The sequence below is a fragment of the Bacillus sp. ISL-57 genome (genome assembly GCF_018613135.1).
In the GTDB taxonomy this organism is placed as follows: domain Bacteria; phylum Bacillota; class Bacilli; order Bacillales; family DSM-1321; genus Peribacillus; species Peribacillus frigoritolerans.
Map to the genome: position 1 here is coordinate 599,269 of NZ_JAGGQV010000002.1, position 57,671 is coordinate 656,939.

General features: G+C 41.4%; 55 protein-coding genes and 1 pseudogene (2 of these 56 only partly in view). 22 read left to right on the forward strand and 34 right to left on the reverse strand.

Annotated elements, in window-relative coordinates; genetic code table 11:
* The 4 genes in view from J7I90_RS06175 to argC are tightly spaced (at most 16 nt apart) and all read right to left on the reverse strand, a layout consistent with a single transcriptional unit that may run on beyond the window.
* Nucleotides 1-1,035: the 5' portion of an acetylornithine transaminase gene (locus tag J7I90_RS06175; protein ID WP_214769253.1), read on the reverse strand. 117 nt of this gene lie to the left of the window's left edge; the window shows 1,035 of its 1,152 coding nt (coding positions 1-1,035); its start codon is at nt 1,033-1,035; its stop codon lies off the left edge, out of view.
* Entirely contained in the window at nt 1,032-1,805 is a 774-nt protein-coding gene (gene argB, locus J7I90_RS06180; protein WP_214769256.1) for an acetylglutamate kinase, read from the reverse strand. Before argB ends, J7I90_RS06175 begins: the two co-directional genes overlap by 4 nt.
* A 12-nt stretch (nt 1,806-1,817) precedes the next feature.
* Nucleotides 1,818-3,050: a bifunctional ornithine acetyltransferase/N-acetylglutamate synthase gene (gene argJ / locus J7I90_RS06185; RefSeq protein WP_214769259.1), complete on the reverse strand. Its 1,233-nt coding sequence runs from the start codon at nt 3,048-3,050 to the stop codon at nt 1,818-1,820.
* A 16-nt stretch (nt 3,051-3,066) separates the two neighbouring features.
* A complete protein-coding gene (gene argC / locus J7I90_RS06190) occupies nt 3,067-4,104 on the reverse strand; it encodes an N-acetyl-gamma-glutamyl-phosphate reductase (protein WP_214769261.1) in 1,038 nt (345 codons plus the stop codon).
* A gap of 232 nt (nt 4,105-4,336) precedes the next feature.
* On the opposite strand from argC, the gene J7I90_RS06195 reads away from it, so the two are divergent.
* Nucleotides 4,337-5,026: a Crp/Fnr family transcriptional regulator gene (locus J7I90_RS06195; protein ID WP_214769263.1), complete on the forward strand. Its 690-nt coding sequence runs from the start codon at nt 4,337-4,339 to the stop codon at nt 5,024-5,026.
* Nucleotides 5,027-5,265: 239 nt separating this feature from the next.
* Here the strand turns inward: J7I90_RS06195 and moaA are convergent, their stop codons facing one another.
* The 3 genes from moaA to J7I90_RS06210 all read right to left on the reverse strand — a co-directional run bounded on the left by moaA (nt 5,266) and on the right by J7I90_RS06210 (nt 7,572).
* The gene (gene moaA / locus J7I90_RS06200) at nt 5,266-6,279 is read right to left on the reverse strand and encodes a GTP 3',8-cyclase MoaA (protein WP_214769266.1); all 1,014 of its coding nucleotides are present in this window, start codon (nt 6,277-6,279) and stop codon (nt 5,266-5,268) included.
* Between the two features lie 107 nt (nt 6,280-6,386).
* Nucleotides 6,387-6,695 carry a metal-sulfur cluster assembly factor gene (locus J7I90_RS06205; RefSeq protein WP_034314562.1) on the reverse strand — a complete coding sequence of 103 codons (309 nt, stop codon included), beginning with the start codon at nt 6,693-6,695 and terminating at the stop codon, nt 6,387-6,389.
* A gap of 88 nt (nt 6,696-6,783) precedes the next feature.
* Nucleotides 6,784-7,572 (reverse strand): alpha/beta fold hydrolase, encoded by a 789-nt coding sequence (locus J7I90_RS06210; protein ID WP_214769269.1) that lies wholly within the window; start codon nt 7,570-7,572, stop codon nt 6,784-6,786.
* 216 nt (nt 7,573-7,788) lie between these two features.
* Here J7I90_RS06210 and J7I90_RS06215 point away from each other — a divergent pair, with 216 nt between their 5' ends.
* The 3 genes from J7I90_RS06215 to J7I90_RS28070 all read left to right on the forward strand — a co-directional run bounded on the left by J7I90_RS06215 (nt 7,789) and on the right by J7I90_RS28070 (nt 9,165).
* A complete protein-coding gene (locus J7I90_RS06215; RefSeq protein ID WP_053534120.1) occupies nt 7,789-8,604 on the forward strand; it encodes a Cof-type HAD-IIB family hydrolase in 816 nt (271 codons plus the stop codon).
* Between the two features lie 103 nt (nt 8,605-8,707).
* A complete protein-coding gene (locus J7I90_RS06220; protein WP_164468789.1) occupies nt 8,708-8,860 on the forward strand; it encodes a hypothetical protein in 153 nt (50 codons plus the stop codon).
* A complete protein-coding gene (locus J7I90_RS28070) occupies nt 8,860-9,165 on the forward strand; it encodes a DUF3813 domain-containing protein (protein ID WP_214769272.1) in 306 nt (101 codons plus the stop codon). Before J7I90_RS06220 ends, J7I90_RS28070 begins: the two co-directional genes overlap by 1 nt.
* A 49-nt stretch (nt 9,166-9,214) precedes the next feature.
* Here J7I90_RS28070 and J7I90_RS06230 read toward each other — a convergent pair.
* Nucleotides 9,215-9,391 (reverse strand): annotated as a pseudogene (locus tag J7I90_RS06230) (KGG domain-containing protein); the annotation flags it as partial.
* A 69-nt stretch (nt 9,392-9,460) separates the two neighbouring features.
* Entirely contained in the window at nt 9,461-10,303 is an 843-nt protein-coding gene (locus tag J7I90_RS06235; protein WP_214769278.1) for a YitT family protein, read from the reverse strand.
* Between the two features lie 157 nt (nt 10,304-10,460).
* On the opposite strand from J7I90_RS06235, the gene J7I90_RS06240 reads away from it, so the two are divergent.
* The 5 genes from J7I90_RS06240 (at nt 10,461) to J7I90_RS06260 (ending at nt 14,136) form a co-directional block, all read left to right on the forward strand.
* A complete protein-coding gene (locus J7I90_RS06240; RefSeq protein WP_214769280.1) occupies nt 10,461-11,327 on the forward strand; it encodes a DegV family protein in 867 nt (288 codons plus the stop codon).
* Nucleotides 11,328-11,395: 68 nt separating this feature from the next.
* Entirely contained in the window at nt 11,396-11,527 is a 132-nt protein-coding gene (locus J7I90_RS06245; protein WP_072272565.1) for a DUF3941 domain-containing protein, read from the forward strand.
* Between the two features lie 103 nt (nt 11,528-11,630).
* The gene (locus tag J7I90_RS06250) at nt 11,631-12,122 is read left to right on the forward strand and encodes a YajQ family cyclic di-GMP-binding protein (protein WP_034314577.1); all 492 of its coding nucleotides are present in this window, start codon (nt 11,631-11,633) and stop codon (nt 12,120-12,122) included.
* Nucleotides 12,123-12,350: 228 nt separating this feature from the next.
* A complete protein-coding gene (locus J7I90_RS06255; RefSeq protein ID WP_251138046.1) occupies nt 12,351-13,226 on the forward strand; it encodes an SDR family oxidoreductase in 876 nt (291 codons plus the stop codon).
* A gap of 130 nt (nt 13,227-13,356) precedes the next feature.
* Nucleotides 13,357-14,136: an MBL fold metallo-hydrolase gene (locus tag J7I90_RS06260; protein ID WP_396020060.1), complete on the forward strand. Its 780-nt coding sequence runs from the start codon at nt 13,357-13,359 to the stop codon at nt 14,134-14,136.
* A 37-nt stretch (nt 14,137-14,173) separates the two neighbouring features.
* Here J7I90_RS06260 and J7I90_RS06265 read toward each other — a convergent pair whose 3' ends face one another.
* The 4 genes from J7I90_RS06265 to J7I90_RS06280 all read right to left on the reverse strand — a co-directional run bounded on the left by J7I90_RS06265 (nt 14,174) and on the right by J7I90_RS06280 (nt 20,215).
* Nucleotides 14,174-15,217, reverse strand: coding sequence for a LacI family DNA-binding transcriptional regulator (locus tag J7I90_RS06265; protein WP_214769301.1), 1,044 nt, complete (start codon nt 15,215-15,217; stop codon nt 14,174-14,176).
* 326 nt (nt 15,218-15,543) lie between these two features.
* Nucleotides 15,544-17,193 carry a glycoside hydrolase family 13 protein gene (locus J7I90_RS06270; RefSeq protein ID WP_214769304.1) on the reverse strand — a complete coding sequence of 550 codons (1,650 nt, stop codon included), beginning with the start codon at nt 17,191-17,193 and terminating at the stop codon, nt 15,544-15,546.
* A 79-nt stretch (nt 17,194-17,272) separates the two neighbouring features.
* Nucleotides 17,273-18,808 carry an alpha-amylase family glycosyl hydrolase gene (locus tag J7I90_RS06275; RefSeq protein ID WP_214769308.1) on the reverse strand — a complete coding sequence of 512 codons (1,536 nt, stop codon included), beginning with the start codon at nt 18,806-18,808 and terminating at the stop codon, nt 17,273-17,275.
* 150 nt (nt 18,809-18,958) lie between these two features.
* Nucleotides 18,959-20,215, reverse strand: coding sequence for an extracellular solute-binding protein (locus J7I90_RS06280; RefSeq protein ID WP_214769311.1), 1,257 nt, complete (start codon nt 20,213-20,215; stop codon nt 18,959-18,961).
* 360 nt (nt 20,216-20,575) lie between these two features.
* On the opposite strand from J7I90_RS06280, the gene J7I90_RS06285 reads away from it, so the two are divergent.
* Nucleotides 20,576-22,327, forward strand: coding sequence for a glycoside hydrolase family 13 protein (locus J7I90_RS06285; RefSeq protein ID WP_214769314.1), 1,752 nt, complete (start codon nt 20,576-20,578; stop codon nt 22,325-22,327).
* Nucleotides 22,328-22,371: 44 nt separating this feature from the next.
* Here J7I90_RS06285 and asnB read toward each other — a convergent pair whose 3' ends face one another.
* Nucleotides 22,372-24,219, reverse strand: a complete 1,848-nt coding sequence (gene asnB / locus J7I90_RS06290; RefSeq protein WP_063596487.1) for an asparagine synthase (glutamine-hydrolyzing) — start codon at nt 24,217-24,219, stop codon at nt 22,372-22,374.
* Nucleotides 24,220-24,503: 284 nt separating this feature from the next.
* Here asnB and J7I90_RS06295 point away from each other — a divergent pair, with 284 nt between their 5' ends.
* Nucleotides 24,504-25,070 carry a DUF2777 domain-containing protein gene (locus J7I90_RS06295; protein ID WP_214769316.1) on the forward strand — a complete coding sequence of 189 codons (567 nt, stop codon included), beginning with the start codon at nt 24,504-24,506 and terminating at the stop codon, nt 25,068-25,070.
* Nucleotides 25,071-25,127: 57 nt separating this feature from the next.
* On the opposite strand, the gene J7I90_RS06300 is transcribed toward J7I90_RS06295, so the two are convergent.
* The 4 genes from J7I90_RS06300 to J7I90_RS06315 all read right to left on the reverse strand — a co-directional run bounded on the left by J7I90_RS06300 (nt 25,128) and on the right by J7I90_RS06315 (nt 29,995).
* Nucleotides 25,128-25,469 (reverse strand): YisL family protein, encoded by a 342-nt coding sequence (locus J7I90_RS06300; protein ID WP_048686864.1) that lies wholly within the window; start codon nt 25,467-25,469, stop codon nt 25,128-25,130.
* Between the two features lie 133 nt (nt 25,470-25,602).
* Nucleotides 25,603-26,784: a DUF418 domain-containing protein gene (locus J7I90_RS06305; RefSeq protein ID WP_214769319.1), complete on the reverse strand. Its 1,182-nt coding sequence runs from the start codon at nt 26,782-26,784 to the stop codon at nt 25,603-25,605.
* 40 nt (nt 26,785-26,824) lie between these two features.
* A complete protein-coding gene (locus J7I90_RS06310; protein ID WP_214769321.1) occupies nt 26,825-28,099 on the reverse strand; it encodes an MFS transporter in 1,275 nt (424 codons plus the stop codon).
* A gap of 303 nt (nt 28,100-28,402) precedes the next feature.
* On the reverse strand, nt 28,403-29,995 hold the full coding sequence (locus J7I90_RS06315; protein WP_214769323.1) for a long-chain-fatty-acid--CoA ligase: 1,593 nt from the start codon (nt 29,993-29,995) through the stop codon (nt 28,403-28,405).
* 224 nt (nt 29,996-30,219) lie between these two features.
* Between J7I90_RS06315 and J7I90_RS06320 the strand changes: the two genes are divergently transcribed.
* From J7I90_RS06320 to J7I90_RS06345, 6 genes are all read left to right on the forward strand, one after another.
* The gene (locus J7I90_RS06320) at nt 30,220-30,441 is read left to right on the forward strand and encodes a spore germination protein (protein WP_063592643.1); all 222 of its coding nucleotides are present in this window, start codon (nt 30,220-30,222) and stop codon (nt 30,439-30,441) included.
* A 21-nt stretch (nt 30,442-30,462) separates the two neighbouring features.
* Nucleotides 30,463-30,669 (forward strand): spore germination protein GerPB, encoded by a 207-nt coding sequence (locus J7I90_RS06325; protein WP_098864169.1) that lies wholly within the window; start codon nt 30,463-30,465, stop codon nt 30,667-30,669.
* Between the two features lie 152 nt (nt 30,670-30,821).
* Nucleotides 30,822-31,364: a spore germination protein GerPC gene (gene gerPC, locus J7I90_RS06330; protein WP_251025158.1), complete on the forward strand. Its 543-nt coding sequence runs from the start codon at nt 30,822-30,824 to the stop codon at nt 31,362-31,364.
* Entirely contained in the window at nt 31,354-31,533 is a 180-nt protein-coding gene (locus J7I90_RS06335) for a spore gernimation protein GerPD (RefSeq protein ID WP_098864170.1), read from the forward strand. The genes gerPC and J7I90_RS06335 overlap by 11 nt, the downstream gene beginning before the upstream one ends.
* 5 nt (nt 31,534-31,538) lie before the next feature.
* Nucleotides 31,539-31,946 (forward strand): spore germination protein GerPE, encoded by a 408-nt coding sequence (locus J7I90_RS06340; protein ID WP_098864171.1) that lies wholly within the window; start codon nt 31,539-31,541, stop codon nt 31,944-31,946.
* Between the two features lie 21 nt (nt 31,947-31,967).
* Nucleotides 31,968-32,186: a spore germination protein gene (locus J7I90_RS06345; RefSeq protein ID WP_053534103.1), complete on the forward strand. Its 219-nt coding sequence runs from the start codon at nt 31,968-31,970 to the stop codon at nt 32,184-32,186.
* A 45-nt stretch (nt 32,187-32,231) separates the two neighbouring features.
* On the opposite strand, the gene trpB is transcribed toward J7I90_RS06345, so the two are convergent.
* The 5 genes from trpB to J7I90_RS06370 form a co-directional block, all read right to left on the reverse strand.
* Nucleotides 32,232-33,395, reverse strand: coding sequence for a tryptophan synthase subunit beta (gene trpB, locus J7I90_RS06350; RefSeq protein ID WP_096339842.1), 1,164 nt, complete (start codon nt 33,393-33,395; stop codon nt 32,232-32,234).
* Nucleotides 33,396-33,523: 128 nt separating this feature from the next.
* Nucleotides 33,524-37,258 (reverse strand): helicase-exonuclease AddAB subunit AddA, encoded by a 3,735-nt coding sequence (gene addA / locus J7I90_RS06355; protein WP_214769334.1) that lies wholly within the window; start codon nt 37,256-37,258, stop codon nt 33,524-33,526.
* Entirely contained in the window at nt 37,251-40,748 is a 3,498-nt protein-coding gene (gene addB / locus J7I90_RS06360) for a helicase-exonuclease AddAB subunit AddB (RefSeq protein ID WP_214769336.1), read from the reverse strand. The genes addA and addB overlap by 8 nt, the downstream gene beginning before the upstream one ends.
* A gap of 188 nt (nt 40,749-40,936) precedes the next feature.
* The gene (gene lepB / locus J7I90_RS06365; protein ID WP_214769339.1) at nt 40,937-41,500 is read right to left on the reverse strand and encodes a signal peptidase I; all 564 of its coding nucleotides are present in this window, start codon (nt 41,498-41,500) and stop codon (nt 40,937-40,939) included.
* A 33-nt stretch (nt 41,501-41,533) separates the two neighbouring features.
* Nucleotides 41,534-42,148 carry a TVP38/TMEM64 family protein gene (locus J7I90_RS06370; RefSeq protein WP_214769342.1) on the reverse strand — a complete coding sequence of 205 codons (615 nt, stop codon included), beginning with the start codon at nt 42,146-42,148 and terminating at the stop codon, nt 41,534-41,536.
* A 288-nt stretch (nt 42,149-42,436) separates the two neighbouring features.
* Between J7I90_RS06370 and J7I90_RS06375 the strand changes: the two genes are divergently transcribed.
* The 3 genes from J7I90_RS06375 to J7I90_RS06385 all read left to right on the forward strand — a co-directional run bounded on the left by J7I90_RS06375 (nt 42,437) and on the right by J7I90_RS06385 (nt 45,450).
* Nucleotides 42,437-42,805, forward strand: coding sequence for a YhjD family protein (locus tag J7I90_RS06375; protein WP_214769344.1), 369 nt, complete (start codon nt 42,437-42,439; stop codon nt 42,803-42,805).
* A 1,586-nt stretch (nt 42,806-44,391) separates the two neighbouring features.
* Nucleotides 44,392-45,231 (forward strand): ComEC/Rec2 family competence protein, encoded by an 840-nt coding sequence (locus J7I90_RS06380; RefSeq protein WP_214769346.1) that lies wholly within the window; start codon nt 44,392-44,394, stop codon nt 45,229-45,231.
* Entirely contained in the window at nt 45,232-45,450 is a 219-nt protein-coding gene (locus tag J7I90_RS06385; RefSeq protein WP_053534096.1) for a DUF3006 domain-containing protein, read from the forward strand.
* Nucleotides 45,451-45,539: 89 nt separating this feature from the next.
* Here J7I90_RS06385 and J7I90_RS06390 read toward each other — a convergent pair whose 3' ends face one another.
* Complete coding sequence (locus J7I90_RS06390; RefSeq protein WP_214769348.1) at nt 45,540-46,103, reverse strand: competence protein ComK; 564 nt, start codon at nt 46,101-46,103, stop codon at nt 45,540-45,542.
* Nucleotides 46,104-46,418: 315 nt separating this feature from the next.
* Between J7I90_RS06390 and J7I90_RS06395 the strand changes: the two genes are divergently transcribed.
* Entirely contained in the window at nt 46,419-46,655 is a 237-nt protein-coding gene (locus tag J7I90_RS06395; RefSeq protein WP_214769350.1) for an IDEAL domain-containing protein, read from the forward strand.
* A 54-nt stretch (nt 46,656-46,709) separates the two neighbouring features.
* Here J7I90_RS06395 and J7I90_RS06400 read toward each other — a convergent pair whose 3' ends face one another.
* From J7I90_RS06400 to J7I90_RS06430, 7 genes are all read right to left on the reverse strand, one after another.
* A complete protein-coding gene (locus tag J7I90_RS06400) occupies nt 46,710-47,519 on the reverse strand; it encodes a YitT family protein (RefSeq protein WP_048677994.1) in 810 nt (269 codons plus the stop codon).
* A 142-nt stretch (nt 47,520-47,661) separates the two neighbouring features.
* Nucleotides 47,662-48,927 (reverse strand): M48 family metallopeptidase, encoded by a 1,266-nt coding sequence (locus J7I90_RS06405; RefSeq protein WP_214769352.1) that lies wholly within the window; start codon nt 48,925-48,927, stop codon nt 47,662-47,664.
* Nucleotides 48,928-49,266: 339 nt separating this feature from the next.
* Entirely contained in the window at nt 49,267-49,956 is a 690-nt protein-coding gene (locus J7I90_RS06410; protein WP_214769355.1) for a LuxR C-terminal-related transcriptional regulator, read from the reverse strand.
* A gap of 185 nt (nt 49,957-50,141) precedes the next feature.
* Complete coding sequence (locus J7I90_RS06415) at nt 50,142-50,669, reverse strand: HD domain-containing protein (protein WP_034314654.1); 528 nt, start codon at nt 50,667-50,669, stop codon at nt 50,142-50,144.
* A gap of 176 nt (nt 50,670-50,845) precedes the next feature.
* The gene (locus J7I90_RS06420; RefSeq protein WP_214769357.1) at nt 50,846-52,390 is read right to left on the reverse strand and encodes a fatty acid--CoA ligase family protein; all 1,545 of its coding nucleotides are present in this window, start codon (nt 52,388-52,390) and stop codon (nt 50,846-50,848) included.
* Between the two features lie 178 nt (nt 52,391-52,568).
* Nucleotides 52,569-53,558, reverse strand: a complete 990-nt coding sequence (gene lplA, locus J7I90_RS06425) for a lipoate--protein ligase (RefSeq protein ID WP_214769365.1) — start codon at nt 53,556-53,558, stop codon at nt 52,569-52,571.
* Between the two features lie 41 nt (nt 53,559-53,599).
* Nucleotides 53,600-54,334, reverse strand: coding sequence for an MBL fold metallo-hydrolase (locus J7I90_RS06430; protein ID WP_214769368.1), 735 nt, complete (start codon nt 54,332-54,334; stop codon nt 53,600-53,602).
* Between the two features lie 174 nt (nt 54,335-54,508).
* On the opposite strand from J7I90_RS06430, the gene yhfH reads away from it, so the two are divergent.
* Nucleotides 54,509-54,637 carry a protein YhfH gene (yhfH, locus tag J7I90_RS06435; RefSeq protein ID WP_214769382.1) on the forward strand — a complete coding sequence of 43 codons (129 nt, stop codon included), beginning with the start codon at nt 54,509-54,511 and terminating at the stop codon, nt 54,635-54,637.
* 141 nt (nt 54,638-54,778) lie between these two features.
* On the opposite strand, the gene J7I90_RS06440 is transcribed toward yhfH, so the two are convergent.
* The 3 genes from J7I90_RS06440 to hemE form a co-directional block, all read right to left on the reverse strand.
* The gene (locus J7I90_RS06440; protein ID WP_214769385.1) at nt 54,779-55,354 is read right to left on the reverse strand and encodes a TetR/AcrR family transcriptional regulator; all 576 of its coding nucleotides are present in this window, start codon (nt 55,352-55,354) and stop codon (nt 54,779-54,781) included.
* Nucleotides 55,355-55,625: 271 nt separating this feature from the next.
* Nucleotides 55,626-56,561 carry a ferrochelatase gene (gene hemH, locus J7I90_RS06445; protein ID WP_214769401.1) on the reverse strand — a complete coding sequence of 312 codons (936 nt, stop codon included), beginning with the start codon at nt 56,559-56,561 and terminating at the stop codon, nt 55,626-55,628.
* 78 nt (nt 56,562-56,639) lie between these two features.
* Nucleotides 56,640-57,671: the 3' portion of a uroporphyrinogen decarboxylase gene (gene hemE / locus J7I90_RS06450; RefSeq protein ID WP_214769404.1), read on the reverse strand. It continues 12 nt past the right edge of the window; the window shows 1,032 of its 1,044 coding nt (coding positions 13-1,044); its start codon lies off the right edge, out of view; the stop codon is at nt 56,640-56,642.

Consider the following 57,671-nt stretch of genomic DNA (forward strand, 5'->3'; position numbering starts at 1 on the left):
TATAAGTAAGCCCTCTTCTTGCAATTCCATTAAAAACACCTGAACATCTTGTTTACATTCAATTCCGACCATCATTCCCAGACCGCGAATCTCTTTCACTTCTTCGATGCCATTCAATGCTTTTGCCAATTCGTTCTCAAGGTATTCCGCCTTTTTAACGGTTTCTTTTAAAAACCCTGATTGAAAAATTTCCTTTAATACAGCTTCGGCTGCTGAGACACTAACTGGATTCCCTCCAAAAGTGGATCCATGACTTCCAGGGCCAAAGAATACAGACAACTCTTCCTTCCCAATCATCGCCCCGATTGGCAGGCCATTTCCCAACCCCTTTGCTGAAGTGATGATGTCCGGCAGAATATTGAAATGCTGGAATGCAAATGGCTTTCCTGTACGTCCTATCCCAGTCTGAATTTCATCTATGATAAGGAGGGCTCCGTGTTCTTGGCATTTAGTTTGAATCGCGTCCAGATATGATTGCTGTACAACATGGATGCCGCCTTCTCCTTGAACGATTTCAATCATTACAGCTGCCGTATTTCCATCGATGGCTGCTTTCATGGCATCATGATCATTAAATGGAACATATTCGAACGAAGCTAGCATCGGGCCGAAACCAGTCTTGATTTTTTCCTGTCCCGTTGCCGCCATCGTTGCAAACGTACGTCCATGGAAAGACTGCTGACAAGTGATAATTTTACTTTTCCCGGTAGCTTTACGAGCTAGTTTGATGGCTGCCTCATTCGCCTCGGCACCGCTGTTGGCAAAGAACACCTGACTTAAACCTGAGGCATCAGCCAGCATTTTTGCTGTCCTTTCCTGAATGGAGCTTTGAAACATGTTCGATACATGCCAATATTTATTAAGTTGTTCCGTCACGGCCATTTTTACCTTCTCATGACAATGTCCAAGATTCAAAACCCCGATTCCGGATGTGAAATCCAGATACTCTTTACCTGTTTCACTCGTAATCTTCAATCCTGACGCTGTTCTTGGCTCAATGTCCCACCTAGCGTATGTAGGAAATAAAAAACTCATTGAAATACCCCTTCTTCCTGAAGAAATTTTGTACCTATGAATTGTCCGCCTTGATAAAAATGCTCTTTCCCACTAACGATCATCACTTCTTCAATCCCTTTATTCAGCACCGACAAGGCTGTATTGACTTTCGGGATCATTCCACCATGGATACTTCCATCCATGATCAAATTCTTCGTTTCCGTTTCATTCAATTTTTCAATGATCTGCCCATTCTTCAAGACCCCTTGAACATCGGTCACAAATAAACACATATCAGCCGATAGTGCCTTAGCTACAGACCCGGCAGCCATATCGGCATTCACATTTAATTTATTGCCCTCTTCGGTAGATGAAATGGGCGTCAATACCGGACAATAGCCTTTTTCGAATAAAAGTCCGAATAATTCCGTATTGACTTGTTGTATTTCACCGACAGCCCCAAGTTTCTGTTCATCGATATAATCACCTGTGAGAATTCCGCCGTCCGAGCCATTTAAACCGACTGCCTTTATGCCATGGGCTTCCAATTTATGAACGAGGCTGCGGTTCGATTTGCCTGCCAGCATAAGTTCAACAATTTCCAGCACTTCTGTGGTCGTTTTTCTTAACCCATCTTCAAATACTGGTTCAATTTCAAATTTTTCAAGCATTGAATTTATATCAGGGCCGCCCCCATGCACAAAGACAATATGGTATCCGCGGTTTTGTAACTCTTTAATACTATTGAAAAACGACTCCGATAACTCATTGATGATGCTGCCGCCGCACTTTATGACCAATATGTTCATACTTTTCACCTCTTACGAACGATAGCTTCCGTTTATTTTCACATAATCATAGGTTAAATCGCAGCCCCATGCCGTGCCTGATTCATTACCATCTTTCAAATAAACTTGAATGATGATGCTTTCATTTTCCAAGTATGCTTTGGCTTCTTCCTCAGAAAACATAATCGGCTCACCGTCTTTAAGTACGACGATATCACCAAAAACGATCGTTGTTTGATCCGGATTGAATCCCACTCCGCTTCTTCCCATTGCAGCTATGATTCGGCCCCAGTTTGCATCCGCTCCAAAAGCTGCGGTTTTCACAAGATTTGAACCGACGATCGTCTTCGCCATCATCTGTGAATCTTGTTTCGTTTGCATGCCATGAACATTCACTTCTATCAGTTTAGTCGCACCTTCTCCATCTTTCGCAATTTGTTTGGCGAGGTTTTCGGAAGTTTGTTTTAATAATTCCAGGAAGATGGACCATTCTGGATGGTCAGGTGTCAAAGGTTCATTGTTCGCTTCTCCATTCGCGAGCACCAACACCATGTCGTTCGTTGAACAGTCGCCATCAACCGTGATTTGATTGAATGTATCATTGGTAATCGAGGATAATGCTTGCTGTAAATCATTCGGTTCAATGACGGCATCCGTCGTAATGAAACCTAGCATTGTGGCCATGTTTGGATGAATCATTCCCGAACCCTTTGCAGCACCGCCCATTTTCACGGTTTTACCGTCGATGATTGTTTCATAACCACAACTCTTCGTTACAATATCCGTTGTTAAAATGGCGGTACCAAAAGCTTCAGCAGCTTCAGGTGTATTTTCTGGCTGTAATGCCTCTATGCCGTTTCTTACTTTTTCCATTTCCATGAATTCCCCTATGACTCCCGTTGAAGCCACTGCAAATGAATGGTCCTCCAAACCGAACTTTTGAGCCGCAAGCTTCCTCATTTCATTTGCATCTTTTAAACCTTGTTCACCTGTACAAGCATTCGCACAAGCACTATTCACTACAATGCCGTGAAGTTTTCCAGTAACGGCAATACTGTCTTTCGTTACATTGATTGGAGCGGCTTGAACGACATTTTGTGTATAAACGGCCGCGGCTGAGGCTGGGACATCGGTAAAAATGATGCCAACGTCCTTTTTAGAATAGCGTAATCCTGCATGGACACCCGACGCTTTGAAACCTTGGGGCATTAAAATGTTTCCTTCTTGAATTTGTTTGATTTCTTCAACTGACTGTAGTGTATTCATTGGTTCCCTCCATAGTTTACGGATATAGCGGACTGTTCCATAGTCCTGCCGTTTCTTCTAATCCCATTAATATATTTGCATTTTGAATGGCCTGCCCTGCGGCACCCTTCACTAAATTATCAATAACCGAAACCACCGTTACCTTACCTGTTCTTTCATCATAACCTACGCCAATGTCGCAAAAGTTCGATCCATATACTTGTTTCGTGGATGGAAAGCGATCAAGGGGCTGTACCCGGACAAATGGGTGGTTCTCGTAAACCGTTTCGTACAAATCCTTTAATTCAACATTTGAAGTTTCCCGATTTACCTTTATATACATCGTTGCCATAATCCCTCTTGTCATTGGAACAAGATGGGTATTGAAGGTAATAGGCTGTAAACCTGATGACCATCGCCCAAGCTGTTGCTCGATTTCCGGTATGTGCTGATGTTGATTCACCTTATATATCTTAAAGTTCTCATTCATTTCACTAAAATGGGTGACTGCAGAAGGTGATTTACCCGCCCCTGAAACCCCGGATTTTGCATCGATGATCACATCGGCATCCGTTCCGGCCAATCCTTCAGTGAATAAAGGGGCAAGACCTAATAGTGATGCGGTTGGGTAGCACCCAGGATTTGCAATGATCGTCGCTTTTTTTATAGCTTCGGCATTCCATTCAGCCAATCCGTATACCGCTTCTTCAATAATATGCTGAGGCGCTGCCGGCTTTTTATACCAGTTTTCGTATTCACCTGGAGTTTTAAGCCTAAGATCTCCTGATAGATCTATCACTTTAATGTCGAGGTCAGAAAATTCCGAAATCAGTTGTGATGAAACACCCGAAGGGGTTGCAAGAAATACAATATCGGATTTTTTTGCAATCGCTTCCGGGTCGATTTCTTCTAATGTATATTTCATATGCATGAAATGTGCATTTTCTTCATATAAACTTCGACCAAATTGGGATGAAGTATGCAATGATTTTATTTTAAATTGCGGATGATTAATTAAAAACCTTATTAGTTCCATTCCTCCATAACCCGTTGCACCTACTATTGATACGTTCATAAAACCATCTCCTATAATTTCAGGTCCCTGTCAATCTTTGATTCTATTATTATAAGACTGAATAAAAATAAAATCAAATGTATTTTTATAAAATTATAAACATAAATTTTAAATGAAATATTATCCACCAAAATTCCTAGAATTATCCAAAGTTGTTGACTACTAGGATTTTTTCCGTTTAAATCAAAGGTAGTAATTGAGTAATGACGGTTTCTGAAAGGTGGTCATATGCATGAATGAATTATCGTTATCCAATCGGATGCAAGCAATTTTAGATAATAAACAACAAATTAAACATATGGAAAAAGGGCGCTACCTTTTTCATGAGAGCACCCCGGCAAGTGATTTGTATTACATTATAAATGGGAAAGTAGAAGTGAGTAAGGTTGTTCCCGACGGTCGGGAATTAACTATACGCATTAGTTCGGAGAATGATTTGGTTGGGGAGACAGTCTTATTTTCTCAAAATCCTAAATATATGATGAATGCAAAAATGATGGAAGATGGTACTGTCGCGGTTATTTCCAAAGAAGCATTAGAAGAAAAGATCGCCTCCGATAGCCATCTCGCAGTCGAGATGATGACATGGTTATCCGCTCAAAACCGTAAAAATCAGGCTAAATTCCGCGATATGCTCCTGCACGGTAAGAAAGGTGCATTTTACTCCACCCTCATACGTTTATCAAATAGCTATGGCACCGAAGCGGAAGACGGCAAAATTATCAATCTTCCCTTTACAAACCAAGAACTCGCCAATTTTTGCGGCACATCCCGCGAAGTAGTCAATCGAATGCTCGCTCAATTAAGGAAAAATAATGTGATCTCCATTAAAAAGGGACGGATTACGATTCTTGACTTTGACTATTTGAAACAGGAAATCGACTGTGAAAACTGTCCAATAGAAATCTGTACAATCGATTGAATCCTTTCCCATAAAAAGCAGCAATACATAAAGCCTTAATGATCTTAATCATGAATGGAATTTATTTCAGACCAAATCCATCTCTAGGACCATTGAATTATTTTCATTACCTGTATCCTAAATAAAAATGCATAAATAAAGTATAAACATGGGCTTTGCCATTGACCGGCATCAGGTCCTGACAACTATACAAAAAAGGGATGGCATAGCGCCATCCCTTAATTTTTCATTCGGACGGATTATCCGCCAATGAATGACATTTCGATTTTTTCCTGTTTCTTCACCGTTCCCGCTGCACGCTCATCCGAATAGCGGTCGTCCCTAAGGTTCCAAAGTGAAATGATGAACCCTGTCAATTCTTCATCGGTCATGTCGGAACGGAGCAATGACTTCAAGTCATGTCCCTTTCCATTAAACAGGCATGTATATAAACTTCCATTGGCAGAAAGACGTGCACGTGTACAGCTTGAACAAAAAGACTCGGAAACCGAGGTAATGAAGCCTACTTCTGCAGTAGTGCCCTTATAGCGGAAGCGTTTTGCGACCTCTCCAAAATAATCTTCTTCAACTGGTTCGACATCGAATTCGGTTTGGAGCATTGCAAGCAGTTCTTTTTTCGTAATGACATTCTTTAACTGCCAGCCATTTGTATGTCCGACATCCATGAATTCTATATAGCGTAATTGAAGGCCCTCATCTTTACAAAATCGGGCCATCGGCAGGATTTGAGATTCATTGGTTTCTTTTTTGACTACCATATTCACTTTAACGCCAAGCCCTGCTTCTTTAGCAGCAGTGATGCCTTCAATAACGGGCTTTATGCCGATATCCCTGCCGTTCATCTTTTTGAAAAGGTCGTCATCGAGGCTGTCCAAACTGATATTCACCCTCTGCAAACCAGCTTCCTTCAAATTTACGGCATGTTTTTTCAAGAAGACCCCATTCGTGGTCAGTCCAATATCTTCAATGCCTTCTATTTTAACGAGATTTGAAATCAGAGTGGTAAGATCTTTCCGGAGTAATGGTTCCCCTCCAGTCAATCTTAGTTTTTTTACCCCTAAGCCTGCGAAGATTTTAGAAAGCCTTACAATTTCCTCATAAGATAATAGCTCACTTTTAGGCAGGAACTGAAAATTCTCGTGAAAAATTTCAGCAGGCATGCAATACTGGCAGCGAAAGTTACAGCGATCTATGACTGAAATCCTTAAATCCCTTAGTGGCCTGTCCAATGAATCTTTAATTTGACTGTTCAATTAACCACTCCTAGCCGAAAGTATTAGAAAAAAACCAGACCATAAAAAGTGGCCCCTTGAATGGGTTCACTTTTTTTGACTGGCTTTTCATTTCTATTACAGAGTTATTATTTGATACCTAATGCAATTTTAGCATATCTGGACATTTTGTCTTTCGTCCATGGCGGGCTCCAGACTATCTTCACGTCCGTTTCCTTGACCTCGGGGATATCTTCCAGAACCAATTTAACTTGATCGACGATCGTTCCAGCCATCGGACAGCCCATTGCTGTCAATGTCATCGTAACGGTGGTCAGACCTTCCTCATCCATATCCACATCATATACCAAGCCTAAATTAACGATATCTATACCAAGCTCAGGGTCAATGACCTGCTCCAAAGCTCCAAGAATAATGTCTTTTGTATCTTGATCCACTTCAATCACTCCTTTTATGGAAAATCTCTAGTTTGTCGGTTTCATCATTATGTCCGTATAAGCATCATAACAGATTTTGAGTGAGTACTTAAGCATTTTGCACAGCAGACAGTAAATGTTTCGCGAACCAGTCAGTTGCCTTAAGCACTCCTTCTCTGCTGACCTTATGCCCAGCCTTAGGGTCAAGGATAAAATCAATTTTTTCTTCTGCCTCGTCATACCCTGCTTTGACCCCTTCATAAAAACTGTATGCATGCTGATAAGGTACAACCGGATCTTTGGCACCATGCCAAAAAAGAAGCGGTCGGCCGCAAAGCTTATCCTGATTAAGACTCAAATCAAATGGCTTAAGCTGTTCAATCACCTTCGCAACTTCCTCATCAGTAGCTGGGAAATCAACTTTCCTTTTCTTAATTTCCTCCATTTGGAGCTCTGCATACGCGACATATGATGGGTTCCCCATTAAACTGACTCCGGCGGAAATCCATTCATATGCAGCCAGAGCCCCATTAGTAACAATTCCCCCCATTGAAGTACCTGCCACGCCAATTCTGTCGGGATCAATCAATTTCCGGGATAATAAATCATCCTTCAGCAAAGACAAATCCTGGATTGTTTGTAAAACCATTTCCCAAAAACGGGGCATCATTTGAGAATCACTTAAACCGGCTTCCCTTTCCCCATGATGAATCACATCGGGTAGAAGCACACGAAACCCCTTTTCAGCCAATAAATAAGCATAGTGCAGGTTATGTTCTTTTGCACTTTGAAAACCATGTATAAAAATAATAAGCGGCAATTCCTGATTGAAAATGGTTTGTTCCCCTAGGTGCAAGACAGGAATTTGTCCAATTAGTTCTTTTTCAATTATTATCAAGTTAACCCCTCCGAATAATTTGTTCCGGTCTTTTCAATCCATTTTCAAAATGGAATTCATTACCTTTAAATCTGAGCTTCGCTTTAATCATCATAATCCTGGATATAGTAATATCATACAGGAATGCATAAAGAATGAAAAAGATTTACATTTACATTAAAATAGGCTTAACAATATTTGCATATAATGAAATCAAAAAGAACAGAAGGTGTGTACATGACTGAGAAACATTTAATCGTATTGGATCTTGATGGTACTCTACTTACAGATAACAAAACAATTTCTTCAAGGACTAAAAAAACACTCCTAAAACTTAAAGAAGATGGACACGAGGTTATGATTGCCACTGGGCGCCCCTTTCGTTCAAGTGAACTTTATTACCGGGAATTGGGGTTGACTACACCAATCGTCAATTTCAATGGCGCTTTCGTCCATCACCCATTACATACAAGCTGGGGGGTATATCACTCTCCACTGGATATAAATGTTGCGAAAGAAATTGTCGAAGCGTGTGATCAGTTTACATATCATAACATCATTGCTGAAGTCCGGGATGAGGTTTATGTCCATTATCATGATGAAAAGTTGATGAACATGTTCAATCTAGGAAATCCGATCATGAAGACAGGTGATTTGCGTAATTACCTTCAGGATTCCCCAACTTCGATGCTGATTCACACAGATAGTGAATTCGTAGGACAGATTCGCCAGCATCTATCCGATGTCCATGCAGAATTGGTCGATCACCGCCGCTGGGCAGAGCCTTTTCATATCATCGAAATAATAAAAAGCGGGTTAAGTAAAGCAGTGGGGCTTAAACGCGTATCCAACTATCTGGAAATTCCTCAAAACAGGATAATCGCGTTCGGTGATGAAGATAATGATTTGGAAATGCTCGAGTATGCGGGAACCGGGGTGGCCATGGGGAATGCGATCTCACCAGTAAAAACGGTAGCAAATACGACGACATTGACGAATGAAGAAGATGGGATAGCCGTCTTCCTCGAAGAAAAATTCAATATAAAAGCCTAATACGTCATTTTTTACCTTCATAATATTCAACTATCAAGCCAAACTAATATGGACAACAGATTCATTCCGTTGTCGACAACGCTCAGAATCGGAGGAGATAAGAATGGGTAAAAGCAGTAAATCTAAACGATTTGTACAGCAGGGCAAAGAAAGTGTTGCCAGGCATGCCGAAAAAATCCCTTATCACACTACGTTTGAAGAGGCAGAAAAAGACAGGTTAAGAATTATGTCTGAACAAAGCTATGGTGGCTTCTAATGGGAAACAAATTATTCCAAAAGGCTAGGGAATTTGTTGAAGAAGCTCTCCACTCTGAGCATGACGGTGATCAGCATAAAACAGAGGAATTTGTTGAAGAAGCTCTCCACTCTGAGCATGACGGTGATCAGCATAAAACAGAGGAATTTGTTGAAGAAGCTCTCCACTCTGAGCATGACGGTGACCAGCATAAGACAGAGGAAATCGCTAAAAACGCTCTTTCATCAGCCTTTGCCAATACGAACGAGGCTGAAAAAGAACAATTGCGAGAACTCCAGCAAGAGCTGGAAAATCACTCTAAGTAAAGTGAAAGCCTCCAGGGATTCCTGGAGGCTTTCACTTTTTCATCTTTCGTGCCTTACCGCTTTTTTCACCGATGTCCTTATAAAATTCTTTACCACGGTAATCAGCAGTTGCTTCCCCGCCCTTTTGCCCAATTTCCCGGTAAAAATCCTTGTCGTGATTTTTAGAAGTGGCTTCCCCGCCTTTACGGCCTGCTTCCTGCCTGCTCATTTTTTCATCGTTAGCCATTTTTATCACTTCCTTCATATTAAAACGCCGAAATGCCGCCTTTTGTAATAGAAGTGTAATGGTCGTTTTTTATTCCCTTCGGAAAGTCCCAACAATTCCTGACGTTTCTATGATGTTTGTGAACGCGTGTGGATCCACTTCCTTGATGATCCTTTCAAGGTCATACAGTTCATACCTTGTAATGACAATCAATAACATTTCCTTCGTTTCGTTAGTGAATGCACCTTTTGCGGGAACCCTTGTAATTCCGCGAACTAATTTAGCATGGATTGCCTGTTTAAGCTCTTCGCTTTTCTTTGTAATGATCATGGCCGTTAGTTTTTCATGACGTGTATGTATCGCGTCCACGACACGGGTCGATGTATAAAGGGTAACAAGTGTATACAAAGCTTTTTCCGGTCCATAAACAGCACCTGCCGTTACAATGATCACTCCATTCAGCAGAAATAAATAAGTCCCTACAGGTTTATCCTTCTTCCGTGAAAGAAGCATGGCGATAATATCCATTCCGCCAGTCGATGCACCGTATTTCAGGGTGATCCCCACACCTACTGCAGCTATGACTCCGCCAAATACTGCATTCAATAATATGTCAGGTGACCAGCGTGTAATCGGAATGATTTCCATAAAGAAGGACATCAAGGCAACGCTGAGGAAACTATAAAAAGTGAAAGACTTTCCTACCTTTCGCCAAGCAATGATCGTTACTGGAATGTTCAATAATAACAAGAGAATGCCTGTCGATACATTAAAAGGAGCAAAAGATCCAATCATCCTCGATAGAAGCTGGGCCACTCCGGTAAATCCGCTTGCATATACGTTTGCCGGTATCAAAAAAAAGTTCATTGCGATGGCATTAAGCAATGCTCCGACCACAACTATGATCATTTTCTTCATTTCACCACTGTACATCCTAAAAAACCTCCATTTCACCCTTATTCTATTATCTTTTTACCCTTAATTATTTATTCTATTTACGTAGAGATTGAATTTTTACCGTTACGTGCTACACTAAAAAGAAGAGTGACCACTCATTTTCTAAAAATTGTAAAAAGAAAGCAGGTGTATTATGGCTATCACAATTCTTGCAGATAGTGCATGTGATTTGCCGTTGTCTTTCTATAAGGAAAACAATGTTTCATTAATCCCTTTACAAGTCCATCTTGACGGGGAAACTTATGAAGATTTACTTACTATTAATTCTCACGAAGTCTATCAGGCGATGCTTGAAGGAAAAGCACCGAAAACATCGCAAGCTTCCCCAGAATACTTTATAGAACTTTTCACACAGTTTGCCAAAGAGAAAAAACAAGGGATATATATAGCCTTTTCCTCTGAGTTATCGGGAACATATCAAACGGCAGTGATGATTCTTAATCAGGTGAAGGAAGAGTATCCTGACCTTGACATTGAAATCGTCAATACGAAATGCGCTTCGATGGGCGTCGGTTTAATTGTAAAGATAGCAGCCGATCTGGCAGCAAACGGTGCCACTAAAGAAGAAATCCTGGCTGCAATCGAATTCCAAACGCGGCATATGGAGCATCTATTCACTGTAGATAACCTAGAATATCTGGCCCGTGGCGGCCGCATCTCCAAAACATCTGCCCTTGTTGGCGGTTTATTAAACATTAAACCGTTATTGCATGTTGAAGATGGGAAGCTTGTTCCGCTTGAAAAGATACGCGGCAAAAAGAAATTGATTAAACGAGTAATCGAATTAATGCACGAAAGAGGCAAAAATTTAACTACCCAAACGATTGCCATCAGTCATGGCGATGATGAAGCAACGGCCCTGGAATGGAAGGAAGCCATCCAAAATGAATTCGGGACAACTGACTTCATGATCCATACAATTGGCTCCGTCATCGGTGCACATGCCGGCCCTGGCACAATTGCCCTCTTCTTCTTAAACGATACCCCTGAGAAATCATAAACATACATACTCCCTTCCATAATTGTGAACAATATATATTGATCAGATAATGGAAGGGAGTTTTCACTATGTCCAAAACAACCGATGACAATAAAAGGCCAAAAGATAACCAAGCGAGAAATGCTGAAAAAAATATCGCTTATCAGGAAAACCTTGCTGCAGGAAAGCACTCCTATTCGAAGAAAACGGACCATAAATGAAGCGCGGGGCTTGTCCCCCCGCTTTTTTAATATCGTTTATATAGTTGTCTTCCTATCATACTTTCTCTATAATAAAGGAAATAAACCCTGCTGGAGGTAAGTGATGGCAAAGGAAAATTCATTTGATATTGTTTCGAAAGTAGACTTTTCAGAGGTAACGAATGCAGTTACCATGGCTATGAAGGAAATACAGACACGCTATGATTTTAAAGGGAGCATAAGCAGCATCACCATTGATAAAGAAGACCTGGTTCTAGTTTCAGACGATGAATATAAGCTCGAACAGCTAAAGGATGTTCTCATCAGTAAGCTCATTAAACGTGACGTACCCGTCAAGAACCTGGATTATGGCAAATTGGAAGGAGCTTCTGGCGGGACCGTTCGCCAACGGGCCAAGTTAATTCAAGGCATCGATAAGGAGCAAGCAAAAAAGATCAATACCATCATTAAAAATAGCGGTCTTAAAGTGAAAAGCCAGATCCAGGATGATCAAATCCGGGTTACCGGTAAGAACCGGGATGATTTACAAGGGATCATTTCCGCGATTCGGGGCGCTGACCTATCCATTGATGTACAATTCTTAAATTACCGCTAAGTATGAAGGCCTCACCTGCTTTGGGTGGGTCTTTTTTCATTTGTTGCAACTGCCTCCATCAACGTTCATCCCCCTTTTTCTCCAAATGAATCACCTTCATGGAACATGGAAAGACTAGTCATGTTCCCTTCAGTTAAAACATTTTCATGGGTATTTTTTCCATGTTTTCTTTTTCTTAAAAGAAGGAATAGAAAAAGCGTAGATAATTAAATGGGAGGCGTTTATATCTTGACTACTCAAAACCAAAATCAGAAAAAACAAGGATTTCCACCTCAACATCAGCAGCATCAACCTGGATTGGAAACAAAAATGGAACCGAACCCCGATTCAGTTAAAGCTGCCTACAAAGGAAGCGGCAAATTAAAAGGTAAAACGGCAATCATAACGGGAGGAGACAGCGGAATCGGTAAATCGGTTGCCATTTACTACGCTAAAGAAGGAGCTAATGTGACAGTTGCATACTTGGATGAACACGAGGATGCTAAAGCGACAAAAGAATTGATCGAAAAAGAAGGCCAGAAATGTTTACTCATTTCCGGTGATATCGGTGATGAAGCCTTCTGCCAGGATGTCGTCAAAAGAACGGTTGATGAATTTGGCGGTTTGGACATTCTAGTCAACAACGCCGGAGAACAGCATGTGCAGACAAGTATCCTGGACATTTCAACTGAACAATTGGAAAAAACGTTCCGCACGAATATTTTCTCGATGTTCCACTTAACTAAAGCTGCATTGAAGCACCTTAAAAAAGGAAGCAGCATCATTAATACAACCTCTATCACTGCCTATCAGGGCAACCCAAAACTAATCGATTACTCTTCAACAAAAGGTGCAATACTGGCATTTACAAGAGCCCTGTCGAACTCCATCTCAAAAGATGGCATCAGAGTGAACGGTGTGGCGCCAGGCCCGATCTGGACCCCGCTGATTCCTGCTTCATTCGGTGAAGAGGATGTTGCCAAATTCGGACAGGATACTCCAATGGGCCGTGCAGGTCAGCCTGAAGAATTGGCACCAGCGTATGTTTATTTGGCAAGTGATGATTCATCCTATGTCAGCGGACAAGTCATCCATGTAAACGGCGGGACCGTTGTAAACGGATAAGACCTTACCTTTTTTCCAAAAGCAGTGGATTTCACAAATTGAAATCCACTGCTTTTACTCTTTCAGGCAGGATATTTCCAGTTAACGCGGAATATATGAGTTGGAAGGAGTGGAGTCATTTTTGAAGAATATTGTAGATCCATGGTTCACCGTTCAAGAATTGGACTCAAAAACGTTTGCAATCAGTGAATATGGTCATTGGGAGAAAGTTCATTCCTTTTTATTGCTTGGTGAGACCAGGGCTGCCTTAATCGACACAGGGTTAGGCATCGATTCGATAAAGCGGATTACAGACCAGCTTACCGATCTTCCAATCATCGTCCTGACCACACACGTTCATGCGGATCATATCGGCGGTCATGGTGAATATGATACGATTTATGTTCATGGAGATGATGCCAATTGGCTGATTAACGGCATTGAAGGTTTGTCCTTGGAACAAATAAGAAAGAATATGGCCCGGGATATCACATTACCCATACCCGAATCATTCAATCCTTCTACATACATGCCATACCAGGGGTACCCTGATAGGCTCTTATCAGATGGGGACATGATTGATCTTGGAAACCGAAGTTTAATCATTTATCATACACCTGGTCATTCGCCTGGCCACATTTCAATCTTGGATGATGAAACAGGTTATTTATTTACTGGCGACCTGCTTTATTCAGATACTCCCGTTTATGCATTTTATCCCTCGACAAGCCCTGTAGACCTTGTGAACTCGTTGGAAAAGATCACAAAGATCAAGGCAGTCTCCAAAATCTATGGCGGACACAACCAACTAGGCCTCGAACCAAGCATCTTTGAAGAAGTCCTTGCAGCCATTCAATATCTTAAAGAGAATAAATTAGCCAGACACGGAACGGGTATACATGCATTCAAAAGTTTCAGCGTACATTTCTAGATAAAAAAGGCATTGCTTTTACGCAATGCCCTCTCGTTCAATAAGTCATGGCCATTGCACCTTGCTTGATCGATCTGCAGGAATGCCTTTCCACGAAATGATGTGGAATGATGGTCCCGGCAGGAGCATCTCCATTCTGCAGCATATGAATGATGCCCTTAGCGGCCTGATATCCCAAATCAAAAATATTAATATCTACGGAAGTCAGGGCTGGTAATGACAATTCAGAGAAAAGAACGTTATTGAAACTGACGATTGAAATTTCTTCAGGCGTGCGTACGCCCATCTCACGAAGTGAATGCACGATGCCAAGTGCCATGAGATCATCACTCACCACCAAAGCGGTTGGTGGTTCCTCAATGGATAATAACCTTTTTGCAGCTGCTTGTCCCCCTTCATGCAAAAAATCTTCATGCAGGGTATATTCCCCCCTTCGATCGATTCCAGCCCTCTTCAAAGCCCTTTCATAACCTGACAAGCGATCAAGGGTCATCACAAGGGTTACATCACCTCCGATGAATCCAATCCTTTCATGTCCTAGCTTTATGAGGTAATCCGTTGCCTGTTCGGCAGCCAAGACATTATCGTTATCAACATAAGTTATCTCTTCGATGTAATCATAGGGTTTCCCAATGATCACAAATGGAAAATCCCGTTCCCTCAAATAGGTCAGAATGTGATCGTTCATCCTTGAATACATCAGGATTATTCCATCCACCATCCCTCCCTGCACCATATTCACTACTCCTTCGCAGATTTCATCTTCTGTTTTTCCCGTGCTTAGCAACAGGGAGTAATGGTTTTCCTGGGCTCCCTCACTTAGACCCTGGAGGATCGTAGGAAAAAAGGGATTTTGATAATAATCATTTGACGAACTTGGCATTACCAAGCCAATGATCCTGGTCGATTGATTGGCAAGACTACGTGCAATGAAGTTTGGATGGTATCCTAATTTAGTCATCGCCTTACGTACCCGTACCTTTGTTTTTTCACTTATCCGAGGATTGTTTGCAATCACTCGAGATACTGTTGAAGGAGCAACATTCGCTAGCTGTGCCACATCTTTTATTGTGATGGCCATGCATTTCCCCTCTCCCTTCTTAGCCTTTATTGACTTCATTTAAAAAAAGGTGAATACCAATAAACACTTCTCTAATATTTTTTATATTTATACATTTCGCATGTATTCATAATACACTCAGTTCAATAGTTATATCCATACTTTTTTTAATGTTTATTTAATTTATCAGAAAATACCAACTTTTCTATCTTTTCATCTGAGTTTAAAATTCAAAAAGAAGCTGATGGATGATCAGCTTCTTGAAAAACGACAGATCTATTGGAAATTAAGAAGTCGGACGACTAACTACATAGGTTTTAGGCTAATTTCCAATCAAGTCCTTAGAATCAATAACGATAAATCCTTGTTTCATATGGACGTAAATCAATAAGGGGCAACTCAGGACAATCCTCATAATTAGCCAGCAAAAGCTCCATTTTTCCCCAATGGGAAAGGTCGATTTGATGGTGATTCATACTAAAGTTACATACTACCATGACTGAATTATCATTCATAGTTCTTGTATAAATATAAAGTTCGGGGTGATCTTCCCATAATAACTCATATTCCCCATAAACAAGGACCTGATGTTTTTTTCGAAGTTCAATCATCTTTTTATAAAAATGATAAATGGATGAAGGGTCATTTTTCTGCTGTTCTACATTAATCGCGCGATAATTTGGATTAATCCTCATCCAAGGGGTTCCATGAGTGAATCCGCCATTTTCAAGATCATTCCATTGCATTGGTGTTCGTGAATTATCACGGCCGCTATGCCATATAATGTTCATGATCTCATCATGAGGCCGACCTTTCGAGGTCTCTATCCTATAAAAGTTTTTCATTCCGACATCATCATAATCATCAATCGAATCAAATTGGACATTTGTCATGCCAATTTCCTGACCTTGATAAATAAAAGGTGTCCCTTGCATGAAAAAGTAAAGGGCCCCTATCATCTTTGCGCTTTCCAACCAATATTGATGATCATTTCCCCAGGTGGATACACTTCTCGGCTGGTCATGATTTTCAAAAAACAAAGCATTCCATCCTTTGTTTTTCAGCCCCTTTTGCCATTTGGTCATCGTTCGCTTTAACCCTTGAACATCAACAGCGTGATTCTGTCCCCTATTCCATAGACCAAGATGTTCAAATTGAAAGATCATATTGAACTTCCCATTCGATTCCCCGACCCATTCTTCCGCCTGCTCTATCCTGACGCCATTGGCCTCACCGACCGTCATGATATCATACTTAGAGAAAGTCTCTTCTTTCAACTCCTGAAGGTAATCCAGAATCCCGTCCTGATTGGTATGCATTTCAAACGCAGGTACATACTGATGCCAATAAGGATTGGGCATATCCGGAAGGCCTTCACGTTTATGAATATGCGTGATCGCATCAATCCGGAAGCCATCGATTCCCTTATCGAGCCACCAATTGACCATTTCATATAATGCCTTGCGCACATCAGTGTTTTTCCAGTTTAAGTCTGGCTGCTTTTCGGCAAATAGATGTAAATAGTATTGATTGGTCCTTTCATCGAATTTCCAGGCACTTCCGGAAAAGATGCTTTCCCAATTATTAGGCTCACGGCCGTCCTGCCCATCCCTCCAAATATACCAATCCCGTTTCGGATTATCGCGGGAAGAACGTGACTCGACGAACCAGGGGTGCTCATCACTTGTATGATTCAAAACAAGGTCGAGTATCACCTTCATCCCACGCCCGTGAACATCTTTCAATAACAGATCAATATCTTCGATTGAACCGAATTCATCGGAAACTGCTTGATAATCACTAATATCATAGCCATTATCCGCATTGGGCGATTTATAAAAAGGACAAATCCAAATGACATCAATCCCTAATTCCTGCAGATAGTCGAGCTTTGAAATCAAACCTTTTATGTCTCCGACTCCATCATCATTACTATCCATGAAACTGCGCGGGTAAATTTGATAGCAAACCGCTTCTTTCCACCAGGTCTTATTCATGCTGTAACCTCCCGATCCTGTTTTCCACAAAGCCTAAGGGACAATGTTTGGCGGCTACCGACAATCGAGAGGTATATGATTATTTTGGTTGATTCCGTTTTGAACGTTTAATAACCAAAGCAATGAATATACCAAAAATGAGAAGAACCAATCCTATGACTAACAGGTAAGGAATATTAATAATCGACTTAGGTGACAGCGTATAGATTTCTGTCGTCTCCCTATCGATCACTATAGAGTAACTGTTGTCCTTACTGCGGACCAGATCCCCATTCAGCATACCTCTCAACTCTTTATTACTTTCAAGTTCCTTATCAGAAAGGTTTATCGTTTGAGTTTCAGTCGTATTGTTCATGGCGACGACGATCGTTTCATCACCATATACACGCTTGAATACCGAAGCTCCACCTTTTTCATATAAAAGCTCCATATCCCCTTTTACCAATGCTGGGTACATGTCTCTGAGATCAGAAAGCTTCGTTATATATTCCACCAATTCCTGTTCTGTCTTAAAATTCATCAACTTGTGATTATCCGGGGCAATATCGCCATTTAAGGCAATTTCCGATCCATAAAATACGATAGGCACCCCTGGCATCGTATACAGATACGACAGAGCCATTCTCCATCTGGAGCCTGGATTTTCGTTATGATCGGCTGCATCCTTTGTAAAACGGGGCATTCCCTGTGTGTCCATGAACAATGCTTGATGGGCATTGCGCCCTAATTCATCTTCGCTTTTCGCAAACGCATTAAATACAGGTTTCAATTCCTTATCGGGCGCAGCAAATGCTTCACGCAGCTCAGCATTCTGCGGATAAGCCATAAAAGCATCGATACCCGTCTCCTTGTAGCTTGAGATCAATTCCGCATCACCTTGAACATCGCCGATTGTATAGAAATTTGATTTTTCAGATTTGACTGCATCCACAAATTCCTTCCAAAAATCTTTTGCTACGTATTGGACTTTATTTATACGGTATCCATCAATATCGGTTTCCGTTATCCACCATTTGGCTGCATCAAGTAAATATTTCCGTGTTTCATCATTATCTTGATTCAAATCGGGAAGACCATTAACCCACCCTGTTTCCAAATCCTTTTGGCTACCGTCCTTGGAAATCTTTTTTTCTTCATGGAACCAATCTTGTTTTTTTGGATCGTTCAGCCAAGCGGAGTCAGGGCCCACATTATTTGCTTGAAAATCAATGATCACCTTCATATCGCGTTTATGTGCCTCATTCACGAGTTTTTTAAACTCTTCCAATGTCCCATAGTGTTTATCCGTTTTATAAAAATCGGCCACCCAATCGCCATGATAGCCATTTGCATCATTAGCGAAAATCGGTGAAAGGATGATAGCGGTATAGCCCATATCTTTTAAATAATTCAGTTTCTTCGTGACACCTTCGAAATCCCCGCCATTAAACGCGGAAGGGTCATTCACGTTCGCATCTCCATTATTTTGGGTATCCCCATCGAAAAATCTGTCGACCAATAATGAATATACGATTTCATCCTTCCAAGTTCGTTGTTCTTTTTCAGCTGCTCCTACTGGAATGGCGTAAAAAAGAAGCAACGGAATTAAAGCGAGTGATAACGCTCTTTTTCTCATATCCGTTCTCCTCCTAGCTATCTCTTTACGCCTTTAAGATTAGCCTTTTGACCCCTTAACGTCAAATCCAATTTATAAAAAACTTTACACTTAAGGGACAAACTGGGGATTCCGGTTATGGTTACTGAATTGGAAAAGAGCCGAACACGGTTAACGTTCTTTTTTTATCTTCTTGACCGCTTTATCCAAAGCCCTTTTTGGTCTTGCCTTTTGAGTGGTCATTTCATCCATGGCTGAATTCATCGGTCCCCATACTTTATTCATTTCCGGAATATTCGGCACTGGTTCAGCGTATTGTAATTGTATGCTTAAGGCTTGTGCCCTTTCATTTTCTTTGATTGCGGCATTATGTTTAATCGATTTATTAGGTGGGATTTCCCCTGTCAAATCAAAACGCTTCATTGCATTATCATCATTAGTCAAATATTCAACTAACTTCGTAGACCAATAAGGGTGTTTTGTAAATGCTGTTACATGCCAGCCTTTGATTTCCATGAACGTTTTCATTGGCTGACCATTGGACAATTCCGGCATGGGGGCAAATCCTGTATCCTTTCGCTCGGTAAATGGGTTCCCGTCACTCATGATAGAAGCCAATTCACCTTGTAAAAACAACTTCTCGATTCCTGCCTTGCTGCCTTTAGGAATCAAACCCGCCCTATACCATTTTTGGATGTACGCAGCCCCTTTTATGGAACCCTTATTATTCAAACCAATGTCGGAAGGGTCTAACTTTCCATTCTTATCTTTAAATATATAACCTCCCATTCCAGCCATTACTCCATACGAATCATGGAAATCATTCCACTTGGCATAGTAACCATGCACGTTACGCTTTCTTAATTCCTTCGCCATTTTATAAAGGTCATTCATCGTCTCAGGAGCCTTAGCCATCAATTTTTTATTATAAATGAAGACGGAGGTTGTTACGGACTTTGGCAATCCAAAAACCTTATCTTGATACATCTCCCCCCTAATTGAAGGTTCAATGAATGCATCCAATACCTCATCTTTCACCTTCACTTCCTGAATTAAGCCTTCCTTCACGATTTGCCCGACTTTTTCATGGGGAAAAGTTACGACATCCGGTGCCTTTCCATTTCCGATTGGCCCATCTCGACGAAGTCGTTCATACATCCCGGTAGCCATTTCAAGCTCTTCATGCTCAACTTTGATTCCATATTCTTTTTCAAAGGCTTCAATCACCGGCTTTAGTGCCTCCGCTTTACCTTCTTCCTCCCAAATGATCAATTTTTCCGGCTTCGCTTCATTGCTGGCTTCGTCTTCTCTTTTCTTATCTTCTTTCACTGCTTTATTTTTATTTTCTAAATCTGAACTGGATCCGCAAGCACTTACACTAACAATCAATAATATGGACATGAACAAATGAAAAATCAGCTTCTTCACTTTCATTCTCCTTTTTGCAATGTTTATTCTATCATGTCCAAAAGCACCAAATAATACTGTTTTTCAGTTCAGTACTTCAAATAAAGCCAATTGATGAAAGCGATACCAAAGCTATTGTTATCATTATATGAACGGCTTTGATTTTTACAACATTTTCCTTGGCGTATTTATTTCCTTGTAGTGATGAACAATTTTTGTTATTTTTTAGTTAATAAGTGCTTCTTTCAATTGAAATTGGGTATATAACCATAATGAAAAAGCACTTAACCTGGCTTAGTACACTTCATAGAGACCCTCCTCGTAACAGCCGGAAGTTTCCTTTTTCACAGCCCCAAAACTTATAGAATCGGAGTGGTTTTCATGGAATTTTCATCCATACACCATAGACCTAATGACAATTACGGCTATCCTATCAACACTGAAACCCTACATATCCGCCTACGTACGAAAAAACAAGATATCTCCTCAGTTGGATTGATTTTTGGGGATCCTTACATTTCAAATAATGGTCAATGGCAGTACGAGGAACTTCCCATGAGTCTGTCGGGCAGCGATACCCGTTATGATTATTGGCATATCTATGTGAAGCCTCCCTACCGAAGAATTCGATATGGGTTCAAGGTATCGGCAGAAGAAGAATGCTCCATTTACACGGAAAAGGGCTTCTTCAAAGAGCCTCCCCGAGATCCCGGATGCTATTTCGCGATTCCCTATCTCCATCAAAATGAAGTTTTCGGGGCACCGGAATGGGTCAAAGATACAATTTGGTACCAAATTTTCCCTGAAAGATTCGCGAACGGAAACCCCGCCAACGACCCCGAAGGTGTGAAACCCTGGGGAAGTGAAGACCCGGCGGTGGATAATTTTTTTGGCGGGGACTTCGAAGGAATCATTGAACATTTGGATTACCTTGAGAATCTCGGCATCAACGGAATTTATTTCACACCAATCTTCCATGCCTACTCCAATCATAAATACGATACGATTGATTATCGGAGTATCGACCCGCAATTCGGAACGAAGGAAACATTGAAAACACTAATAGCCGAATGCCATAAACGGAATATACGGGTCATGCTGGATGCCGTTTTTAACCATAGCGGCTACTATTTTCCCCCTTTCCAGGATTTACTCGAAAAAGGGGAGAAATCGAAATATAAGGATTGGTTCCACCCACACAGCTTCCCTCTTAAGGGAGGGGAAAGGCCCAATTATGAAACATTCGGTTTTTTTGAATCGATGCCAAAATTGAATACGGCAAATCCGGAGGTGAAAGAATATCTGCTCGAAGTCTCGACTTATTGGATCAAGGAGTTCGATATAGACGCCTGGCGGCTCGATGTGGCAAATGAAGTCGATCAGCCATTCTGGCGTGAATTTCGAACAACGGTGAAAAATATAAAGCCTGACCTTTATATCCTTGGGGAAATTTGGCATGACTCCATGCCTTGGCTTCGCGGCGATCAGTTCGATGCCGTCATGAATTACCCTTTCACCAACCAGGTCTTTCGCCTGGTCGCCTCACAAACCATCAATGCACGCGAGTTCACTGATGAAATGACAGCCATCTATCACAGTTATCCAACCAATGTTTTTGACGTGACATTCAACCTTCTTGGAAGCCATGATACACCGCGGATTTTCACGGATTGCGGGGAAGATTTAGCTAGAGCCAAGCTCATTCACGCAATCTTGCTGACATTCAATGGCAGCCCTTGTATTTATTATGGAGATGAAATCGGCTTAACCGGCGGCATGGATCCAGGATGCCGAAAATGCATGGTCTGGGAAGAAGAAAAACAAAACACCGAGCTACTCAATGAAATTAAGGCATTGATCTCCTTGCGAAAAGAAGAACGGTTACTTGCCAATGACGGGGAGTTCAAATTCCTAGATACTGCCGGAAACGAAAATATCGTGGCCTACCAAAAGTATAATGAAAAACGGTCTGTCGTGATCCTCATCAATCCGACCGATGTCAAGCAATCCTTTACCCTTCCTGTTGATTTGAAAGGACGTACACTAACGGATTTAAGAACGAAGGAAACCACACAAGTTGGCAAATTCGAATTGGGTGGTTATCAATATAAAATTCTCGCAATCAATCATTGAGGCAAATGAAAACGGGGCGCTGATAATCATCCGCCCCGTTTTTTTCACTCGATTATTTGAATATCATATTCTTTGAACCATACATGGGTCTGTGCCAAATGCGCGAGCAATTGTGGCCCTGACATCAATTGACCGAACCATGGCACTTTAAAAGCCGCACCCTTGGAGTCCACTATATCGGTTAGCTTCTGTTTATCGAAAAATTCATGCAGGATCGAATTTTTATCCGTCAGTAAGTCTTTCAACCACGCCTGCACACGGTCTGTATATATAGGGTTATGGGTTTTTGGATATGGACTTTTTTTACGATACAATACTTCATCCGGTAATAGCCCCTCCAAAGCCTTCCTGAGAATACCCTTTTCACGGTTGCCTTCCATTTTCATTTCCCACGGAATGTTCCATGCATATTCAACAAGACGATGATCGGCAAATGGCACGCGCACCTCTAGACTTGCCCCCATACTCATCCGGTCCTTCCGGTCAAGGAGCGTCGTCATGAACCATAATAAATTCACATAGAAAAGCTCTCTCCGCTTTGCCGCTATACCGCTCTCCCCTTCCAATTTAGGCGTTTCGGCAAGGGTGGCCAAATAAGCTTCCTGGGCATATTCCTCCAGCTTCAATTTCTCGCGCCATCCCGTTTTCAATAAAGATACCCGCTCATCCGTCGATCTCATCCATGGAAAACCAGCACGATTCAAATCATCCTCACGGTGAAACCAAGGATAACCTCCAAAAATTTCGTCCGCACATTCGCCGGAGAGGCCTACGACAAAATCCCGCTTGATTTCCTTACAAAACCAAAGTAAAGAAGAATCGACATCCGCCATGCCTGGGAGATCCCTTACAAGGACAGCTTCCGTTAAATAATTTGTCAACTGCTCTTGAGAGATGACCGATGAATGGTGAACCGTGTTAAAACTATCCGACATCTTTTTAATCCAATACCCATCGGAGTTTGGCTGGAAATCATTTGCCTTGAAATAACGCTCATTATCCTCATAATCAATGGAATACGTATGAAGCTGGCCTTTCCCTTCTTTTTGATAGGCATTTGCAGCAATGGCCGTAATTGCGCTAGAGTCAAGCCCTCCTGATAAGAAGGTACAAAGCGGAACATCAGATACAAGTTGCCGCGTCACTGCATCTTCGACAAGGAAGCGAACCTTCTCGGCCGTCTCATCAAGAGTATCCCGATGTTCTTCGCTTTTCACATTCCAATATCTCCAAATCCGGAGGCCTTTCCTTGATAAAGTAAGCGCATGGGCAGGCCTTAATTCTTGGATATTATGAAATACGCCTGAACCTGGCTTCCGGGATGGACCAACACCAAAAACTTCAGACAACCCTTCGCGGTCAATCTCCGTTTTAACATCCGGATGGGCCAGAATCGCCTTCAGCTCCGATCCGAAAATGAACCCGCCGTCCCTTTCCGCATAAAAGAATGGTTTTACCCCCATGCGATCTCTTCCGACGAATAATTTCTGTTCCTTTTCATCCCAAATCGCAAACGCAAAAATACCATTGAACAAGTCAATGCATTTTTCTTTCCATTCTATATAAGAAGTTAGCAAAACTTCTGTATCAGAATGACCGTTAAAGGAATATCCTTTTAATAATAGCTGTTTACGAATATCCTCGGTGTTATATAGCTCACCATTATAACAAAGCGTATATCTGCCGTTTTCTTGATTTTTCGTCATCGGCTGTTTTCCGCCTTCCGCATCGACAACCGTTAACCGTTTATGACCAAAGGCAACATGGGCTTCGCTCCAAACATTATCTTCGTCAGGCCCCCGCTTTGCCAACGTTTTTGTCATGTTTTCCAGCGTTTTCGTTTTTGTCCGTAAATCTTTTTGAAAATGCACCCAGCCTGTTATCCCACACATTTTACACTTCATCCTCTCTATCCGGACTATCAAAAATATATTGGCTCCCTGTCTTAAAAAGATTTACAGTCCCTAAGTATCGCTCAGCATCATTCCATAGGGCCACCTGCCAACAACGCCTGGCGTCGTTAATGAATTGTTGAGCAAAGCATCCCGTGTTAAACATAGCCTATGCAAAGACGGAAAGATGGTTATTTGTCCATAATATTTTAAAATATACAGTTATATTTTCATTGGATTTTGACTAAAAAGTAGGTGAGGATTCCACTATTGGAGGTATATGTATGAGTCAGCAACAACGAACTAAGTTAATGAATAGGCAAACAAGAGCTTTTACCGAAGGAACAGTGGAAAATATCAATCAACAATGGATTTTTTTCGATGATGAAACAGATGAGGCCTGCTCCATTGAAGACCACGTTGACACCATCATCGAAGTGTACAGGGGCGGGCGCTGGCAGCAAGGAGTAATTGAAGAAGAGGGAAAGATCCTGCTTCATCGGGAAATCACCTTCTTAAGGGAAAATGAGCCCATTCGGATACGCAAAAAACTGCTCTACTCTTTTGAACGTTTATTGGAAGAATTGAACGATGATTCCTTTTTCCAATTTGTAACGACATTGAATTCACTTGATTTTTCTATTTATGATTGTATATATAGCTATAACCAGCTCACTTTTTTAAGGGCCGTCCCAAACCAGTCCGGCGTGAATTTCTTCACCTTTGATAACGAGAGCCAAATTTGTCTCGTTCAGCACCATTTTTCTTACGGGAAAAAGGATCATGACCGTTTTGAATTCACCCTGAACACCGGAAAAAGGATCGTCATTGAGAAAGTGAATTCACAATAACGGGTAAAAGAAAACGGGTAAATGAGATTTCCTCATTTACCCGTCTTTAATTCTGTATTAAAAAAAGTCCATTCCTTGTGGCAGTGAAAGTCCTAAATAAAGGACGAATACAAGCGCTACGATGAACAATATCCACATGGCACCTGTGCTTTTTCTTTTTTTCGTACGGACCAGCACCATTTCCATCGCCGCAATCACGATGATACCAACAATCATTTTTACTGCATAGGCACCAAAATCAGTGATCAGCATGCCGCCAGTAAGGAAAATCAATAGATAGAACAACCGTGTTATCATATGTAGCATTTTCGCTTTCGGGTTTGCACCTTTAAGCATCGAATATGTGACAAAGAAAAGAATGATTCCGATAACCCAAGCTGTAATATGCATATGTGTCATTTTTTTGCCCCCTCGTTCAGTTTCCATTTCATCATATCATAGGCTTTTACAAAAAAACAAAACTAAGTATCCACCTGAATGGGTAAAACCAACAATTTAATGAACATCATTTACATTTCTCCTTAACGGGTCCCTACCTGCGCATGACCGGCTTTTTACCATACGTAAAAAAACGCCATATATATTCAACCGGTCCATATTTATACAGACCCATCCACAATAAGGAAAGCAGGGTTTGCAGACAAAACAGCGCTATTAGAAAAACAAATCCTGTCGTATATGAGACTGATCCATATAAACCAAGGCCATATGAATAAAAAATGCCCGTACATACCATCGATTGGAACAAGTAATTGCTCATCGACATCCTTCCGATATACGAAAGCGGATGTAACAGGCGGGAAGCCCCAGCACGTTCCGCCAAAATCGTGATTGCCGTGATATAAAAAATCGTAAGTAACGGTCCTCCCAAATAATCCTGGACGAATATCGTTCCAAAATGGTATACCGTCACATATGGCAGCATCTTGATTGACATGCCCAATAGCAAGCTTACGATCGATATCGCTTTCAATTGTCGATTATATTGGGTTGGATTTTGGAGAAAGCCTTGTTTTGCCACGCCTGCTCCCATTAAAAAAAACGGAAAAATCGATAAAAAAAGGATAATGGCATTAAAAGGGTTGTTCACCATATACCAATCCAACGCCCTTTGACTCATCAGTTCCGGAAATGTACCAGATTGATAAACTTCCAAAGACTGTTTCATCATCGCCGAATCAGTCGTGATCGCCATCCCTTCCCTATCAAAAATGCCCATTATAAGAAATAGAGAACCCAATATCGCAAAAGGCAGGACATAACAAACCGAGCCAAGCAGAATTAAATTCCGGCCCTTCATCTTATAAAAAAACAAAAGTGCAAACCCAAATACAGCATAATTAATGAGGATGTCCCCATGCCAGATGAAGAAAGCATGAATACAGCCCAGTATCAGCAGGAAACTTAGCCTTTTCATATATAGTAACGGAAATGAAATACCCTTTTCTTCACTCCTTACTGCCAAAATGATTGCCCCGAAACCGAACAGAAAGGCAAATAACGGATAGAAGCTGGCCTGTGCGACTATATCGCTGAATCTGTACAAAATACCATCCCATCCTCCTGCCCACCGCTCGGCACCATCTATGTACAAGAGCGGGGAGTGGAAAGAAGGCATATTCACTAAAAAAATCCCTAAAATGGCTAAGCCACGTAAAATATCGATGCTTACGATCCGTTTACTTTCCTGCAATGGTACCATCGCGCCCTTCATAGGTACACCCTCTTTCATTCATACAGATTTAACATCTTTTCTATATCTCCATTGCATCACCTTTAACTTTCGTGACCGCTTTTTGCTTTTTTATCAGTATGACAAACAAGCTGCCCAACAAGCAAAAGATTCCTGCAAGGAAAAATGCCCATGTATAGGAGTTGAATATTTTGAAGATAAGCCCTCCACCGTACGCCGCCACTGCTGCACCCACCTGATGGGCCGCGAATATCCACCCGTATACGATCCCGCTTTTCTCCATGCCAAATACTTGCCTTGAAATGCTTATGGTCGGAGGAACGGTCGCTATCCAATCCAACCCATAGAAAACGGAAAAGATTATCAATAGACCGATAGAACCTTCATTTAATGCAAAAGGAAGTAATACGAGGGAAGCACCCCTTAGAGCGTAATACCAAAACAACAGCCACCGGTTATCAAAACGATCTGATAGCCATCCGGATACAGTCGTACCAATCAAATCAAAGATTCCCATGAAAGATAGCAGAGATGCTGCCGTCACAACCGGTAAACCAAAACTAATGCAGTAAGAAATGAAATGTGTCCCGATCAATCCACTCGTTGAAAGTCCGCATATAAAAAAGCTACCTGCCAATAACCAGAATTCCTTCACTCTCACTGCTTCAATCAACGACTGAAAAGCCATGGCGATGGGGTTCTTATTTTGGACTGTAACAGCCTCCTGCATTTCCTCTTCCAATCCATATGGAAGAGTCCCGACTTCCTTCGGATTATTTTTCATGAATAAAAGGATGATTGCCAGCATGATCAAGCTAAGGACCAAAATTAATCCAATCGCCCATCTCCACGAATAACTCTCAATGATGATGGCTAAAACCGGAAGTAAAATGAGCTGGCCCGTGGCCGTACTTGCCGTCAGTATCCCGACCGCCAGCCCCCGCCTCTTCTCGAACCAACGATTTGCCACATATGGACTCAATACCGTTAAAAACACCCCAGAACCCAATCCAATGATAATTCCCCAAATTAAAATGAGCTGCCACTCATGCTGCATGAAAAAAGTGAGGAGAATCCCTGCCAATAAAGTTGACATGGCCAATACCATCATCTTCTTCAATCCAAGCACTTCAATTAGGGCTGCCATGAATGGACCCGATAATCCATAAAGAAAAAGACTTATGGCAAAGGCTAAAGAAATGACGGACCGGTCCCACCCGAACTCATTTTCAAATGGTACGATGAATACTCCCGATGATGACCTGACGATTCCGGCTACAATAATCGAGAAGAATGTTATGATTAAAATAACCCAGCTATAATGAATACGTTTCAATGCTCTCCCCCACAATCCAAACTGTTAAAATCAACATAATGAAAAAAGAAAATTATAATAATTTGAAATATTTTATAATAGTAACACTTTATCGTTAAACAAGAAGCTTTATTTCAAAAAAATTCCAGTGTTCCTGATTGACCTTCCCTTATCCAACAATGGCATGAGTTAGCGGCTTACATATCAGTGTCCACCTCAATCTTCATTTCATCAGGATCGGTATCTGCATAGCTTAATATGAAACCGAATTTAAACGGCAACAAAAAAAAAACGCTGATCATTTCTGAACAACGTTAGCGAGCTTCAATTAACGAATCTGCCTGTTTTCCCCTTAGATTCCCAATAATCATTACGGAGATGGATTTTTTGTATTTTCCCCGATGCCGTTTTTGGAAGCTCATCGACGAACGACACACTGGTAACTGATTTAAAATGAGCTAATTTTTCCCGTGTGAAGGCCTTTATATCATCCTCCGTTAATTCCACGCCCATTTTTGGCACGATGAAGGCATGCGGTGTCTCTCCCCACTTTTCATGCGGAACGGCAATGACCGCCGCTTCAAGAATGTCCGGATGTTCGTAGAGTATTCCTTCCACTTCTATTGAAGAGATATTTTCTCCGCCACTAATGATTATATCCTTTTTGCGGTCTACTATATCCACATTCCCGTTTTCATCGATTGTGGCCATATCCCCTGTATGCAGCCATCCATTTATCAGTGTCTGGCTGGTCGCTTCTTCATTTTTCCAATAACCTAACATCACTCCATGGCTGCGGACGATAAGCTCGCCGATATCCACGCCATCATGGGCAACTTCCTCACCATCGTCATGGATAACCTTTACCTCACTGCCTATGATGGGATATCCGGCTTTCGCCTTCATTCTGTATTTTTCTTTTTCCGGAAGATCATCGAATTCAGAACGAATCAGCGATATCAGACTGACAGGTGTTGATTCCGTCATTCCGTAAATTTGAATGAACTCCCAGCCTAATTCTTTTTCCACCCTTGTAACGAATGCAGGAGGCGGAGCGGAGCCCGCAACGACGATTCGGATATCCTGCTCGATATTCTGAACATTCCGTTCATAATATTGGAACAGTGAATTCAGAACCGTCGGTGCCATATGCATGATGGAAACCTTATGCTTTTGCAGTGCATTAAATATCATTTCTGGGCTGGTTTTCCTCAAACAAACTTGAGTGGCACCATTTGCCGTATAATAAAATGGCGCCCCCCACCCATTCACGTGGAACATCGGCAGTACGTGCAAATATGTATCGCGGTCATTGACCCTGAAATGATGCATAGCACCCAAGGCATGTAAATAGTTATTGCGGTGAGTCAGCATCACCCCTTTGGGATTTCCTGTGGTCCCGCTAGTATAAAGAAGGCTCGAAACATCATTTTCATCCACTGACTCCCGGTTAAAACACTTGTTATCATAACGTTCCAGCCAATGGTTGTAATCGGTTTCATTTATCTCCTCATCCTTATAATGAACGATTATGTGCTCCACCGATTTAAGTTCGTCCTTGACAGGGGAAATTAGATGATACAATTCCTGATCTACGAAAAGGACCTTGGACTCGCTATGGTTCAAAATGAAAACATATTCTGCAGGCTTCAAACGGATATTCAAGGGAACGATTACTGCCCCAAGTTGAAATACCCCATAAAAGCCTTCAAGCATTTCAATTGAGTTAGGTGCCAAATATGCCACCTTATCACCCTTTTTGACACCGATATCCCTTAAACCATTTGAAAGCTGGTTTACACGGCCATTCAGCTCTGAGTATGTTAAAACCTTGTCATCTCCAATGATGGCTTTCTTATCTCCATATAGTAGGGCTGCTCGATCTAAGAAATGCGATAATACTAATGGTACATTCATTTCCTCACCTCTATCTTCATTTGAAAGTTCTGAATTATCATTATATTACCATATCTGTTACCAAGATTCCAATAATACCAACCGTTGTTATATAACAATATATTAATAGGCAGATGAATCACATCAATCTTGAGTCAACATACAATACAGTGAAACCCCCATCAGTGATAGGCTCATGGCCTGAGATTCATGGGGAAAACCTGAATAAAAAAAGGGTGATCTTCTTGCCGGCCATCGTAGGAATCGTTCAAGTCATCAACGTCGGTAGCAGTGGAATTGTCCATATTGGTGACGTCTTTAAAATTAATCCATATTCAACCTCAAAAACGTTTGCAGGTGCTGGCTCTTTCAATACAGGTGAATCCATATCCCTCTATAATGCCTATAGCACCACGAATACAAATGATACTGATGGTGTCGATCAGCCACTGGTCCTAAATCTCTAATGTTTTAAGAAAGGAGTCAGCATGATCTTCAATATTCACCAGACCATACAAATCAATATGATAAAAATTGAAAGCATCGCCAATTCATCCGTTTTTCAAATAGGAAGTGCCGGAGTGATTAAACCATATTCGACATTAGCCAATACCGGTGGATTCACAGGGCCTGCTCCCCAAATTGAAGCTGATGTAACCCCATTACCCAGTTTCGTCCCATTTACATCCTCCTAGTTCATAGGCATTCACCTACATCCAACTTTTTCATATACTGTCATATATGAAATTAACTTACTGTGAAGGTGAGGTGTTGAATCGTGAATCAGGATCTATATTCATATTCCATACAAATGCAGCGTTTTCTTGAAGCCCAGGATAAACGAATCATGAAACTTGAACACGAAATCAAACGCCTGACAGATGAACTTGCCGAGCTGAAAAATAAACCGCCAATCCATGTTGATAAAATTGAATATAAATTCGATCAGTTAAAAGTCGAATCTTTGGATGGAACATTGAATATCGGTTTAAATCCAACTGACCTTAACAACATAGATGAATTTGCCGTCAACAACCAACCTGTTCAGCCTGCCCCTAACCTATTTCCAGGCAGGGAAATCGTCGTCCAGGAAATTCACAACGAAATCCTTTCAGACTTGGAAAATATGATCACCGATGCTGAAAACCAACTGAAAACATCATTGGAACCCTCATATCATGACTTCATTAAGCAAGATGTCGAACGCCAGCTTCATCAACGCATCAATATGTATTTCGATAACCTTTCTTACGCGGAACGCGCTCCGCAACAAAGGGAGAATATCAAGGAAAAGATCAGGGAAAAGGTGAAATCCGATATTCAAACTGCATTATTACAATTCATTACACATTCACAAGCCGAGACAGGAGGAAATTCAAATGGAGTTTAATGTAACCAATCATCAGCTATGTGTAGGAGATATCAAAATTACCGGTGTAGCAAGCTCTGCTTTATTTCTCATTGGGGATGTACAAACGGTCCAACTATCCTCAGCATTCGATACCCCACCGGAATCTCTGATCATCGGGCCATTCGTACCGATTACTCCAGAAGGGTAAAAAACATGTTTTCAAGAATATCAAAAGTAAAATCTATATTTTCCGACACGGTATCATTCAGCTCCTCCATGCAAATTGGGGACACCTCATATATTGACGGGAATTCCCTGGCTTTAGCCGTTCAAAAGAAAAGTGAAACTTTCGACTCAGTCGATATTCATTTCGAAGACTATGACATTTTTAAGAAACCATTTTATATCCCAAGATTGAATGAACCAGTCATATCAAGTTTTTCAAATCCGAATCCCTTCATACGGGTCGGCAATATCAATATAATCGGGGTATCAGCCTCATCTGTGGTTGGTGTGGGGAACGTAGGCCATGCACGTATGGAATCAAGAGTGAAGCATATTCGGGTGGTGCCTAAAGAAAACGAAGAGACGCCAATCGAGGATTCGACCAACAACACTTAAACTATTAAAGGAGGGGTTCATATGCCTGCCATTATCGGCCCGGTTCAAGTATTTAATGTCGCGCAAGGAAACCTGCTATTCGGTGATTGCGCCGTCATTTCCCCTAAGTCTTCCTCCAAATCCGTTTTCGGATCTGGTTCAGGGAACACAGCTGCAATCACCTTCACGGCCAATGGCCTGAATGGAAGCAATGTCCTTGATGTCAATGGGGTCGACCAGCCCATTACAGGGAATAATTAGTCAAAGAAAAAGCCTCCCATTTCCAGGGAGGCTTTTAATTTCGGACTATTTTTTTAACATGTTAAATACTTGCTCTACATCTTTGTCTCCCCTGCCTGATAAATTGACGATAAGTATATCATCCCTTGTTAACTCTTTAGCGAGCTTCATGGCGTGAGCTAGGGCATGTGAGCTTTCGAGAGCTGGAATGATTCCCTCTGTTTTGGATAATACCTGAAAAGCCTCCAGAGCTTCTTCCCCTTTTACCGTAACATACTCCGCTCGTCCGCTATCTTTCAAAAAACTATGCTCGGGTCCCACGCTCGGATAATCCAAACCGGCGGCTATGGAAAATGTCGGTCTTGGTTCCCCTTGCTCATCCACTAACGTCAAACTTTTGAATCCGTGCAATACTGCCGGGACACCTTGCGAAACACTTGGGGCTTCAATTGGCTCTACACCAATTAAACGGACATTTTCTTCATCGAGATAATGAGCAAAAGCACCGATTGCATTACTTCCCCCTCCTGCACAAGCAATGATGGCTGTGGGCAGTTTCCCTTCCTTTTCAAGGATCTGGCGCTTCGATTCTTCACTTATGATTGATTGGAAATGCTTAACGATCGTTGGATATGGGTGTGGCCCCACTGCTGAACCAAGCAAGTAAAAAGTATTTTCATAGTTTTGCACCAAGTCATTCAATGCCTCATCAACAGCATCCTTCAATCGACCCTGTCCCTTTTCGACAGCTACGACTTTTGCCCCCAGCAATTCCATCCGAAAGACATTCAATGCCTGCCTCTCCGTATCCAGCTTACCCATATAGATCACACACTCCATGCCAAACATCGCACATGCTGTCGCAGTGGCCACACCATGCTGTCCTGCTCCTGTTTCTGCGATGATGCGTTTAGCACCCCTTCGTTTAGCGAGCAGGATTTGTCCGATCGCATTATTAATTTTATGAGCACCTGTATGATTCAGATCTTCACGCTTCAAGTATATTTTTGCCCCGCCAACCTTTTCCGTTAAATTCTTTGCAAGTGTTAACGGGTTTTCGCGTCCGACATATTCTTTCAGATAATATCGGAACTCCTCAATGAATTCAGGGTCATCCTTATATTTCAGGAATTCCGTTTCTAAAATATCCATAACTTCCTGAAGTTCACCCGGTATGAAGCTTCCACCGAACTCACCAAAGTATCCCTTGCTCTTGATCTCACTCGTCATACTCTTCTCTACTCCTTTAAAAAGGTATTTTTCTCCACTAGTATATAGTAGGCATTTATACTTTTTCAAACTATTCTGTTTATTTAACCGAAAAGAAGCGTCCCACATCAATGGGACACTCTTCTCTCTTATACTTCCAATAAATGCGAGCCGTCAAAGAAAAACAAGTAACGGCCGGTTACCTTCTTATTCATTATTCCTTCAACAGCCCTCGTATAAAGCTGAAGCTGCATCTGGTATCGATCGGCAAGAATCCCTTTAGCCCCTTCGTATCCGCTTGCAAAACGGCCGGTGATCGTATCCGTTTTATAGTCGAGAAGCACAAGACCTTGTTCATCCTCAAAGATACAATCAATCACCCCTTGTATAAGGACTTCTTCATCTCCAGCTGTCCAATCGCTGTAAGCTTCCTTTGCAGGCAGCGACATCGTAAATGGCACTTCACGGCGAATGCTTTCGGCCCTCTGCATTCTTTGGCCGATTTCACTATCGAAGAAATCGACGATCGTCTCCGGATCCACAGCTTCTTTCTGTTCCTCCGTCAATAGCTCACGTTGAATCAGATCAATGATCAGTTGCTGAATCGATTGAATGGTAATCTCTTTAGATAGATCAATATGCTGCATGACTAAATGTGTAATCGTACCCCTTTCAGCAGGAGTCAGTGACTTTTCTTGCATGAAAGTCGGCCGCTTCGTGATAGGCCGCTTAAATTTACGCAACAGCTCTGTGGAGCTTTGCTCGTCCCTGAGTTCATATTGACGTTTTAATTCAGAAACGGATTGCTTGGAACGATACACCGTCGCCTCATGCTCGGGGTACTCCCATTCCAGCTGTTCCTTGATATCATCATAAAACTCGGAAACGATGCCGACCTTCTCCGATTTCTGGACATGTTCAAGCATTTGCTCTTGAACCAGTGCCTCTTCCTCATCCAGAACAGCAAGCTCTTCACTTGGAATGACGGAAATGGACCAATTCGATGGATGCGACTCCATTTCCAGGCCAAGACCTGCAGCACCAAGAGAATCCCGATGTCGGACAAGGGATGGACCAATCCAATCAAGATAACTTTTTGCACCTGCCCGTACATAGTCCTTCAATAGCCAATCTCCATGTGCCGCATTACTTTCCCAGTTCTGCTGCGTTTTTTCTGCATCATTGATACTGGCAATCAAATAAAGCTTTTCCTTAGCCCTTGTTAGCGCCACGTAGAGGACACGCATCTCCTCGGCAATTAATTCAAGCTGCTTTTTTTTCTTAAAAGCCAATTGAGGGAGGGATGGATAAGTTATCCGTAATTCGGAATTCACATACTTTGCCGCAAAGCCATAATCTTTATCCAGTAAATAGGACTTTCGTAAATCCATCATATTGAATTGCTTGGAAAGACCGGCAATGAACACGATCGGGAACTCAAGCCCCTTTGACGAGTGAATTGTCATCAGCCGGACTACATCTTCCTGTTCCCCTAAAGCCCGAGCTGCCCCTAAATCATCTCCACGTTCTTGCATCCTTTCTATGAACCGCAAGAAACGGAACAGACCGCGGAAAGAACTTGCTTCATATTGCCTTGCCCTGTCATATAGCGCTCGTAAATTGGCCTGACGCTGTTTGCCGCCCGGCATCCCACCTGCAAAATCATAAAACTGCGTTTCGCGGTATAGGAGCCAGATCAGATCTGATAATGCCTCCTGCCTGGCAAGCTTCCGCCACTTCACTAGTTTTTTATAAAATGAAGAGGCTTTTTCATAAAGCCCCGGATGTTCTTCAGGGTCACTCTTTCTGTAAAAATCAGCTAGTGCTTCGTAATAGCTTCCTGTATGGAATAAACGCACCTTTGACATCTCTTCTTCATCCAACCCGACGATAGGTGAACGGAGAACGGAAGCCAATGGGATATCCTGTTGCGGATTATCAATCACCTTCAATAAGGAAATCATGATGGCCACTTCGGTCGCTTCAAAATATCCCGTGGATAAATTAGCATATACTGGAATTCCCTGCTTTTTAAATTCCTCCATGATTTGCGGTGCCCATGGCATCGAACGAAGAAGAATGACCATGTCCCGATAAGTAGCAGATCGGTACCTTTTGGTTTTCGTATCATATATCCGATGCTTTTCGCTTATAGCCTTTTTAATGAGCTTGGCCATCTGCCTTGCTTCGAGCTGCGCTTTTTCAAGCTCCTCGGCCTCAAATCCGCCATCATATCCTTCCATTTCCAAATGAGCTTCAGGATCGACTGCTCCATCAATTAAATGGAGTTCGATCGGGTTTGGATCGTCTTCGGGATATGGGGCACCTTTTTTCAATTGGGCATCTTCATCATAATCAATCTCACCGACTGTAATGCCCATCAACTGTTGAAACAAGAAATTGGTCCCATCAAGAACTTCCTTTCGGCTCCGGAAATTGCGGTTTAAATCAATTTTCAGTCCGGAATCAACACCGTCATGGGTAAATCGTGTGTATTTTCCAAGGAAAAGATTCGGTTCTGCAAGCCTGAACCGGTAAATGGACTGCTTGACATCGCCTACCATGAAAAGATTCCCATCATATTCTCCATCAGCCGTCACCAATTTTAAGATCGATTCCTGAACCAGGTTCGTGTCCTGGTATTCATCCACTAGTACCTCTTTGAACTGGTTCCTGTATTCGATGGCTGCCGCTGAAGGTTTTCGTTCACCATCCACGGTTTCCCCTGTCAAAATTTGAAGACAATAATGTTCCAAATCGGCGAAATCCACCAAGTTCTTTTCTGCTTTTGCAGCAAAGAATCTTTCGTCAAACCGTTTAACAAGCATTACAAGTGTATCGACATAACCCTTAAGCTCCCTTATATCCCGCAGGTAGCTTTCCGGTTTCCGGGAAAATAACTCTTCCTGTAACGACTTGATGATCTTCTTGGCCTTATCCCGGTACTTGGTAGCCTCATCAGCCACTTCCTTGATAAAATCTGCACCGGTAAGACGTTTTGCCGTCCCGAATTTCACGTTTTGGATTTCCTCATAAAGTGCATTCCAGGATTGATCCTTCACTTCCGAAAGTTTAGCAACCAGTGCAAGATCGGCTAGATAGTTCTCAGCCCTTGGAGCCGGCCCCCCAGGGATTTTAGTCAACGCGAGCGAGCGCTCCAATAAATCCCTGGCCGTGTCCAATTGTAAACCAATATCGAACTTCAGTGAATCGATAAACGAAAGATCATCAATCCCATCATCATCTGCCAGCTCATACATGCTGGCTGCACCATCAAGCCATCGGTCCGGGTTTGGATTCGATTGCGAAAAATCATGCAGCGACCGAACGATATTCTGAAGTGCATCATCATTTCGATCGCTTGTGAAAGCATCGACCAAATTAAAGAACTCATCGTTATCACTTTGGCCATACTGCTCCTCGAAAAGCTCTTCCATCACTTCATCACGGAGCAGCTGGATTTCCGTTGAATCTGCAATTCGGAAGCCCGGGTCGATATCCGTAAGATAATAATACTTCCTGATCACCTCTAGACAAAAGGAATGGAGTGTGGAAATCGAAGCACGATTAATCAAGCTCAACTGCTTACGTAAATGCTGTGAATGCGGATTATCATCGATCGCTTTTTCTAATGCCTCACTTACCCGATGGCGCATCTCGGCAGCCGAGGCATTGGTGAATGTAACCACGAGCAGTTCATCAACATCGATTGGATCTTCTTCTGAAATGACTTTTTGAATGATCCGATTGACCAGTACCGCTGTTTTCCCTGAACCCGCAGCGGCTGCAACCAGGATGTCCTGATCTTTAGCCCAGATTGCCTTCCATTGATCTTCCGTCCAAGTCACGTCTCCTGGCAGAGCAGGAATTTTCGTTTTACTCATCGCTCTCCCCCTCTCCCCTTAATAGCTCAAGAACGTCATTTTGTTTCTTCTGTGCCAAATTCCTGAATTGGTTCTCCTCCAGTGACTGGTCGAATTGGCATACAGATTTAAAGGAACAGAAGGTACACGGCGTTTTTTCCTTTAATTTGTATGGAGTAATATCCACATCACCATCGACCATTCGATCACCAGCCTCCTGATAAATACGGCGCACATGATGATTCAGAAGCGAAAACTCTTCCCTGCTGGCAACTTTGGAAGCCGCCAGGAGCGATCCGTCCTTTTTAAATCCAGCTGGAATGATATCCGATTTACCCGAATTTTCAATATCAAGCGATGTATCCATCAATTGAATGACATTTGAATGGTCCAGTACAAGTCCATTCATTTTAAAGCTTTTATAAATTTCTTCTTCAATTTTATCCAAACTGAGCATTCCCTTTGATTTGACAACGGGATTATGCACATGAAAATACAAAACTCCGGCTGGAATCGCTTCTTTTCCAATCAGCGACTTGGAATGGGTGACGACGATATCAAGGTATGTCAACATTTGCAGCGCTAGTCCATAATATACTTCACTCATGTTCAGTTCCTTTTCACTCGACTTATAATCGAGCACACGCAAATAGACACCCTCATCTTCTTCCGCTTTATCCACGCGGTCGATCCGCCCGATCAATTCCATCTTCGTACCGTTTTTCAATGTGAAAGAAAGTGGCGGCAGCTCGCCATTTTTTCCAAATCCAAGTTCTAATCCGATCGGAGCAAAACCGCTCGCCTTTGCATGTGCACTTAATACGATCGAGGCACGTCCGATCACGTGTTCGAGTTTCCTGCGTAAATAGTGATGGCGGTTCGTACTTAACAAAATCTGATTTTGGAGTTTAGGAGCAAGTCTCTCCACAGCAATTCTGGCCAGCTCCAAGCATTGTTCCGGGGTCAATGTAGACCAAGGAATATCATGTTCCTTCAAGTAATCGGAAATCATTTTCAACGCTCCATGGAACATCTCGCCTATATCCGGAGCATCCAAACGGAAAATCTGCCGTTCCCTCAACTTCAAGCCATGAGCCGCATAATGGGAAAACGGGCAGCTATTGAACATTTCCATCCTGGATACACTCGTAAGAATGCTCTCACCGTATAATTGCTTACTTGTTTCCTCAGTTAATTTCTTAGTCCTATTTTGATAAAAAAGGCTCGATAAAACCTTAGTTGCTGAAGGACCGGCCATTTCATCATCAATAATGGCATTATATACATCCCACCATAGTGAATGGATTGGATAGTTCCTTTTCTTCAGCTGCAATTGGGCAGCCAGGTACGAAAGGGCCACATCATGATTCGCTGCATATTTCACCTGTTCCTCCGCAGACAGATCGGACGGATCGTTCATATAATACACATCGGAAACGTTAGGCAATACGTCCCTTACCCGTTTCAAATAGGATGAAGGTAAAAGCGCCTTCCCTTCCTCATCGGCAAGCGGATATGATAAATAAAGGGTCTCGGCAGGCGTAGTGAATGCTTTGTATGCTGTGAACTCCTCATCCAGCAGGCGCACTTTCGAACTTGGGGCAACATCAAGTCCACCAGCCAGCAGCACATCACGATCACTATCTGAAAATATCCCGTCAGATACTGCTTTTCCCGGCAGAACCCCTTCGTTCAATCCGATAACAAAAGCTGTCTTCACATCATCCAGGCGGGATAAATCTAGATTAGCGACTAATACTTGGTCAATTGCCGGCGGTACCAGAGAATATTCAAGAGACTCCAGACCAGCTTCAATGATTACCGCAAACTGTTTCATGGAAAGCTCTTCCCCGCTCAGCAGTTCAACGAATTGGTCCAATAGGTCGACAACCGCATTCCATGTTTGCTCATGCTCTCTTGCCGATACCAAATCACCTGCTTCTTCTGCCTCCAGTTTCAGCTTTTCCAATTTTTCCGGTATATGCAATTCTTCAAGATATAGATAAAGGGCTTCACACAATTCCCTGCCATTAGCAGCCTTTTTAGCCCGTTTTGAGAGCCTCAAGATGGGCTCGGTAAATAATTGCTTCATTTCATTCAACTCTTGCTCAAGCATCATTTCCTTATCCGTTTGGTTCCGGTCCTCGAGTTCCAGACCGCGGAAGCGCCGGTAGGTCCAACGATCTTTGGACGTCCACCCGCTTCCTTTAATGCCGCGGGCCAGCACATAGTTTTCCAGCTTATCTACCTGTTCACGCATCCGGTCGTGGTTTTTTTGCAGCGGAAATAGAAGCTCCGTCTTGATTGCACGAAATACCGGTTCATAACGCCAATAGCCATTTATGATCTCCAAAGTCGAACGAATCAGTTCAATCAGAGGATGATTCAGCATCGTCCGCTTGGAATCGACGAACAAGGGAATTTGATAATCCCGAAAAACGGTTTGTAAAATATCTGCGTATGCTTCCCCGTTACGGACTAAAATCGCAATATCACGGAAACGGTGCTGTTTCTGTCTGACCAGCGACAAGATATCCCGGGCAACTCCTTCAATCTCAGCTCTGCGGTTAACTGCCTGGGCGATCGTTACATCAGGTGACTGCTCTAACGTTCGTGCAGGACGAATGGAAAAATAAGTTTCCAGATGATTCAGCCCCGGACTCTTTCGAAACCTTTCCGATCTTTTTAAGATTCGATCTTCTGAAATCGGTATGCCATTCCTCAATCCAGCCTGATATAGGTGATGATAAAGGTTTCCCGTTTGCCTGAACAATTGCAAATCATCCGGAGCATATTTCCTGTAGGGCTGATCTAAAGTCAGCGAGATCGTTACACTCCTGCACAGCTTCATCATTTCTTCAACAATCAATAATTCCTGTGGAGTCAAACTATAAAAACCATCGATATATATATCCGCATTCCTTATATATGAAGACCCTGACATTTTTTCGATCAGCAAAGTGAAATAATCTTCGGAGTCTAAATATTTATTGACCATTTCATCCTCAAAAGCCTGATAGACCAATTCAAGATCATGCAGTTTATCCTGAATGCCGCTGCCGGCCTGTGAGGTTTCAGCCAAATAGTTTTGAATGTCATCAGGTTGGATGCAATACTGCTTGAACTCAGCCAGCATCAGCTCCATTTGTGCAATGAACCCCTGCTTATCAGCAGATCGACTGAACATCTTTAACTCTTCCTTTTTATCATCCATGATCTTCCGTATCAGCATATTAACGCCAACACTATCCAGATGCAGCCGGCTCATCCCTCCGGTTTCCTGAAGAACGCGCCAAGCAAGCCTGCTAAAACTGAAAACCTGTGTCCGGATCATTCCGGCAAGGCCTGGTGTTTTAATTAATTTATATTCAGATAGAAACGTCATCTGATCAGGAACGAGGTAGATAATTGGATTTCCTTCGGGATCTTCTGCCAATTTAGAGCGGATTTCGTCCAATATATTCGAAGTTTTCCCTGTACCCGATCTTCCCAGTAAAAAACGGAGTGACATCTCTTTTTCCCCCTTACAACATAATATCTAGACCCATCATACCAGAAATACTTTCGTCTTTATGACTAGGTTTCTGTTTCCAATTAGATTTACTTTCTATTATTTTACCGTTTCCCTAAAAAAAACACCAATCGTACGTTCGCGTTTTCCCCAAAAGAAAAAGCCCGCATCATACCGGGCTTCCACGATCACTCACCTGTAAACTTAAAATTGAACTCATTGACCGGCCAATATCGAACATCCACTTTACCGACAACATTTTCTACCGGTATATAACCAAAGTGACGGCTGTCAGCACTTTCAAGACGATTATCACCCATGACAAAAAGCTTGCCCTCCGGAACTTTGGTCATATCCGTCAATTCTTTTAATGTAAAATCACCTGTAAAATCCTGTCCTGGGAAACCTTCCTTGAATTTCTCAAGATAAGGCTCATCCACTTTCTCACCATTTACGTAAAGCCAATCATCTTTATAACGAATACGGTCACCTGCAACCCCTATAACCCGCTTAACATAATCTTCTTGTGAATTCGCATGAAAAACAATAATGTCAAAACGGTTGATATCATGAATCTGGTAATTGATTTTATTCACGACAAGTTTATTCCCATCTTCAAGGGTCGGCTGCATCGACTTTCCTTCAACATCATAGCTTGAAAAGAGAAATGTACGGATTAAGATGTAAATAACAAAAGCTATCATCGCTGGTTTTATCCAATCGGATAAAGAATTCTTGTTTGTTTTTTCCATCTAGTTCAACCCCTACTGCATTTATATATTAATTTATTGCCCTTCTTCTCTCTTCATGCTTTTATTTAACCGGACTTCCAGTCTTTTCCCCACATACCATAGGATAAAGATGACGATTCCGATAATGATCGTTCGCACAGGTTTATGAATCAATGATACTAAATCGTAACCTACGAAACTGATCGTAAAAATCATCACCGCCTTCCCTCCAACTACCGCAAGTCCATATTGCAGGGTACTGACTTTCGATAGTCCTGCCACGATATTAACGACAGCCGAAGGTGTAAAAGGGAAGCAGAGCAATATGAACAAAGGACCGAATCCATGGCTCTCAACCCAAACCATCAACCTCTGCACCTGTTTATGCCTTTGCAAAAATCGGAAAAACCTCATTTGACCATATCTTCTAATAATCCAAAAGATCAAAAAAGAACCCGCTACCGCACCAATCCAAGAAAATAAAAACCCCCACCAGAGACCAAATGCCGTTGCATTGGCAAGCACGAACACCACTAAGGGCAAAAAAGGCAAAAAAGCTTCCAGCATCGGCAGTAAGATCCCGGGAATTGGACCGAATGAGCGATATTGCTGAATAAGTGCCGATATATGATCAAGTGTAAACCACTCACGTATAGTATCCAAATCCATAATTATCTCCCTCGACATGCTGCCATCAAAGCAGCATAAACTTATTATAAACCGTTTATTTTAGATATATCACTTTCCCCCGAAATTGCAAGAATTATTATCCATATATCTTCATACTTTCCCTATCTCCGGAAAACATAATCTTGTTAACGAATATTTCTAGATTTATCAAAACTGCTTGCATAACCACTGAAAATACATTAGGATAAAAACGGAACAAACGTTCTTATTTTTGCAGGATATACATATTAGTATTAAAAACGCGCTATTTAGAAAGGGGCGGTCATGATGACCCGCATTCCAGAAGGTGACCGCAATATGATTGAAAAAGCCATCTACCTCCCTATGGTTATTACAATCTTAAACCGGGATCTCAAGGTCATCGAAATTAGTCCGTTTAAATTAAAAAGGCCCTATTCGGAGCTGGTCGAACATACTTTAAAAGTGGTTCAAGACGAACTTGCCGAGGTACGGCGCTATTTGCGCAAAGAGAATATTAAAGTTAGTGAAATCAAACGCGATGAATCCTTCACGATGTATTGTTTTTTATATAAAGGATACGAGGAACATCATAATTATTTCAATCCCCGCCTTCGCAACAAAACCGAAGACTTGTTATGTCATTACTTTTTAGAAAAAAAAACCTCAAGGGATTAACGGGTTAAAAGGGAGCCTTCCGGAAGGATACAAATTCCCTTGGATGTAAAAAGGTTGACCATAAAAAAGCATCGCATCTTTCCTGACATAAAGGTAAGGGAGTCTTTCATGATCAAGATCGATTAGACTCGCTTACCTCCATTCCCCCTGTTTGAGTATTCCATAACATCATAATTTAATTGGCTAGTTCAAACCAAGGCATAACCTATGTAATTCAGTGCATACTGAATATCCTTTTAACATTTAAGTTTTAAGTCTCTTAAATGAAAGTTAATTACATGCTCCATGACAAAGGTTGGAGTGGCACCCGTTATGATCGACTCATCTTATTGGAGAGAAGGATAGGAAAACAGCCAGCTTCGACAAATCGATGTAAAAGTAACCAATATCATGATCCGCCGCAGAATGTAACACGTATCCCATGATTTTCCCTGATCGATTGCCGTCAACCATTCCCTGCATCGAAAGAATGGAAATTCCTTTAGGACGATGGGCCGCTTAAAAAGCCCATGCTATCCTTTTTTGGATCAAACTCTCGCATGTCGGATGAAACGTCTGCCATAGTTTTCAGATTAAAATACCTTTTATATTTAACTGCGTTACTTCAAGTTCCCTTGAGCATCCTTCATTAAAAGTTTGCTGTATGCATAGCATCGCCTTTGTTCTAGGTGATTAAACGGCAGAATGTCGAAACTGCATCCTTCTGGTATATTATCCTCTTCCCTATTAAAGGAACCGAGGACTGCAATAGCCGCTTCTCCACTTCTTGTTACACAAGCCGTTTACACAATTACTGCATACTGAATTAAGACAACAGTTTCGACGAAAATGTCCTTAACGTTTATAAGGTCTGGCCCGTTTGTTCATTATTAAGCGACATTTAATTTCCATTCATATATTATAACTATACGTCTAAACTATCATTTTAGTGTCAGTACAACCTTATTGAGAAAGATGTTAATTGCATATCCATGCATAGTATTATCTACTAATAACAACCTCTTTATATTAAATGTATAAAGCAAAAAGAACTTCCAGAAAAACAAAACCATTTGTGAAACACTGAACAAAAGATACATCATCGGTGTTTATTATATTATGTACTAAGGAGTCAAACATAAGGAAACTTTTACTCATCCCTAATGATCCATGCAATGTTTTATTTGCATGGTTTAATTTGTAGCCAAAAGGGTTTCTATCTAAATTTTAAAACAAAGTTGGTTGGAACGAAAGGTGCGGAGGCTCACGGACCGACCGCGGAAAGCGAGTGCCTGAGGGGGTATCAACGTTTAAATTGAACAAATCCTAAAAAATAGTAAACAATCTCTTTAACAAATATTTTGTTGGTAATCCTAACTTTCTCCGGGAGTCTGCTCCTTTAATATATGCCAACTTCACACTCTTTTCTGAAAGAAATAGATTTTTTATTGATTCTTTAAATCAAGAAATTAATCATAAATACCCACGATCATTTTCTCTACCCATAGATTCAGACGACATCATCCTTTTTTTACTACAAATAAAAACCGTGTCCATATTCCCATTTTTCCGGTTACACATGGTAAATTATTAACTGGAGGGGAAAAATGAAGAAAATAAATATTCTACTGGTGGCTGTTCTTGTTTTGTCTTTATTCACTGGACTTAAAACAACTGAGGCAGCCTCAAGTGTAAAGGTACATTTCATCAACGTTGGACAAGGAGATTCAATCCTGATACAAACCGGTAATGAAAACGTTTTAATCGATGGCGGCGGTAAAGGAAAGGGTGACGAGGTTGTTGCCTACCTAAAAAAACAAAAGGTAAAAACACTTACTGCATTAGTCTCCACTCACCCAGATGCGGATCATGTTGGCGGTCTTGCACATGTGATCAAATCGCTTAGTGTAAAATCTGTGTATGCCCCAAAAGTTTCACATACTACCCAGGCATACAAAGACTTTTTAACGGCTGTCAAGAAGAAGAAGCTTACAATAAAAAAAGCGAAGACGGGCGTGGAAATCAACACTAAAGCAAAGGATAATTCCCTTAAATTCATTGCACCTGTTAAAGACTATGCTAAGTCTGACTTAAATAATTGGAGTGCTGTCCTGTTGCTTAAACACGGCAAAAAAACATTCTTGTTTACAGGTGATGCCGAAGAAAAAGCAGAGAAGGATATGCTGGCTAAAAAACTGGTTCCAAGTGTGGATGTACTTAAGGTAGCCCATCATGGTGCAAAAACATCGACAAGTTCAGCTTTCATTAACAAAACAAAACCGAAATATGCTGTAATCAGTGTAGGGACAAATGGCTATGGGCACCCTACTTCCACTGTTATAAAACGGTTGAATTCAGTGAAAGCCAAAACTTATCGCACAGATAAATCAGGTAACATTATTTTTACTTCTACAGGTCAGAAAATTACTGTAAAGACGGTGAAATAATTGGTACAAGGAATTATTGATCGCTTCGAAGGAAAGATCGCTGTCGTCGAAATCGATGGTGGTGACATGAAGGATTTTCCTAAAAGTGCTCTTCCCAAGGGAGCAAAAGTAGGAGATATGCTGATTATCGATGGTGATACCATCACCATTTCCAAAGAAGGAACTGAAAGATTAAGAAAAGAAATTGACGATTTAATGGATGAATTATTTGAAGATTGATTCCAGGGCCCTTCTTTAATAAGAAGGGCTGCTTTAAATTTGAATATTCCCGTTTGCATTCTACTCTGATTTTTTCCCCTGCCCCCCTCTTATCGCGGTATATACTTTGAGATTACCTCTGAAGCCTTGACTCCATTAGCATCAGTGAACAGATAAAAAGATTTCCTCTTTGTTTCCTCAATCCTCTGGATCAATTTCGTTTTTAAAAATGAGGTCCGATGCAGCTGGTTTTCGAAAGAGCTGCATGACACAGCTATATCGATGGTTTGTCTATTCCTGAATGTGATGGTTGTATGTTTGGAATCCAGGCGATCATAGGATACCACATGCTCATGTGATAACCAGATGCATTGAGGACGTAACGGAGATGTAGTTGGAAAGAAGAATATCGAACTGGTCGGGTCAATCGCGATCGGTGCTTTATGTGTGATGTTTATGAGCTGTTTCGTGCCTTGCTTGCGTCCTTCATAACTTGATCCGAAGAACTCGCAGCTTTTCTTTATGATTTCCATAGGTTTAAACGGGGAGATGAACTCGTCCTCGATTTCAACGATACGGGCATATATTTTACTGCCGTAATTAATTGGAGCAACCATTAGTGTATGTGGCGTGATTTCATATTCCTCGATGATTCCCTGATTGTGTTCCTTCATTTTTAATCCACCTCTTCCTCATTGCTAAACATCGCTATCACTTTCCAAATGTTATATTCTTAATTGCTTGTACCCTTCAATTCCTGTCCAAGAAGAGTGAAGGGAGATAGTAAATGTATGTTAAATTACTCACTATAATAGCATAACCCTTAAACATAAAAAGTAAGTTCACAAAAAATTTAAAATTCTTTTATATAGTGGCTTTTTCGTCATCCAAACGACACATTCTCTATCATAATTTAAATTTTTTAAATTTTCAGTTGATTTTATCCGCTCAAATCCATATAATAATAAAAAGGGTCAGGGGTGGTAACTTTGAAAAATGAAAAATCTTATTCAGAGTCAGTGAAGTCCTTATCAATGAGCGAAATGAAAAACGATGCCGTGGTTCAGGAAATGTTAATTGATATGATTATTCAGGAAGCCGTCCTTACTACCAAAAAGCATATCCTTGCAAAACAGATCGATGAAGCCTTGGATATGAAAAACAAACCTTTATTCTTAAAACTAAGTTCTGAAATGAACGTTTTACTAAAACAATTTGGAAATTAACATTCATGATCAAAAAAAGCCTCCCGCAATGTCGGGAGGCTTTTCTCATTATCATCACTCTTTATGAAACATACCCATGACCTCGGCAGTTTCGGTTATATTAACAAAAGCATTCGGATCCACTTCTTTTATCATTGTTTTTACATCCGTTAACTGATAACGTGTAATGACTGTCATCATTACTTTGCTCTTTTCTCCTGAATATGCACCTTCACCATCCATGACGGTAATTCCACGATATAGGTTGGTCAGGAGCTTCGTTTTCATTTCGTCACTCTTTTTGGTAACGATCATCAATGTTAATTTAATGTGATTGGAATGGATCGTATCGATCACCTTTCCTGCTGCATAAATGGAAATCAGTGTATATAATGCGGCATCCCAACCGAAGATGAAGCCTGAGATTACCACCACAACTGCATTCATCACCGAAAGCAATGTACCAAGCGGAAAGTCGCTCTTCTTAGCCAATAGCATGGCAATGATATCAAAGCCGCCCGAAGACCCCGAAGCGCGAAAGACGATGCCTATACCAATTCCCGATATGATTCCGCCAAATAAAGAAGACAAAATCGGTTCAGTGGAAATTCCGTGAACTGGAATGAGGTATAAACTGATGGAAATCACGACAACTGATAATATCGTATAGGTGATAAAGCGTCTCCCTAATTTCAGGTACCCAAGAATCAGCAATGGCAGGTTCATCAGAAAATTCAATATCCCTGTGTTGACTGGGGTGATGATTCCGAACATGATCGCAAGTCCACTAAGTCCGCTGCTTAAAATTAAATGTGGTATCAAAAATAAGTTGTAGGCTACTGCCACAAGCACTGAGCCTACAGTGATGAAAAGTACATTATACATATCCGATCTCCTTAAAACGAACTGTGAATTTAATTTATTATAGTAGAGAACCTAAGATTTTTAAAAATAATAGTTTTTTCTGAAAACGACTACAAACCTCCACTTTCCGAAGAAAAAAAGCCAGCTGGTTTTCAGCTGGCTTTCACTCACCCTTTGTATCTGCATTTTCAACCGTTGAAATCCGTTCGAGCATGGTCGGATGGGAATACCGCAGCCATTTAACCAGGAATGGAGGGTTGACCTGGCTCAAACCCGACCTCGTGAGTTCCTGGAAAGTCGTGATGGCTGATTCTTTGTCCCCGGTCATTTCAATGGCATAACGGTCAGCCCTTGTTTCTTGATATCTGGAAACATAATTGGACAGCGGACTCGAAGCAAAGAGCAGCACGGACGTTATCAAGAGAAATAACGGAAGAGATGATATGCTGTCAACCGAACGGACCTTTAACTGACGGCCCCAGCGACCAATGATAAAATTCATGATTTTCGATGTCAGCCACAAACCGATTAACGTCAGTCCTAAATACCCTGCAATCCCTATATAAATGTGCTTTTCCACATAATGGGCCATTTCATGTGCCATGATAAAAAGGATTTCATCTTCCTTCAGTTTGTTCAGGGTCGTATCCCAAAGAACTATTCTTGAGTTGGAACCTATGCCGGTCACATATGCATTCAAGGCATTTGTCTTTTCCGCCATATTTACTTCATACACATGTTCAGCCGGGATCTCAGCCTGTGAGGCTAGTGCCAATATTTCCGTTTCCAGCTCTTTATTTTTGAGAGGATAGAATTCATTGTACAGCGGATCAATCAATACAGGCTGAACGAACATCAGGAACAAGGAAAAAGGAATGGACAACATCCAGGCATAGAGCCACCACTTCTTCACACTTTTCTTCATTAACCAATATAAAACGGAAACGATGATGAACATCATCCCAAAATTCACCCAGAATTCGATGACTCCATCCTTCATCCATGAGGTGAAACTTTGTGTACTTATGTGGTAACTCTTGCTCATCCGATATCCAATGAAACTGATTGGAAATAGTGCCAGGTATGAAATAACGGAAAGCCAGAATAAGTAAATGCCCGTTCTGATCGTTTTCCGTCTCGAGACTGCCATTGACGATTTTTCAAATGCCTTAGAAAAACCGAATAATAATATGAAGAAATACAGAAGCCATTCATATGGCGTCGATACGAAAAAAATAAAATTCCGCAGTCCTGAATACTCTTCACTAAGCTTTAGTTCCCTTGCATTCAGGAATGTTGCAGGATCTGCTGCCGTTCCACGCAAAGCTTCGGGAATGGTCGTATCCGCTCCATAAAAAATATACCAATACATCGCTGCTGCATAAAGGATATATAATATAATCGCTCTTCCAGCCCATTTTCTAACCATGATGCCCCTCCTTAAAACGAATCTCCCTCTTAATAGTTTAATCCAAAATGGACAGGTTAGAACCGGATTTCCCTTATTATTCATTCCTTACAATTCCCATCATTCTGTTAATTTTTCATTCTTCATTATCAACCTTTAGATTTCACAGTATACTCCATCAGCAAAACATGCACTTCCGGGATGGGAGGCGAAATATGTTTTATGCAGAGACACTAAAAATATGGAGGGATGGGAGTTTTAAGGCAACGACGGATTTACTCCTTTGCCTAATTGCTAAGATGATAACCGTTTCATCAAAGGGCTTCAAGTGTGAGTTTGATTTGTAATGAATGAGACCGATTAACGGAACGGCGGGCATGATTGGTCCTCCCTCATCCCACTATTTTGAAAACCATACAAAAGTGCCATAAGCTCCGGTCGATTATTAACATTCAGTTTTCTGTAAATACGGCTTATATAGTTTTTTACCGTGCCGATCGATAGAAAAAGTTTTTTTGAAATTTGCTGATTCGTTTCGCCTTGGGTTAGCAGGATAAGCAGTTCATGCTCGCGTTTCGAAAAAGCCCCCAATTTTTCGATTGCCTTTTCCAAAGTTACTGGTGATTTTTCAACATCCCGCTCCAGCTTTTCCATTAAAATTGATTTGAATGAGGCAGGATAAACGATCTGACCGTTGGCACATTGACGGATTGCCGACAACACTTGTTTCATTCCGCCATCCTGTAACACATAACCTGCTGCACCATGGCCTATTGCTTCGATAAGATAATGATTTTCTGAATAGGCTGTAAAAATGACGAAAGGAGTGGATGGGTGTTTTTCCTTAAGGACTTGCATGACTTCCTGTCCATACTTCCCTGATGAGCGTGCATCAATAAGAATGACATCTGGCATGACTGATGTATGATCAGAATCAAGAAGGTCCATTTCATTTCCAGTCATCCCCATGACCTTAATGTCACCTTCTTTTTCGATGATTCCCTCAATTCCTCCCTGACCACCATAAATCATTAGCTTAATCGACTTCATAACCTCACCTGTTACTTTCTTTATTTGTTATTTAATCCGATTTTTTATAATTGTCCGCCGCAAAATAGTTCTAATGGTCTATATTTTACATCATTAATTCACTTGTTAACAAATTTAAACTGTAAAAAATACTTTTAATAAATGCTTTCCTCCTGACAATAAAAAGGCTATCAACCCGATTGACTTCAGGATGATAGCCTTTTTCTTTGTTCCTCATCTATGAGCGTATCAAGTTTCATGATGCTTTCCTTTGCCCGTGGAAAATCAATTTTCCGATAATGGTGTTTTCCGCCTTCTTCTTCATCTTTTTCGTCGGCCCATTTGACGACTTGCTGAAGCGGTGTACGAATAATATCATTCGAAGGTAAGAACGAATCAGTATGAAATAAAATGGCGAGGGAAATGGTCTTTGCCTTGATCGGGTTTTCTCCCAAGCGGATTAACAGTTTATGTGCTCGTTCGGCACCTTTGATGGGGTGAATATCATTTTGTTTATAAAGATCATAATCCCATTTACCATTGCGATACCAGGTGAAATGACCCATATCATGCAATAGCCCGGCTTTAGCGGCAATATCAGGGTCGACATTATATTCATTTGCTAAGTGAAACGCATGGTATGCTACCGCAATCGCATGTGCCAGACCTGAACGGTTCAAGTATTTTTGAGCAATGGGATGTGTAAAAATATCCAAAAGCTTTACATCTCTCATCTAACCCCTCCTTACAATTTTGTGGAAATTTTTAATGACAATCATAACTCTTTTCGAAACAAGAATCAAGGTTTTAAGATTTTTCAATATATTTTATGCAGCCTCATACACTTTGGTTGTACAAAAAAAGGACCATTGCCGGTTATAGGCAATGATCTCCTCATGATCAATGTAATTTAGTTTTGCAGTACTTGGTTTTTCAAGGAACGCCTTAAAATTTTACCAGTCGCGTTTTTTGGAAGTTCATCCAAAAACTCAATTTTTGCCGGCACCTTATATTTGGCCAAATGTTCCATGCAATGGGCAAGCAACTCTTCCTCAGTCAATGCATTGTTTTTCTTTACCACAAAGCATTTAACCACTTCCCCCTGATTGGGATCGGGAACGCCAATGGCTGCTGCCTCAACTACTTCAGGATGGTCATACAGAACCTCCTCCACTTCACGTGGATAGACATTATAGCCACCGACGATGATAAGCTCCTTTTTACGATCTACAATGAAAAAGTAGCCTTCATCATCCATCCTGGCTAAATCGCCAGTATATAACCAGCCATTTTTCAAGACAGCGGCTGATTCTTCAGGCATTTTATAATAACCCTTCATTACATTCGGACCTCTGACAATCAATTCTCCTACACCATTGATCGGCACTTCTTCTCCAAGCTCATTGACCACTTTGTTTTCCACCCTAAGGATGGAGGTTCCAATGGAACCCGCCTTCCTTGGACGGTCCAAAGGATTGAAGCAGGTAACAGGCGAAGCTTCGGATAAGCCATATCCTTCTGATACCCTAACATTAAATTTCCGCTCGAATGATTCAAGCAGGGACACTGGCATGGCGGATCCGCCCGATATGCATATCCGTAAAGACTTCAAAGCATCCTCTTTAGCATCTGGATATTGGAAAAGAAAGTTATACATCGTTGGCACGCCAGCAAAAACGGTTGCATCATATTTTTTGATTTGCCTGAATATTTCCTTTGGACTGAATTGCGGGACAATTAAAAGCGTACCTCCGCTTATCAACGGGGCATTCACAACTACCGTTAAACTGAAAACATGGAACATTGGCAATGTCGTAATGACACGGTCACTTTCCGTGATATTTAAATATTCACCAATATCATGTGCATTGGAGTAGATATTGGTATGTGTGAGCATGGCCCCCTTTGGTTTTCCCGTTGTCCCGGAAGTATAAAGTATGATTGCCGTATCTTCCGGATCCAATTCTGGACCTTTAAAGCCTTCATCCCCCGATTCGACCATTTTTGTAAACGATTTCATTTTATTGCAGATATTAAATTCGCTACTATCCCCATTATCCGGCTGCGTTTCACAAATTACATATTGTTCTACACTTGAAAGGATAGGGTTCATTTTCTCCAGTAAGGGTAAAAGCTTATCTAATGCCACAACAACCTTTACATCGCCATTATTCAGGATATAACCAATCTCGTCAGGTGTGTATATTGGATTGACGGGAATTACGGTCGCCCCTGCTCGCATAGCTCCATACAATGAAATGATGAAATGTGGAGAGTTGCCTAATAACAGCGCAATGTTATCACCTTTTGAAACACCAAGCCTATGTAATTCGTCTGCGAACTTGGTAACTGCTTTATCCAATTCCCCATATGAAGTGGATTGATCCAAAAAGTAATATGCTGGCTTATCCGCCTTTTTTAAAGCCATTTGATGAAGCTGTTCAGATAAATTCATCTTTCTCCCTCCCCTGCAAATAGCATGAATGAATGATCATTCATTTTTATGGTGAACTAAATACATTTTTATTATATTAAAAGAATGCGATCACAGCAACCATTTTATCCATATTCAAGCAATTACTGTCATTATTAGTCACAAAAGCCGTCCTATTAAGTCGGGACGGCTTTCAGGCTTAATATATTAAAGCCAATATTTCTTCTTTTGTTACATTGCCAAAATAATGACGAACATCGATCTCATCCAGTACTCTGCTGATTGCTTCCTTTTCATAGCGAGTTCCAGTAAGCTTTCGTTCAATATCCGTAACCTCTCCGACCCCGAAGAAATCACCGTAGATCTTGCAGTTTTCAATGATTCCCCTGTTCACTTCAAGGCGGATATCAACAGATCCCACGGGAAATCTATGTGAGCTTTGCAAGTTGAATTTAGGTGATTTTCCGTAATTCCACTCCCAATTTTGATACCTATCTTCCGAGATTTCGTGAATTTTCTTCCAATCCGTTTCTGTTAAAACATACTCTGTAACCTTTCCGGTATCTTTGAAAATATTTTGCAGAAGGAATGAACGGAATTCTTCGACAGACATCGGTTCTTTTAGGAAATCGGCGATATTACCGACACGGCTTCTTATCGATTTAATCCCTTTGGACTCGATTTTATCTTTTTTCACTTTTAAAGCGGATACAATGTGATCCATTTCTGATTGAAACAGCAATGTCCCATGACTGAACATTCTGCCCTTCGTTGAAAACATCGCGTTTCCCGAAATTTTCTTTCCTTCAGCCAGAATATCGTTACGACCGCTCAATTCAGCATGTATTCCTAATTTCTCGAGCGTTTCCACGACAGGCTGGGTGAATTTCTTGAAGTTATGGAAACTATCCCCATCGTCTTTCGTAATGAAACTGAAATTGAGATTCCCTAGGTCATGATAAACCGCTCCACCCCCGGAAAGGCGGCGAACAACTGTAATGCCCTTTTCATCTACATAATCGGAATTGATTTCTTCAATCGTATTTTGATTTCTGCCTATGATGATTGAAGGTCGATTAATGTAAAATAAAAGATAGGTTTCATCTATGTTTAAATATTTAAGCGCATATTCTTCGATGGCCAGGTTAATTCTTGGATCTGTAATTCCCTTATTATCAATAAAAAGCACAGTTGTACCTCCTTGTAGACTTCATATCACTGATGTTTCATTTATAGTTGGAACTCGAGATTGGTTTTGGCTACAGCTATTTCCCTTTTGAATACCTCGGATGCTTCTTTTTTCAGTTGATCGAGATTCCCATAATGAGGGAGGTGAGTTAACAGCAAAAGCTGGACGTCAGCCTTTTCTGCCAGCAGGCCCGCTTCCCTTGCCGTCATATGCCCCGCCTTTGAACCATCCATATCACTGTAAAAGTTACTTTCACATAATAAAACATTTGCGTCTTTAGCGAAATCTGCAAGCTCATCCATATATGAACTGTCACCTGTGTAAACTATCGAATGATTTTCAGCTTCAATCCTCATTGCAAAACAAGGGACTGGGTGTTTTGTTTTCATGAACGTAAATTTACACGGTCCAATGGTTAAGGGGTATTCAGCAGAGATGGCTATCCCCTTTGTCACGTCTTTATAAGTTAACTTACCAAATTCGACTTCGTCCAAATCATGACCATATATAGGAATCGTCCTTTTTTCGCTGCCCAATATCTGCTGTATGAACGCCGCGTGCTGCAGGACACCAATATCCGCTACATGATCAGGATGATAGTGGGATAACACAACTGCACCAAGATCCTCCGGCTTCATATGATTTTGAAGCTGTGATAGAACACCGCTGCCACAATCAAGCAGAATGCGAAAATCTTCATATTCAAGCAAATAGCCGGAACTTGCCTCATTTTTAGCTGGATAACCGCCCCAGCAGCCAATTACGGTGATTTTCATGTTTAGGCACTCCTTTTTCTTCTCTAAATGACTACCCCATTAATATAAACTATTCTTGCCCTTATTTCACCTTTTTCACTTATGTTATAAAACATTAATTGACATCTCAAATCTGTTATAATACAATAAAACCATAGAAAAGCGAATAATAAAAAAATTCAGGAGATGATGTTCATGATTCAAAGTAGCATTGAGTTCTTTAAAAATCTGCCATCAAAACAATGCACGGAATGCGGAAAAAAAATTGAAGAACAGCACGAATGTTATGGAAACCACTGTGATCATTGCCTTTCTGGAGAGTAGTAGTCTTTGGGCTTCACCATTCTCTTCCCAAATCATAGATGTTTCAGTTTCGCAGCTGAAACAAAACCAATAAAAGAAGAGATACCGATGATCGGTATCTCTTCTTTTATTAGGTCATTGCCTTTCAGCAAAATAGAATGATCACGTAACGGATAATCCTTTAAACAAATATATTTTAAATAGTTCAGCAATTTCCGCTTTCTCTAATGGGGCATGGTTCCTTTCCCAATCAAAGATCAGGGCAAGGTACATCTTTAGCATCAGGAAAGCTGTTATCTCCGGATCGCAAGGTTGTATATAGCCCTTATCAATCGCTATTTTTAGTTTTTCCTTAATGTAGGATACAATGGCTTCTTCCATTTCATTAACCATTTCCTGAACGGCCGGCGTGCCAATTTCCCGCTCTTCCTGAAGAAGTTTTAATGATAATTGATGTTCCTGCCTGAACTCCAGAATTCGATAAACGGCCCGATGCAGGTTTTCAAAAAAGGAGAGTTTGTCATCCAAAGATTGTTCCGCCTCATATTTCATTTCCTCTATCATCCGCTGAACGATTTCTTTAAACAGCTCTTCTTTATTTTTATAAAAGGTATAAATGGTCCCTTTTCCCACATTGGCAATTTTAGCGACTTGATCCATCGTCGTTGCCTTATAGCCAAAAAGTGAAAACGACTTGGTCGCAGCTTCCAAAATTAATTTTTTACGATCAACAGACATTTCCCACCTCAATTCTGACCAGACGGACAAAACAGTCATTATGTTCAACGATATCATACCAAAAATTTTCAGTTTTTTCAATTATATTTTCAATTCCCAAGAGAAACAATGGCCATCCCCGTTACTGGACAGCCACTTTTCGAAAATACTTATTTATTTAAATCTGCAAAGCCAAAGATAGCGTCGCTTTTCCAGTGAATAACATAACTTCAAATGAAAAATGCAGAGCACATGGCAAGCATGGTTAAACTAATTTTCCCCTATTGACTGATCACTTTTCCTGTAATCTGTTTAAAATGATAGAGGCCAAAGCATCGATGAATTCAGGTTTAACATTGGGCATATCCGGCCTGTAGTAGCCTGCGCCAATCTCTTCCGTCACAACCTTACATTCATAATCGTTATCATAAAGGACTTCAAGGTGCTCGGCAACAAAGCCAACAGGAATATAAATGAAAGCTTTATAACCTTTAGCTTGATGAAGATCTCGGGTTAAATCCTGTACATCGGGTCCCAACCATGGTTCAGGAGTTTGTCCAGCGCTTTGCCAGCCTACTGCATAATTGGTAACCCCTGCGCCTTCAGCGATCATGTCTGCGGTTTCTTTCAGTTGATTTGGATACGGATCTCCGGATTGCAAGATTTTTTCCGGGAGGCTATGTGCCGACACAATCAAAGCGAAATTATCGCGTTCTTCCGAGGTCATTCTCCCAATCACTTCTCTTACCTGGTCTACCCAATATTGGATGAATTTTGGCTCATCATACCAGCTTTCAACGGAAGTGATGGTCAGATCCCCCAATTTAGCGGCTTCATCCTGGGCACGTCCATTATAAGACTTCACGCTGAATGTTGAAAAATGCGGTGCCAATACGATACTGACCGCTTCTTTGATTCCATCTTCATGCATTTGTTTCACTGCGTCTTCAACAAAAGGTTCAATATGCTTCAGGCCAAGATATGCCTTGAATTCAACTTCCTCCTGAACGGAATTCAATTTCTTTTCAAGCGCTTCAGCTTGTCCTGCCGTTATTTTTGCAAGCGGGGATAATCCACCGATCGCTTCATATCTGCCTTTTAGGTCGGCAATCAATTCGTCGCTTGGCCGTCTCCCATGACGAATATGTGTATAATACCTATCAATATCCTCTTCAGTGTATGGAGTACCATAAGCCATGACTAAAAGGCCCATTTTTTTTCTTGACATGAAGTTACACCTCTTTTAAAGATTTCGTTCTTTTATTGTGCATCCAATTAAGGAGTTTTAGCAAATGGTTCGCTCACCTTACTTCATTTTTGATGAATATTCATGAATGAAAGCGGTCAGCCTCTTCAGTGTTTCCGGATTTACGGAAGGGAAAACGCCATGACCAAGGTTAAAGATGTAGCCGTCCTGCTCCATGCCCTGATCGAGGATCCTTTTCGTCCGTTCTTCTATAACATCCCATGATGATAATAGTAGGGCAGGATCTAGATTACCTTGTACCGTTTTCTGGATTCCCATTTGTCTTGCTTCTGTAATTGGCAGTCTCCAATCAAGCCCGACTACATCAATCGGAAGATCATTCCACTCAAGTGCCAAGTGACTTGCGCCGACCCCGAACATGATTAGCGGTACATTTTCTTCACGCAATGATGAAAAGATACGAGTCATGATCGGCTTGATGAATACGCGGTAATCTTCAACATTCAAAGCACCCACCCATGAATCAAAGATTTGGATGGCTTTAACGCCGGCTTTGATTTGCGACTTGACATAGATGATGATCATATCCGCTAGCTTATCCATTAATGCAAACCAGGCCTTTGGCTCGGAATACATGAAAGCTTTCGTCTTATTGTAGTTTTTGGAGGGGCCGCCTTCAATCATGTATGAAGCAATGGTGAACGGAGCCCCGGAGAAACCGATCAAAGGCACGGACAATTGCTCCCTGGTCAATAATTTAATAGTGTCCAACACATATGGGATGTCTTTCTCTGGGTTCAATTCACCTAATTTTTCAACATCTGTCACCGATTGGATCGGATTGGCTATGACTGGACCGATTCCGGACTTAATCTCAACATCGACACCAATGGCTGGTAGCGGTGTCATTATATCTTTATATAAAATCGCAGCGTCTACATCATATTGCTCCACTGGCAATCTAGTTACATAAGCGCATAATTCCGGCTGATGAGTAATTTCAAAAAGTGAGTACTTCTCTTTCAATTTACGGTATTCCGGCTGTGAACGGCCAGCCTGACGCATATACCAAACAGGCACATGATCCGTTTTCTCTCCTCTTGCAGCTTTTAAAAATGTATCATTCGTAAT

Bases quoted from the DNA above. Each gene is read 5' to 3' on its own strand.
- argB (WP_214769256.1), bottom strand. From the start codon at position 1,805: ATGAACATATTGGTCATAAAGTGCGGCGGCAGCATCATCAATGAGTTA.
- argJ (WP_214769259.1), bottom strand. From the start codon at position 3,050: ATGAATACACTACAGTCAGTTGAAGAAATCAAACAAATTCAAGAAGGA.
- argC (WP_214769261.1), bottom strand. From the start codon at position 4,104: ATGAACGTATCAATAGTAGGTGCAACGGGTTATGGAGGAATGGAACTA.
- J7I90_RS06195 (WP_214769263.1), top strand. From the start codon at position 4,337: ATGAATGAATTATCGTTATCCAATCGGATGCAAGCAATTTTAGATAAT.
- J7I90_RS06215 (WP_053534120.1), top strand. From the start codon at position 7,789: ATGACTGAGAAACATTTAATCGTATTGGATCTTGATGGTACTCTACTT.
- J7I90_RS06220 (WP_164468789.1), top strand. From the start codon at position 8,708: ATGGGTAAAAGCAGTAAATCTAAACGATTTGTACAGCAGGGCAAAGAA.
- J7I90_RS28070 (WP_214769272.1), top strand. From the start codon at position 8,860: ATGGGAAACAAATTATTCCAAAAGGCTAGGGAATTTGTTGAAGAAGCT.
- J7I90_RS06235 (WP_214769278.1), bottom strand. From the start codon at position 10,303: ATGTACAGTGGTGAAATGAAGAAAATGATCATAGTTGTGGTCGGAGCA.
- J7I90_RS06240 (WP_214769280.1), top strand. From the start codon at position 10,461: ATGGCTATCACAATTCTTGCAGATAGTGCATGTGATTTGCCGTTGTCT.
- J7I90_RS06245 (WP_072272565.1), top strand. From the start codon at position 11,396: ATGTCCAAAACAACCGATGACAATAAAAGGCCAAAAGATAACCAAGCG.
- J7I90_RS06250 (WP_034314577.1), top strand. From the start codon at position 11,631: ATGGCAAAGGAAAATTCATTTGATATTGTTTCGAAAGTAGACTTTTCA.
- J7I90_RS06265 (WP_214769301.1), bottom strand. From the start codon at position 15,217: ATGGCCATCACAATAAAAGATGTGGCACAGCTAGCGAATGTTGCTCCT.
- J7I90_RS06270 (WP_214769304.1), bottom strand. From the start codon at position 17,193: ATGAATAAGACCTGGTGGAAAGAAGCGGTTTGCTATCAAATTTACCCG.
- J7I90_RS06275 (WP_214769308.1), bottom strand. From the start codon at position 18,808: ATGAGAAAAAGAGCGTTATCACTCGCTTTAATTCCGTTGCTTCTTTTT.
- J7I90_RS06285 (WP_214769314.1), top strand. From the start codon at position 20,576: ATGGAATTTTCATCCATACACCATAGACCTAATGACAATTACGGCTAT.
- asnB (WP_063596487.1), bottom strand. From the start codon at position 24,219: ATGTGTGGGATAACAGGCTGGGTGCATTTTCAAAAAGATTTACGGACA.
- J7I90_RS06295 (WP_214769316.1), top strand. From the start codon at position 24,504: ATGAGTCAGCAACAACGAACTAAGTTAATGAATAGGCAAACAAGAGCT.
- J7I90_RS06300 (WP_048686864.1), bottom strand. From the start codon at position 25,469: ATGACACATATGCATATTACAGCTTGGGTTATCGGAATCATTCTTTTC.
- J7I90_RS06305 (WP_214769319.1), bottom strand. From the start codon at position 26,784: ATGAAGGGCGCGATGGTACCATTGCAGGAAAGTAAACGGATCGTAAGC.
- J7I90_RS06315 (WP_214769323.1), bottom strand. From the start codon at position 29,995: ATGAATGTACCATTAGTATTATCGCATTTCTTAGATCGAGCAGCCCTA.
- J7I90_RS06325 (WP_098864169.1), top strand. From the start codon at position 30,463: ATGATCTTCAATATTCACCAGACCATACAAATCAATATGATAAAAATT.
- gerPC (WP_251025158.1), top strand. From the start codon at position 30,822: ATGAAACTTGAACACGAAATCAAACGCCTGACAGATGAACTTGCCGAG.
- J7I90_RS06335 (WP_098864170.1), top strand. From the start codon at position 31,354: ATGGAGTTTAATGTAACCAATCATCAGCTATGTGTAGGAGATATCAAA.
- J7I90_RS06340 (WP_098864171.1), top strand. From the start codon at position 31,539: ATGTTTTCAAGAATATCAAAAGTAAAATCTATATTTTCCGACACGGTA.
- J7I90_RS06345 (WP_053534103.1), top strand. From the start codon at position 31,968: ATGCCTGCCATTATCGGCCCGGTTCAAGTATTTAATGTCGCGCAAGGA.
- trpB (WP_096339842.1), bottom strand. From the start codon at position 33,395: ATGACGAGTGAGATCAAGAGCAAGGGATACTTTGGTGAGTTCGGTGGA.
- addA (WP_214769334.1), bottom strand. From the start codon at position 37,258: ATGAGTAAAACGAAAATTCCTGCTCTGCCAGGAGACGTGACTTGGACG.
- addB (WP_214769336.1), bottom strand. From the start codon at position 40,748: ATGTCACTCCGTTTTTTACTGGGAAGATCGGGTACAGGGAAAACTTCG.
- lepB (WP_214769339.1), bottom strand. From the start codon at position 41,500: ATGGAAAAAACAAACAAGAATTCTTTATCCGATTGGATAAAACCAGCG.
- J7I90_RS06370 (WP_214769342.1), bottom strand. From the start codon at position 42,148: ATGGATTTGGATACTATACGTGAGTGGTTTACACTTGATCATATATCG.
- J7I90_RS06375 (WP_214769344.1), top strand. From the start codon at position 42,437: ATGACCCGCATTCCAGAAGGTGACCGCAATATGATTGAAAAAGCCATC.
- J7I90_RS06380 (WP_214769346.1), top strand. From the start codon at position 44,392: ATGAAGAAAATAAATATTCTACTGGTGGCTGTTCTTGTTTTGTCTTTA.
- J7I90_RS06390 (WP_214769348.1), bottom strand. From the start codon at position 46,103: ATGAAGGAACACAATCAGGGAATCATCGAGGAATATGAAATCACGCCA.
- J7I90_RS06400 (WP_048677994.1), bottom strand. From the start codon at position 47,519: ATGTATAATGTACTTTTCATCACTGTAGGCTCAGTGCTTGTGGCAGTA.
- J7I90_RS06405 (WP_214769352.1), bottom strand. From the start codon at position 48,927: ATGGTTAGAAAATGGGCTGGAAGAGCGATTATATTATATATCCTTTAT.
- J7I90_RS06410 (WP_214769355.1), bottom strand. From the start codon at position 49,956: ATGAAGTCGATTAAGCTAATGATTTATGGTGGTCAGGGAGGAATTGAG.
- J7I90_RS06415 (WP_034314654.1), bottom strand. From the start codon at position 50,669: ATGAGAGATGTAAAGCTTTTGGATATTTTTACACATCCCATTGCTCAA.
- J7I90_RS06420 (WP_214769357.1), bottom strand. From the start codon at position 52,390: ATGAATTTATCTGAACAGCTTCATCAAATGGCTTTAAAAAAGGCGGAT.
- J7I90_RS06430 (WP_214769368.1), bottom strand. From the start codon at position 54,334: ATGAAAATCACCGTAATTGGCTGCTGGGGCGGTTATCCAGCTAAAAAT.
- yhfH (WP_214769382.1), top strand. From the start codon at position 54,509: ATGATTCAAAGTAGCATTGAGTTCTTTAAAAATCTGCCATCAAAACAA.
- J7I90_RS06440 (WP_214769385.1), bottom strand. From the start codon at position 55,354: ATGTCTGTTGATCGTAAAAAATTAATTTTGGAAGCTGCGACCAAGTCG.
- hemH (WP_214769401.1), bottom strand. From the start codon at position 56,561: ATGTCAAGAAAAAAAATGGGCCTTTTAGTCATGGCTTATGGTACTCCA.